54 protein-coding genes and 2 tRNA genes (1 of these 56 running past the window's edge) are annotated in these 55733 nt (G+C 65.1%); 29 read left to right on the top strand and 27 right to left on the bottom strand.

Annotated features, from left to right (window positions below; genetic code table 11):
* From KVT32_RS18290 to KVT32_RS18250, 9 genes are all read left to right on the top strand, one after another.
* Positions 1–470 carry the 3' portion of a helix-turn-helix domain-containing protein gene (locus KVT32_RS18290; protein ID WP_056323144.1) on the top strand. Its footprint begins 115 nt before the window's first position, so 470 of the gene's 585 nt are visible here — the last part of the coding sequence; the start codon falls outside the window, past its left edge; its stop codon occupies positions 468–470.
* Between the two features lie 120 nt (positions 471–590).
* Positions 591–667, top strand: a tRNA-Arg gene (locus KVT32_RS18285).
* 414 nt (positions 668–1081) lie between these two features.
* A complete protein-coding gene (locus KVT32_RS18280) occupies positions 1082–1843 on the top strand; it encodes an enoyl-CoA hydratase/isomerase family protein (protein ID WP_217618631.1) in 762 nt (253 codons plus the stop codon).
* Positions 1840–3459, top strand: coding sequence for an AMP-binding protein (locus tag KVT32_RS18275; protein ID WP_217618630.1), 1620 nt, complete (start codon positions 1840–1842; stop codon positions 3457–3459). The genes KVT32_RS18280 and KVT32_RS18275 overlap by 4 nt, the downstream gene beginning before the upstream one ends.
* The gene (locus KVT32_RS18270; RefSeq protein ID WP_175157202.1) at positions 3456–4391 is read left to right on the top strand and encodes a hydroxymethylglutaryl-CoA lyase; all 936 of its coding nucleotides are present in this window, start codon (positions 3456–3458) and stop codon (positions 4389–4391) included. Before KVT32_RS18275 ends, KVT32_RS18270 begins: the two co-directional genes overlap by 4 nt.
* Before the next feature lie 52 nt (positions 4392–4443).
* Positions 4444–4971, top strand: coding sequence for a MarR family winged helix-turn-helix transcriptional regulator (locus KVT32_RS18265; protein ID WP_063954389.1), 528 nt, complete (start codon positions 4444–4446; stop codon positions 4969–4971).
* Between the two features lie 73 nt (positions 4972–5044).
* Positions 5045–5779, top strand: a complete 735-nt coding sequence (locus KVT32_RS18260) for an enoyl-CoA hydratase/isomerase family protein (protein ID WP_217618629.1) — start codon at positions 5045–5047, stop codon at positions 5777–5779.
* Entirely contained in the window at positions 5776–6972 is a 1197-nt protein-coding gene (locus tag KVT32_RS18255; RefSeq protein WP_152385077.1) for a CaiB/BaiF CoA-transferase family protein, read from the top strand. The genes KVT32_RS18260 and KVT32_RS18255 overlap by 4 nt, the downstream gene beginning before the upstream one ends.
* A gap of 41 nt (positions 6973–7013) precedes the next feature.
* A complete protein-coding gene (locus KVT32_RS18250) occupies positions 7014–7985 on the top strand; it encodes a tripartite tricarboxylate transporter substrate binding protein (RefSeq protein ID WP_152385076.1) in 972 nt (323 codons plus the stop codon).
* Positions 7986–8013: 28 nt separating this feature from the next.
* Here KVT32_RS18250 and KVT32_RS18245 read toward each other — a convergent pair whose 3' ends face one another.
* The 11 genes from KVT32_RS18245 to KVT32_RS18195 form a co-directional block, all read right to left on the bottom strand.
* Complete coding sequence (locus tag KVT32_RS18245) at positions 8014–8964, bottom strand: nitronate monooxygenase family protein (protein ID WP_180100584.1); 951 nt, start codon at positions 8962–8964, stop codon at positions 8014–8016.
* 67 nt (positions 8965–9031) lie between these two features.
* Entirely contained in the window at positions 9032–10243 is a 1212-nt protein-coding gene (hutI, locus tag KVT32_RS18240) for an imidazolonepropionase (protein ID WP_217618628.1), read from the bottom strand.
* Between the two features lie 58 nt (positions 10244–10301).
* Positions 10302–11732: an amino acid permease gene (locus tag KVT32_RS18235; protein ID WP_217618627.1), complete on the bottom strand. Its 1431-nt coding sequence runs from the start codon at positions 11730–11732 to the stop codon at positions 10302–10304.
* Positions 11733–11853: 121 nt separating this feature from the next.
* Positions 11854–13383, bottom strand: a complete 1530-nt coding sequence (hutH, locus tag KVT32_RS18230) for a histidine ammonia-lyase (protein WP_175157198.1) — start codon at positions 13381–13383, stop codon at positions 11854–11856.
* A gap of 52 nt (positions 13384–13435) precedes the next feature.
* Positions 13436–15118 (bottom strand): urocanate hydratase, encoded by a 1683-nt coding sequence (gene hutU / locus KVT32_RS18225; RefSeq protein ID WP_217618626.1) that lies wholly within the window; start codon positions 15116–15118, stop codon positions 13436–13438.
* A 194-nt stretch (positions 15119–15312) separates the two neighbouring features.
* Positions 15313–16056, bottom strand: a complete 744-nt coding sequence (hutC, locus tag KVT32_RS18220) for a histidine utilization repressor (RefSeq protein WP_175157196.1) — start codon at positions 16054–16056, stop codon at positions 15313–15315.
* An 85-nt stretch (positions 16057–16141) separates the two neighbouring features.
* Positions 16142–17047, bottom strand: a complete 906-nt coding sequence (locus KVT32_RS18215; RefSeq protein ID WP_217618625.1) for a LysR family transcriptional regulator — start codon at positions 17045–17047, stop codon at positions 16142–16144.
* A gap of 149 nt (positions 17048–17196) precedes the next feature.
* Entirely contained in the window at positions 17197–18162 is a 966-nt protein-coding gene (locus tag KVT32_RS18210; protein ID WP_217618671.1) for an XdhC family protein, read from the bottom strand.
* Positions 18162–20453: a xanthine dehydrogenase family protein molybdopterin-binding subunit gene (locus KVT32_RS18205; protein ID WP_217618624.1), complete on the bottom strand. Its 2292-nt coding sequence runs from the start codon at positions 20451–20453 to the stop codon at positions 18162–18164. The genes KVT32_RS18210 and KVT32_RS18205 overlap by 1 nt, the downstream gene beginning before the upstream one ends.
* Positions 20450–20923, bottom strand: coding sequence for a (2Fe-2S)-binding protein (locus KVT32_RS18200; protein WP_062842180.1), 474 nt, complete (start codon positions 20921–20923; stop codon positions 20450–20452). Before KVT32_RS18200 ends, KVT32_RS18205 begins: the two co-directional genes overlap by 4 nt.
* A 165-nt stretch (positions 20924–21088) precedes the next feature.
* Positions 21089–21805 carry an IclR family transcriptional regulator gene (locus KVT32_RS18195; protein WP_152385068.1) on the bottom strand — a complete coding sequence of 239 codons (717 nt, stop codon included), beginning with the start codon at positions 21803–21805 and terminating at the stop codon, positions 21089–21091.
* A gap of 100 nt (positions 21806–21905) precedes the next feature.
* Between KVT32_RS18195 and KVT32_RS18190 the strand changes: the two genes are divergently transcribed.
* The 7 genes from KVT32_RS18190 (at position 21906) to KVT32_RS32135 (ending at position 28071) form a co-directional block, all read left to right on the top strand.
* Complete coding sequence (locus KVT32_RS18190; RefSeq protein ID WP_175235623.1) at positions 21906–22619, top strand: PIG-L deacetylase family protein; 714 nt, start codon at positions 21906–21908, stop codon at positions 22617–22619.
* 4 nt (positions 22620–22623) lie between these two features.
* Complete coding sequence (locus KVT32_RS18185; RefSeq protein WP_056323199.1) at positions 22624–23265, top strand: RraA family protein; 642 nt, start codon at positions 22624–22626, stop codon at positions 23263–23265.
* A gap of 29 nt (positions 23266–23294) precedes the next feature.
* Positions 23295–24257 carry a tripartite tricarboxylate transporter substrate binding protein gene (locus tag KVT32_RS18180; protein ID WP_056323201.1) on the top strand — a complete coding sequence of 321 codons (963 nt, stop codon included), beginning with the start codon at positions 23295–23297 and terminating at the stop codon, positions 24255–24257.
* A gap of 121 nt (positions 24258–24378) precedes the next feature.
* The gene (locus tag KVT32_RS18175; RefSeq protein ID WP_056323203.1) at positions 24379–24648 is read left to right on the top strand and encodes a hypothetical protein; all 270 of its coding nucleotides are present in this window, start codon (positions 24379–24381) and stop codon (positions 24646–24648) included.
* Between the two features lie 42 nt (positions 24649–24690).
* A complete protein-coding gene (locus tag KVT32_RS18170) occupies positions 24691–25407 on the top strand; it encodes a glutamine amidotransferase (protein ID WP_152385064.1) in 717 nt (238 codons plus the stop codon).
* 318 nt (positions 25408–25725) lie between these two features.
* Positions 25726–26832 (top strand): porin, encoded by a 1107-nt coding sequence (locus KVT32_RS18165; protein ID WP_062842174.1) that lies wholly within the window; start codon positions 25726–25728, stop codon positions 26830–26832.
* A gap of 342 nt (positions 26833–27174) precedes the next feature.
* On the top strand, positions 27175–28071 hold the full coding sequence (locus KVT32_RS32135) for a hypothetical protein (protein ID WP_254636935.1): 897 nt from the start codon (positions 27175–27177) through the stop codon (positions 28069–28071).
* Between the two features lie 40 nt (positions 28072–28111).
* On the opposite strand, the gene KVT32_RS18150 is transcribed toward KVT32_RS32135, so the two are convergent.
* The 4 genes from KVT32_RS18150 to KVT32_RS18135 all read right to left on the bottom strand — a co-directional run bounded on the left by KVT32_RS18150 (position 28112) and on the right by KVT32_RS18135 (position 32913).
* On the bottom strand, positions 28112–28663 hold the full coding sequence (locus KVT32_RS18150) for a DUF3455 domain-containing protein (RefSeq protein ID WP_082586302.1): 552 nt from the start codon (positions 28661–28663) through the stop codon (positions 28112–28114).
* 116 nt (positions 28664–28779) lie between these two features.
* Positions 28780–30027: a trypsin-like peptidase domain-containing protein gene (locus KVT32_RS18145; protein WP_217618621.1), complete on the bottom strand. Its 1248-nt coding sequence runs from the start codon at positions 30025–30027 to the stop codon at positions 28780–28782.
* A gap of 291 nt (positions 30028–30318) precedes the next feature.
* Positions 30319–31914, bottom strand: a complete 1596-nt coding sequence (gene ggt / locus KVT32_RS18140) for a gamma-glutamyltransferase (protein WP_217618620.1) — start codon at positions 31912–31914, stop codon at positions 30319–30321.
* A 24-nt stretch (positions 31915–31938) separates the two neighbouring features.
* The gene (locus KVT32_RS18135; RefSeq protein ID WP_063954364.1) at positions 31939–32913 is read right to left on the bottom strand and encodes a tripartite tricarboxylate transporter substrate binding protein; all 975 of its coding nucleotides are present in this window, start codon (positions 32911–32913) and stop codon (positions 31939–31941) included.
* A 214-nt stretch (positions 32914–33127) separates the two neighbouring features.
* Between KVT32_RS18135 and KVT32_RS18130 the strand changes: the two genes are divergently transcribed.
* Both KVT32_RS18130 and KVT32_RS18125 read left to right on the top strand, forming a co-directional pair.
* Positions 33128–33784 carry a GntR family transcriptional regulator gene (locus KVT32_RS18130; protein WP_063954363.1) on the top strand — a complete coding sequence of 219 codons (657 nt, stop codon included), beginning with the start codon at positions 33128–33130 and terminating at the stop codon, positions 33782–33784.
* Between the two features lie 301 nt (positions 33785–34085).
* Positions 34086–35357 carry an MFS transporter gene (locus tag KVT32_RS18125; protein WP_217618619.1) on the top strand — a complete coding sequence of 424 codons (1272 nt, stop codon included), beginning with the start codon at positions 34086–34088 and terminating at the stop codon, positions 35355–35357.
* Between the two features lie 58 nt (positions 35358–35415).
* Here KVT32_RS18125 and KVT32_RS18120 read toward each other — a convergent pair whose 3' ends face one another.
* Positions 35416–36288 (bottom strand): NAD(P)-dependent oxidoreductase, encoded by an 873-nt coding sequence (locus KVT32_RS18120; protein WP_056323227.1) that lies wholly within the window; start codon positions 36286–36288, stop codon positions 35416–35418.
* Between the two features lie 189 nt (positions 36289–36477).
* Between KVT32_RS18120 and KVT32_RS18115 the strand changes: the two genes are divergently transcribed.
* A complete protein-coding gene (locus KVT32_RS18115; protein ID WP_152385058.1) occupies positions 36478–36906 on the top strand; it encodes a PaaI family thioesterase in 429 nt (142 codons plus the stop codon).
* Positions 36907–36962: 56 nt separating this feature from the next.
* On the opposite strand, the gene cls is transcribed toward KVT32_RS18115, so the two are convergent.
* Positions 36963–38420 carry a cardiolipin synthase gene (cls, locus tag KVT32_RS18110; protein ID WP_142054144.1) on the bottom strand — a complete coding sequence of 486 codons (1458 nt, stop codon included), beginning with the start codon at positions 38418–38420 and terminating at the stop codon, positions 36963–36965.
* A gap of 218 nt (positions 38421–38638) precedes the next feature.
* On the opposite strand from cls, the gene KVT32_RS18105 reads away from it, so the two are divergent.
* A tRNA-His gene (locus KVT32_RS18105) sits at positions 38639–38714 on the top strand.
* 15 nt (positions 38715–38729) lie between these two features.
* On the opposite strand, the gene KVT32_RS32625 is transcribed toward KVT32_RS18105, so the two are convergent.
* Both KVT32_RS32625 and KVT32_RS18095 read right to left on the bottom strand, forming a co-directional pair.
* The gene (locus KVT32_RS32625; protein ID WP_256450089.1) at positions 38730–38852 is read right to left on the bottom strand and encodes a hypothetical protein; all 123 of its coding nucleotides are present in this window, start codon (positions 38850–38852) and stop codon (positions 38730–38732) included.
* 65 nt (positions 38853–38917) lie between these two features.
* Positions 38918–40504: a beta-eliminating lyase-related protein gene (locus tag KVT32_RS18095; protein ID WP_254636926.1), complete on the bottom strand. Its 1587-nt coding sequence runs from the start codon at positions 40502–40504 to the stop codon at positions 38918–38920.
* Between the two features lie 58 nt (positions 40505–40562).
* On the opposite strand from KVT32_RS18095, the gene KVT32_RS18090 reads away from it, so the two are divergent.
* A complete protein-coding gene (locus KVT32_RS18090; protein ID WP_217618675.1) occupies positions 40563–40718 on the top strand; it encodes a hypothetical protein in 156 nt (51 codons plus the stop codon).
* A gap of 20 nt (positions 40719–40738) precedes the next feature.
* The gene (locus KVT32_RS18085; RefSeq protein ID WP_175155965.1) at positions 40739–41293 is read left to right on the top strand and encodes a patatin-like phospholipase family protein; all 555 of its coding nucleotides are present in this window, start codon (positions 40739–40741) and stop codon (positions 41291–41293) included.
* Here the strand turns inward: KVT32_RS18085 and KVT32_RS18080 are convergent.
* Positions 41224–42600, bottom strand: a complete 1377-nt coding sequence (locus KVT32_RS18080; protein ID WP_217618618.1) for a mechanosensitive ion channel family protein — start codon at positions 42598–42600, stop codon at positions 41224–41226. The genes KVT32_RS18085 and KVT32_RS18080 overlap by 70 nt on opposite strands.
* Before the next feature lie 324 nt (positions 42601–42924).
* Here KVT32_RS18080 and KVT32_RS18075 point away from each other — a divergent pair, with 324 nt between their 5' ends.
* The 6 genes from KVT32_RS18075 to KVT32_RS18050 all read left to right on the top strand — a co-directional run bounded on the left by KVT32_RS18075 (position 42925) and on the right by KVT32_RS18050 (position 49464).
* Entirely contained in the window at positions 42925–43698 is a 774-nt protein-coding gene (locus tag KVT32_RS18075) for a response regulator transcription factor (RefSeq protein WP_142054157.1), read from the top strand.
* 355 nt (positions 43699–44053) lie between these two features.
* Positions 44054–45034, top strand: coding sequence for a putative Ig domain-containing protein (locus tag KVT32_RS18070; protein WP_217618617.1), 981 nt, complete (start codon positions 44054–44056; stop codon positions 45032–45034).
* Positions 45035–45278: 244 nt separating this feature from the next.
* Positions 45279–46799, top strand: a complete 1521-nt coding sequence (locus KVT32_RS18065; protein WP_217618616.1) for an ATPase domain-containing protein — start codon at positions 45279–45281, stop codon at positions 46797–46799.
* Positions 46786–48474, top strand: a complete 1689-nt coding sequence (locus KVT32_RS18060; RefSeq protein WP_217618615.1) for an ATP-binding protein — start codon at positions 46786–46788, stop codon at positions 48472–48474. The genes KVT32_RS18065 and KVT32_RS18060 overlap by 14 nt, the downstream gene beginning before the upstream one ends.
* A gap of 77 nt (positions 48475–48551) precedes the next feature.
* Positions 48552–48944, top strand: coding sequence for a phage holin family protein (locus tag KVT32_RS18055; RefSeq protein ID WP_217618614.1), 393 nt, complete (start codon positions 48552–48554; stop codon positions 48942–48944).
* Complete coding sequence (locus KVT32_RS18050; RefSeq protein WP_217618613.1) at positions 48919–49464, top strand: hypothetical protein; 546 nt, start codon at positions 48919–48921, stop codon at positions 49462–49464. The genes KVT32_RS18055 and KVT32_RS18050 overlap by 26 nt, the downstream gene beginning before the upstream one ends.
* 112 nt (positions 49465–49576) lie before the next feature.
* Here KVT32_RS18050 and KVT32_RS18045 read toward each other — a convergent pair whose 3' ends face one another.
* A complete protein-coding gene (locus KVT32_RS18045; protein WP_371825599.1) occupies positions 49577–49975 on the bottom strand; it encodes a low affinity iron permease family protein in 399 nt (132 codons plus the stop codon).
* Between the two features lie 203 nt (positions 49976–50178).
* Here KVT32_RS18045 and KVT32_RS18040 point away from each other — a divergent pair, with 203 nt between their 5' ends.
* The gene (locus tag KVT32_RS18040) at positions 50179–51264 is read left to right on the top strand and encodes a calcium:proton antiporter (RefSeq protein ID WP_217618611.1); all 1086 of its coding nucleotides are present in this window, start codon (positions 50179–50181) and stop codon (positions 51262–51264) included.
* Positions 51265–51326: 62 nt separating this feature from the next.
* On the opposite strand, the gene KVT32_RS18035 is transcribed toward KVT32_RS18040, so the two are convergent.
* From KVT32_RS18035 to KVT32_RS18010, 6 genes are all read right to left on the bottom strand, one after another.
* On the bottom strand, positions 51327–51635 hold the full coding sequence (locus tag KVT32_RS18035; protein WP_193725306.1) for a hypothetical protein: 309 nt from the start codon (positions 51633–51635) through the stop codon (positions 51327–51329).
* Positions 51636–51698: 63 nt separating this feature from the next.
* Positions 51699–52793 (bottom strand): mechanosensitive ion channel family protein, encoded by a 1095-nt coding sequence (locus KVT32_RS18030; RefSeq protein WP_254636924.1) that lies wholly within the window; start codon positions 52791–52793, stop codon positions 51699–51701.
* 109 nt (positions 52794–52902) lie between these two features.
* Positions 52903–53202, bottom strand: a complete 300-nt coding sequence (gene hdeA / locus KVT32_RS18025) for an acid-activated periplasmic chaperone HdeA (protein WP_056323268.1) — start codon at positions 53200–53202, stop codon at positions 52903–52905.
* A 170-nt stretch (positions 53203–53372) separates the two neighbouring features.
* Complete coding sequence (locus tag KVT32_RS18020) at positions 53373–54230, bottom strand: ZIP family metal transporter (RefSeq protein WP_175156006.1); 858 nt, start codon at positions 54228–54230, stop codon at positions 53373–53375.
* Positions 54231–54540: 310 nt separating this feature from the next.
* Positions 54541–54795 carry a hypothetical protein gene (locus KVT32_RS18015; protein WP_056323270.1) on the bottom strand — a complete coding sequence of 85 codons (255 nt, stop codon included), beginning with the start codon at positions 54793–54795 and terminating at the stop codon, positions 54541–54543.
* Positions 54796–55014: 219 nt separating this feature from the next.
* A complete protein-coding gene (locus tag KVT32_RS18010) occupies positions 55015–55239 on the bottom strand; it encodes a CrpP-related protein (RefSeq protein ID WP_056323273.1) in 225 nt (74 codons plus the stop codon).
* Positions 55240–55733: the final 494 nt, after the last annotated feature.

Raw genomic sequence — 55733 nt, 5'->3', positions numbered from 1 at the left:
CAAAGATCGAGAACAGCCTGCTGTCCCCCACCTATGACAACCTGATCAAGATCGCCGCCGGCCTGGACCTGGACGTCGCCGAACTGTTCACCGCGTCAGACGCCCACATGGGCACCGGCCGACGCAGCCTCAGCCGCCAGGGCGAAGGCCGCCAATACGAAACCCCGTACTACGACCACCGCCTGCTGTGCACCGCGTTGTCCCACAAGCGCATGATGCCGTTCCACACGCGCGTCAAGGCCCGCTCCTTCGACGAGTTTCAGGACTGGAGCCGCCATGGGGGAGAGGAATTTGTCTATGTGCTGGAGGGAGAGGTGCAGCTCTATACCGAGTTCTACGAACCCGCGCGGTTGAAGGCGGGGGAGAGCTTCTATATAGACAGCCGCATGGGGCACCGGGTGATCAGCCTGAGCCCGGAGGATGCGATCGTGCTGTGGGTGTCCACGCATACGGACATTGGCGAGGAGTAGGGGGGCGCCTAGCCAGGGGGGGGCCCTCGGCTAGAGGCGACCGGCTTAGGGGCGACGAACTTTTTTCCGCAACAGGGTAAAATGCGCGGCCCGGACAGGTTCCGGGCGTCTTCACACCGCGCGGCAGTAGCTCAGCTGGATAGAGCACGGGCCTTCTAAGCCTGAGGTCGGGGGTTCGAGCCCCTCCTGCCGCGCCAGAATAGCCCAATCAAATCAGCCGATTGGGTGCTGTAAGTCGTAAACGAGGCAATCATCAGAATAATCGCGCCTCTGACGACGCCGCTATCCCGGACCGGGGCTCGGCCATCGAGCCGACAGACTCCCGCTTTCATCTCTCGACAGATAACGTGAAGTGACCTTCCCGCGCCGGGCATGCCTGTTCAAGGGGCGTGCGCGCGCCCTGGCTGTTGCTCAGACACGTTTGATCTCCGCCCCGACCCTCACGAAGCGATTCGACTCGCCCCGTCCCCCTCTATCGATTCCTCAGTGAAAGCCCAACCCAACCCCGCCGCCTCACAAAAATATAGTGGATTAAATCAACTAATAAGCCTATAGTCGCTCCGTGGCCGCGGCTTCTTGCGGTGACAGCAACCGACCGATCAGGAGCAGGCATGACCCGGACTTATCACACGATTCTGTTTGACGTGCAGGACCATGTCGCCACGGTGACGTTGAACCGGCCCGAGAGTCGTAACGCGCTCAGTTCGCAGATGTGCGCGGAGCTGGTGCATGTCATGGAGGCGATCGCTGCCGACCCCGGCGTGCATGTGGCGCTGATCATGGGCAACGGCCCGGCGTTTTGCGCGGGCGCTGATCTGAAAGAGCGCAAGACCATGAACAGCCAGGAGATGACGGCGCGCCGCGTTCAGGGTTTTGCCGCCTATGCCGCCATTGAACGCCTGCCGCAGCCTGTGGTGGCGGTGGTCCATGGTCCGGCGTTTGGTTCGGGTTGCGAGATCGCGGGCGCTTGCGACTTTGTGTTGGCCTCCAGCGAGGCCGTGTTCTGCTACCCCGAAGTGGGTTGGGGGACGGTGGGCGCGACGCAGCGTCTGCCGCGTATTGCCGGCCCTCGCAAGGCCAAAGAGCTGTTGTTTACCGGCCGCCGGTTCGACGCCGCCGAGGCGAGCGAGATCGGTCTGGTCAACCATGTGTATGCGCCCGATGCGCTGCGCCAGGAAGCGCTGGCCATGGCGGCCGCCATGGCCCGGGCCCAGCCGCTGACGATGCGGTTGACCAAACGCAGCATCGATCAGGGCCTTGCCACGACGCGCGAAGGCGCGATGGCCATCGAACTGCTGGCCATCGAAGAAAACCTGCGCGGCACGGATTGGCAAGGCGCCATCGCCGGCTTTGGCAAGGAGCCGCAGGCATGAAGACGATGACGCTGGCGGCCGTATTGGCGCAGACGGTGGCGGCGCGAGGCCAGCAAGAGGCCTTTGTCGCCCCGGGCGAACGTTTCAGCTGGGATGAACTGGCCGCCGGGGCGCGGCTGCGCGCGCAGGCGCTGTATGCGGCCGGTGTACGCCGAGGCGACCATGTCGGCATCTTTCTCGGCAATGGCGGCGACTGGCTGCAGCTGTTTTACGCGTGCGCTCTGATAGGCGCGGTGACGGTGCCGGTCAATACCCGGTTCAAGACGGAAGAACTGGCGTTCTGCCTGCAACAGGCAGACGTCAAGCTGTTGCTGACGGCCGATACGTTTCTGGGCATCGACTTCCTGGATCTGCTGCAAACGGTGGAGCCCGCCCTGGCTGAACGCCTGCCAGGCGCGGTGCTGCCGAGGCTGGAGAAAGTGGTGGTGCTGGGCGATCGCGGGATGCCGGGCACGACCGCCTGGGCAGACTTCATCAAAGGCGCAACCCGTGCCGATGCCGCGGGCTTTGATGCCGCGGTGCGCGCCGTGAGCAGCGACGATGTGCTGCTGATTCAATACACGTCGGGCACGACGTCCTTTCCGAAGGGCGTCATGCTCACCCATGCCAATATGCTGGGCAACGCGGCGGCGGTGGCGCAGCGCATGGGCGTACAGCCGGAAGATCGCTATTTCAGTATCCGGCCGTACTTCCACGTGGCCGGCACCACGCTGTCCATTCTGGTGAGCCTGGTGACGGGATGCTGCCTGCTGACCTTGCCGCGTTTTGAAGTGGGCGACGCCTTGCGCATGCTGGACGAAGAGCGCTGCACGCTGACGTCCGGCAACGACACCATCTTCCTGATGCTGATGGGGCACCCCGATTTCGACCGGCAGCGGATCCATTTGCGGGGCGGTTGGGCCGCGGCAGGTCCCGAGGTGATGCAGAAGATCCGCGATGTCATGGGCGTGCCCTCGGTGTGCAACGCCTATGGGCAATCAGAGGCCTCGCCCAATATCGTCATGTCGGCCTGGGATGACGCGTTTTCGCTGCGCGCGCAGGGCTGGGCCTTGCCGCATCCCGGCATGGAAATCCGTCTGGTCGATCCGGCCACCGGCGCGGTGGTGGCGCCGGGCGGGCAAGGCGAGATCCAGGCGCGTGGCTGGAGCGTGATGAAGGGTTATTACAAGATGCCCGAGGCAACCGCTCGCGCACTGAGCGCGGATGGTTGGCTTAGCACCGGCGACCTGGGAGAAATGGATGCTGAGGGCCGCTTGCGCATGGTGGGACGCTTGAAGGACATGTTCCGGGTCGGGGGCGAAAACGTGGCGCCCGCCGAGGTTGAAGAGGTGCTGCACGGTCATCCGGCCGTGCGCATGGCGCAGGTGGTGGGCGTGCCCGACGCGCGGCTGGGCGAAGTGCCGGCCGCCTTTGTGCTGCTACGTGAAGACCAGCAGGCCGAGACCGCCGAGCTCATCGCCTGGTGCAAAAGCCGTTGCGCCAATTTCAAGGTGCCGCGCTATTTGGAAATCGTCGATACCTTTGAGAACATCGGCATGACCGGGAGCTCCAAGGTGCAGAAGAACAAGTTGCGCGCCCACGCGGTCAGCCTGTTCGGCCTGGGAGAAAAGCCATGACCCGCGATGTGGTGCTATGCGAGTGTTTTGCCCGCGATGGCCTGCAGCATGAGCCGGATTTCATTGCGACAGGCGTCAAGACCGAACTGGTCGACGCATTTGCGGCGCTGGGCTTTGAGCGGGTGGAGGCAACCTCGTATTCCAATCCGAAGGTGGTGCCGCAGTTTGCCGACGCCAGCGAGATGCTGGCCGCGCTGCCGCGGCGGGACGGCGTCTGGTACAAGGCGACCTGCGCCAATGAGCGCGCCGTGCAGCGGGCGCTGGCAGATCTGGAGCAGGGGCAGGGCGCCAACGAGATCAGCTTGCTGGTGTCGGCCAGCGAGTCGCATTCCGAGCGCAATCTGAAGCGCAGCCGTGCGGATCAGTGGGACAACATCGCCGGCATGGCCGCGCTGGCCAGTGGCCAATTTCGCATGATCGGCACGATCTCGGTGGCGTTCGGATGCCCCTTCGAGGGTGCGGTCTCGGCCGATAGCGTGCTGCGCGACGCCGAGCGTTATGCCGCGCTGGGGGTGAACATCGTCACGCTGGGCGACACCACCGGCATGGCCACGCCGCAAGCCGTGCGCCAGTTGTATGGCGCCCTGCAACGCGAATTCCCGCAACTCACGCTGGTGGCGCATTTTCATGACACCCGCGCAACCGGCCTGGTGAATTATGTGGCGGCGTTGGACGCCGGCGTACGCTGGTTCGATTGCGCCGTGGGCGGCGTGGGCGGCCATCCGGCCAAGGTGAAGTATGGCGGGGGCCATACCGGCAATGTGGCAACCGAAGACCTGGTCAATCTGTTTGAATCCATGGGGGTGCGCACGGGTCTGGACCTGGACGCACTGGCTGTCGTGTCACAGCGTTGCCGCGCGGTGCTGGGGCGCGACCTGCACAGCCGCGTGGCCGACAGCGGCTTCAATCCGCTGATCCGCGCCGGCGCTTGAGCGGCGTTTGTATATCATGCCCTCGTCACCGCAACCGCTCCAAGAGAACTCCATGGCAACTCGAAGCAAGCTTTCCTCGGGCCGTACCGCGCCCGCCGCGCTCAAGGAGCTGTTTTCCTATCGCTTGAACCGGCTGGCCTATGTGTCCAGCCGCATTGCGGCGGGCCTGAACGAAAGCCGCTATGGCGTGGGCCCGCGTGAGTGGCGGATCCTGGCCTTGCTGGGCGCCGCGCCCAATATGTCGTTGAACGCACTGGCTCGGGAAGCCAACATCGACAAAAGCCAGGCGAGCCGCACGGTGTCCGACCTGATCGAGCGCGGCCTGATCGAGCGCTGCGCGGATGCCCAGGATGCGCGCGGCGTCAACCTGGACCTGACGCGCGCCGGGAAGAAGCTCTATCAAGAGATGTTTCCCGCTGCCGTTGAGCGTAACGAGGAGATGCTGGCCGTGCTGAGCGAAGATGAGCGCGAGGTGCTGGAGCGTGCCCTGGAAAAGATGACGACGCACATGCTGGACATGCTCAATGACTTGAAGGCCGAAGTGCCGGCCCGCCGCGGCCGCGGCGTCCAGCCGCGCTGAGACGATTGCCTGTCCAAGACAGGCTTTCTTTTATTCATAAAGTTGATTAAATCAATTAAATAGAGGAAAAACGATGGCTGAAATGATTGTCGAGAACCAAGGCGCGGTGCGCGTGCTTCGGCTGAATCGCCCGGAGAAGCACAATGCGCTGAACACCGCCTTGACCGCCGGGTTGCTGGCCGCGCTGCGCGAGGCCGACCAGGATCCCGCGGTACGCACCATCGTGCTGACCGGCAATGGCAAGTCCTTTTGCGCCGGCGCGGATACGACGGAGTTCTCGGCGCTGACGCTCGAGCATCCCGAGGCCGTGCTGGCGCGCGCCAGCCTGACCACCGATCTGCATCTGGTCTTCTCGCGGATGAGCAAACCTGTCATTGCCGCCGTGCATGGCAATGCGCTGGGCGGCGGCGCAGGACTTGCGCTGGCGTGCGACATGGTGGTGATGGCCGAGGACACGCGTTTTGGCTATCCCGAACTGCGTCACGGCATCGTGGCGGCCGTGGTGATGGCCAATCTGGTGCGGCAGTTGGGCCGCAAGCAGGCCTTCGAGCTGGTGGCCATGGCCGAGCCCATCGACGGCCATCGGGCGGTGGCGTTGGGGTTGGCCAACCGGGCCGTGCCCGCCGCCGACGTCATGCCGCAGGCGCTGGCCTTTGCCGAGCGTCTTGCCGGGTGGGAAGCCGCGGCCATGGGCCTGACCAAGCGCGCGTTCCATCGGTGCGCGGACCTGGGGCTGGAAGACGCGCTGGGGGTGGGCCGCGATGCCAACGTCATCATGCGCGGTTTTCGTCAGGGGGCGTCGCGATGAAGCCGCTTGATGGCATCACCATCCTGGATTTGTCGCGGGTGCTGGCGTGCCCTTTTGCGTCGATGATCCTGGCCGAATTGGGCGCCACGGTGATCAAGGTCGAGCAGCCCGATGGCGGCGACGAGACGCGCGGATTCGAACCCAAGGTGCACGGCGAGGACGGGGACGAGTCGGCCTACTACCTGGCCTTCAACCGCAGCAAGCAGTCGATCACCGTCAATTTCCGCAAGCCCGAGGGCCAGGAGGTGATACGCCGGTTGGCGCAGGATGCCGATGTGGTGGTCGAGAATTTTCCGGTGGGCACCCTGGCGCGTTACGGCCTGGACAAGGCTCACATCGCGCCGGGAAACCCGGACTTGATCTATTTCTCGTGCACCGGCTTTGGGATGACTGGGCCGTACGCCCCGCGCAAGGGCTACGACACGGTGTTCCAGGCGATGGGCGGGATCATGAGTCTGACCGGCGAGCGCGATGGCGGACCGGTGAAGCCGGGATTGCCGGTGGCCGACCTGACCTCCGGCCTGTGGGCGGCGATTGGCATCTTGTCCGCCCTTGTCGGCCGCGAGCGTAGCGGGCGCGGGTGCCATATCGATTTCTCGATGCTGGACGGGCAGGTGGGTCTGTTGTCGCTGGCGGCGGCGCGCTATTTCGCCTTGGGAGAGGTTCCGGCGCGCATGGGCACGGAACATCCTGGCCGGGTGCCGTCGGCGGCCTTTGAATGCAGCGATGGCAAATGGGTGCAGATCACCGGCAGTGATCAACACTGGAAACCGCTGTGCGACCTTCTGGATCTGCCTCAATGGGGCGCGGATGCCGAATTGGCGCGCAATGCCGTGCGGGTAGCCCGCCGGGAGGAAGTCATGGCCGGTTTGCAGGCTGCCGTGGCCCGGCTGGATCGCGACGAGCTTTGCCGCCGTTGCGATGCCGCAGGCGTGCCGGCCGGGCCGATTCTGGATGTCGGCGAAATCCTGAATAACGAGCATGTCCGCGCGCGCGGCATGGTCTCGAGCTATGACCATCCCCGCATCGGCCGTTTTGGCGCGGTTCCGGTGCCCTTCAAATTCGAAGGGTATGAAGATCCGCAGGTCGAACGGCCGCCATTGCTGGGCGAGCATACCGACGAGGTATTGCGCGCAAGGCTGGGGCTGTCGGCCGAGGAAATCACGGCGTTAAGGCAGCTTGGCGCCATTTAGCAATACAAAAAAAGCATCCCGATGAGGATCAGGAGACAACGATGAAAACCTTGAAGCGATTGCTGTGCGGCCTGGGTGTCAGCATGATTTGCAGCGGTGCGAGCCTGGCGGCGGACGCCTACCCAACCCGGCCGATCACGCTGGTCAATCCTTATGCCGCCGGCGGCCCTGCCGATGTGCTGGGACGCGCGCTGGCGCGCGAGCTGGAAAAGCAGTTGGGCAAGCCGGTCATCGTGGAGAACAAGGCCGGCGGCGGGGCGGCGATCGGCGCAAATTTCGTGGCGCGGGCCAAGCCGGACGGCTACACCCTGCTGCTGGGGACGTCGGCCGCGCATGTCGTGACGCCCCTGATGCAGCGGACGGCCTACGACGGCATCAAGGATTTTGCCTTTGTGACCATCGTGGCCAACCAGCCCAATATGCTGGTTGTGCGTTCGTCCTTGCCGGTATCCACCTTGCCGGAACTGATCGCGCTGGCACGCAAGGAGCCGGGCAAGATCAACTACGCGTCGGCCGGTCCCGGAAGTTCTCCGCATCTGGGTGGCGAGCTGTTCCGTCAGCAGGCCAAGGTCGACATCATGCACATCCCCTATAGCGGCGCCGCGCCGGCCATCAATGATCTGGTGGGCGGCCAGGTCGATATGGCCGTCCTGAACCTGGCGGCCAGCGTGCAGTTCATCCGCAGCGGCAAACTGAAGGCCCTGGCGTATGCCAACCCCAAGCGTTCCGCGCTGTTTCCCGATGTGCCCACCTTGGCTGAAGCAGGGGTGAGCGGCGCCGAATCGGCGTCCTGGTACAGCCTGGCTGCACCCAAGGGCACGCCGCAAGCGGTGCTTGAGAAATTGAACAAGGCCGTGCAGGCCGTGAACCAGTCGCCGGAGTATCGCAAGCTGATGGATGCCCAGGGTGTGGAGCTCTGGACCCTGACGCCGCAGGAAGCCACCCAATACGTGGAAAAAGACCAGCTTGCGATGCGCAAGCTGGTGGACAGTGCTGGCCTGACGAAGAAATAAGGCGCGCGGGGGGGGGCGCAGTTGCGCTTCACCCCAGCGCGCTAAGCCGCCGGATCGCAACCAGCGTCTCTTGAACCAGGCGCTGCATCAATTCGGCGGCCGGCACCAAGTCGCCGATCAGTCCCGCGCTTTGACCGGCTTCCACCTTGCCGAGGTCGACATTGCCTTCCAGCGCGGCCTGCTTCAACGTGCTTTGCGCGAACAAGCCGTCCAGTGCTTCGTCGCTGCTGGTGCGTTCGGCGTTCAGGTACTGCTGGGCAAAAGCGTTGCGCAGCATGCGTACCGGCGAGCGGCCGCGGCCGACCAAGGTGGTGTCGCTGATGCCGGCGGCCATCACGGCCGCCTTGTAATCGGCGTGCACGCTCGCCTCGGGTGTCAGCAGGAAGCGCGTTCCCAGTTGCGCGCCAGCCGCGCCCAGGCACAGCGCCGCGGCAATGCCGGCGCCATCCGCGATGCCGCCTGCGGCGACGACGGGCAGGTCCACGCGCTGCACCGTTGCACGCAGCAGCACCTGTGTGGTGATCTCGTCCGGGCCAGGGTGCCCGCCCGCTTCCAGGCCCACCGCGATCACGCCATCCACGCCGGCCGCTTGGGCTTTCTCGGCGTGGACGGGGCTGGCAATGACCTGCAGCCATTTCATCCCGGCATCATGCACGCGGGCCAGATGCTCTCGCGGCCCGCCTTGCGAGGCAATGATGATCGGTGCGCCTTCGGCGATGGCGATGTCCAGATGTTCGCGCGCGCGCTTGTTGTACAGCGGGATGTTGACCGCGTAGGGCGCGTCGGTCAGGGTGCGCAGCTTGCGCAGCGCGGCTTGCAACGCCTCCGGGTACATCGGGCCGGATGCCACCACGCCCAGGCCACCGGCGGCCGACACGGCGGCAGCCAGTTCCGCGTTGGAAGACGCCCAGCTCATGCCGGCTTGAATGATGGGGTATCGGATACCCAGAAGATGGGTCAGCGGGGTTTGCAAGGTCATGATGGCGTCTCGTCCGAAAGCAACCATTCTCGGACAAGTCGTTGATTTAATCAACTAAATCGCAACGTCAGCCCGTCAAATTCACCGTCGCCCCATGCCGTACCACGCGCTTGGCCAAATCCCCGCCCACCCAGTAAGCCAGCTCTGCCGGATGCGCAATATCCCAAACGACAAAATCCGCCACCTTGCCCGCCTCCAGCGTCCCGCGCGTCGCTGACAAGCCCAACGCCCGGGCCCCATTCGCCGTCACGCCCGCCAGCGCTTCCTCCGGCGTCATCCGGAACAACGTGCACGCCATGCTCAGCATCAAGCGCAGCGACAGCACGGGCGACGTCCCGGGATTCAGATCCGTCGAAATGGCGATGGGTACACCGTGTTGGCGCAGCAGATCCAGCGGCGGCAGTTGTGTCTCGCGCAGCGCGTAGAAGGCTCCAGGCAACAGCACCGCCACCGTCCCCGCTTTGGCCATCGCCCGCACATCCGATTCGGTCAGGTATTCGAGATGATCCGCTGACAGCGCCCCATGGCGCGCCGCCAGGCTTGCGCCGTGCAGCGAAGACAGTTGCTCGGCATGCAGCTTCACGGGCAGGTTCAGCCGTGCCGCGGCCTGAAACACGCGCTCCACCTGAGCGGGCGTGAACGCCAGATGTTCGCAGAAGGCGTCGACGGCATCGACCAGGCCCTCGGCCGCCAGGGCGGGCAGCATGCGCTGAGTGACTTCATCAATGTAGTCGTCGGGGCGGCCTTGGAACTCGGGCGGCAGCGCGTGCGCGGCCAGGCAGGTTGCCTGCACGGTCAGGGGCAGCGTCTGGCCCAGGTGACGGGCCACGCGCAGCATCTTGCGTTCGTTTTCCAGATCGAGCCCGTAGCCGGATTTGATCTCCAGCGTGGTGACGCCATCGCGCAGCAGTTGCACGGCGCGGCGGCGGGCGCTGGCGTAGAGCTCGTCTTCGGTGGCCGCGCGCGTGGCGCGCACGGTGCTGGCGATGCCTCCGCCCTGGGCGGCGATGGTGGCGTAGTCGACACCTTGCAGGCGTTGCTCGAACTCCCGGCTGCGGTCGCCGCCGAACACCAGATGAGTGTGGCAGTCGATGAGGCCTGGCGTGACCCACGCGCCGCCCAGGTCATGCACGTGCGCGGCGTCGACGTTGGGCAATTCGGCCTCGGGACCGATCCACTCGATGCGCTCGGCACGGGTCACGATGGCTGCGTGTTCGATGAGGGAATACGCGCCACCCGCCATCGTGGCCGCGTGGCAATGTCGCCAGACTTGTCTCATGCACTTCTCCTTCAGGCAGCTGCCTGCCAGGGGATTGCCCTGGCAGGCGCCGCGTCGATCAATCCGAGCCCTGCGTGGCCAGCACCGGGGCGCCGCCGCCGGGGCGTTTGGGATGCACCCAGAAACGATACGCCACGCAAAGCAGCGCGATCCACACCGCGCCCACGCCCAGCGCCGTCTGCGTGCCGGGGAAATAGCCCAGCACGGCGATCACGAAAACCATGAAGGCAATGGCCAGCAAGGGACCCAGCGGCCAGAACGGAACCGGGAACTTCAATGCGGCGACGTCTTCGGCGTGCATCTTGCGGCGCATCGCCACCTGCGAGAGCAGAATCATCAGCCACACCCATACGGTGGCGAAGGTGGCGATGGAAGCGATGAGCAGGAACACATTCTCCGGGATCAGATAGTTCAGCAACACGCCGACCAGCAACGCCACGGACATGACCACCACCGTCATCCACGGCACGCCGTTGCCCGAGACCGAGGCAAAGCCGCGCGGCGCCTGACCTTGCTGCGCCATGCCGTACAGCATGCGGCCCGCGCCGAAGATGTCGCTGTTGATGGCCGACACGGCTGCGGAGATGACGACGACATTCAGGATGGTGGCCGCCGAGCCGATGCCCAGGCTGTCGAAGATCTGCACGAACGGACTGCCTTTGCTGCCGATCTGCGTCCACGGGAAGATGGACATCAGCACGAATAGCGTCAGCACGTAGAAGAGCAGGATGCGCATCGGGACGGCGTTGATGGCGCGGGGAATGGTGCGGCCCGGGTCCTTGGCTTCGCCGGCGGTGATGCCGATGATCTCGATGCCGCCAAACGCGAACACCACCACGGCCAGCGACGCAATCAGCCCGCCCACGCCATTAGGCATGAAGCCGCCGTGCGCCCAGAGGTTGTGCACGCCGGTCGCAGCGCTGTCCGCGCCCAGTCCCAGGCCAAACAGCATGATGCCCAGGCCGCCCGCAATCATCGCAATGATGGCGCTGACTTTCAGCAGCGACAGCCAGAACTCCAGTTCGCCGAATACCTTGACGGACAGCAGGTTGATGGCCCCGATGAAGCAGACGATGGAAAGCACCCAGATCCAGCGCGGCACGTCGGGATACCAGAAGCCCATGTACAGCCCGAACGCGGTGATGTCGGCCAGACAGACGATGATCATCTCGAACGCATAGGTCCAGCCGGTGAGAAAGCCCGCGAGCGGGCCCAGGTATTGCGTGGCGTAGTGGCCGAACGAGCCGGATAACGGATTGCGGACCGCCATTTCGCCGAGGGCGCGCATCACCATGTACACGGCGGCGCCGGCGATCAGGTACGCCAGCAGCACTGACGGTCCGGCTGCCTGGATCGCCTTGGCCGATCCGTAGAAGAGCCCCGTGCCAATGGCCGATCCCAATGCCATGAAGCGGATGTGCCGGGCATTCAGGCCCCGTGTGAGCGCCTGCGCGGGGGCCGGTGCGTCGGACTGCTTGGTTGCTTGCATTGTGTCTCTCTCGTTTTCCCTTGGACGTTCGGCATCAACCGCCGCGAGGGGCGCCTTCTGGTGGGCGCGTGCACGCGGCGTGGCAATGGCGGCCCGCGTCATCCGGCCGCCACGGACGGCATCACAGGCTGGGCAAAAGGCCCGGGGGCATCAGGCCGTTCATGACTTGCGCGGCGAGCAGTCCGCTGGCCGCGGCGATGTCGGGCGCGAAGAAGCGGTCTTCTTCGTAGTGGGGCACTTTTTCGCGCAGGGCGCGGCGCGCCTGTTCCAGTTGCGGAGAGGTCTTGAGCCCCTCGCGGAAATCCAGCCCCTGGCACGCGCCCAGCCATTCGATGGCCAGGATGTCGCGCACGTTGTCGGCCATGGCCCACAGTCGCTTGCCCGCGTTGGGCGCCATCGAGACGTGGTCTTCCTGGTTGGCCGACGTGGGCATGCTGTCCACGCTGGCCGGATGCGCCAAGGCCTTGTTGTCGCTGGCCAGTGCCGCGGCCGTCACCTGGGCGATCATGAAGCCGGAGTTCACGCCGCCCTTGCGGACCAGGAACGGCGGCAATTGCGACATGTGCTTGTCCATCATCAGCGCGATGCGCCGTTCCGACAGGGCGCCGATCTCGGCCAGCGCCAGCGCCAGGTTGTCGGCGACCAGGGCCACGGGCTCCGCATGGAAGTTGCCGCCCGAGATGACGTCGCCTTGTTCGACGAACACGAGGGGGTTGTCGGACACGGCGTTGGCTTCGATCTGGAGCACCTGCGCCGCATGGCGGATCTGCGTGAGGCAGGCGCCCATGACCTGGGGCTGGCAACGCAGGGAGTAGGGGTCTTGCACCTTGCCGCAGTCGGCGTGGGAATGGCCGACTTCGCTGTCCTCGCCCAGCAGGCTGCGGTAGACGGCGGCCACGTCGATCTGGCCGGTCTGGCCGCGCGCAGCGTGAATGCGGGCATCGAACGGCGTGCGCGAACCCAGCATGGCTTCGACGCTGAGGCTGCCGCAAACGAGGCCGGCCGCCATCATGTCTTCGGCTTCGAACAGACCGCGCAGGGCAAACGCAGTGGACACCTGGGTGCCGTTCAGAAGCGCCAGGCCTTCCTTGGCGGCAAGCGTCAACGGCGTCAGGCCGGCGCGCGCCAAGGCGTCGCGCGCGGGCAGCCATTCGCCCTGATGGCGCGCCTGGCTTTCGCCCAGCAGCACCATTGACATGTGGGCAAGCGGGGCGAGGTCGCCCGAGGCGCCCACCGAACCCTTGAGAGGAATGTGGGGATAGACGCCCGCGTTGACCAGGGCAATCAGGCTGTCGATGACTTTGCGGCGCACACCGGAATAGCCGCGGGCCAGGCTGTTGATCTTCAGCACCATGATGAGGCGCACCATCGCGTCGTCCAGCGCCTCGCCCACGCCGGCGGCATGCGAACGCACCAGCGAAGTCTGCAAGGCCTGCAGGTCCTCGCGCGCAATCTTGGTGGAGGCCAACAGGCCAAAGCCGGTATTGATGCCGTAGACCGTGCGGCCTTCGGCGATGATGCGTTCAACCGTGGCCACGCTGGCGTCGATGCCCTGCGCGGCGCCGCGATCCAGCGTCAGGCTGACGGGCTGCCGGTAGGCGCGCCGCAGGTCGGCCAGCGTCAGGTGGCCCGGTTTCACATGCAATTCCATTTCCACTTCTCCCACGCCGGTTGCCCGGCTGCTTGCGATCATTGTTGTGCGGTCAGTCACGCTTGCCGGTCACCATGGGCAGGTTCAAGCCCTGCTCGCGGGCGCAATCGATGGCGATCTGGTACCCGGCGTCGGCGTGCCGCATCACGCCCGTGGCCGGATCGTTGGTCAGCACCCGGGCGATGCGCTCGGCGGCCGCGTCGGTGCCGTCGCACACGATGACCATGCCGGAATGCTGCGAGAAGCCCATGCCGACGCCGCCGCCGTGATGCAGCGAAACCCAGGTCGCGCCGCTGGCGGTGTTGAGCAGGGCGTTGAGCAGCGGCCAGTCGGACACGGCGTCCGAGCCGTCGCGCATGGACTCGGTTTCGCGGTTGGGGCTGGCGACGGAGCCGGAATCCAGGTGGTCCCGGCCAATGACGATGGGCGCCGAAAGCTCGGCTGACCGGACCATCTCGTTGAATGCCAGGCCCAGCTTGGCGCGCGCGCCCAGGCCCACCCAGCAGATTCGGGCGGGCAGCCCCTGGAAGCTGATGCGTTCGCGCGCCATGCTGAGCCAGCGGTGCAGGTGGGCGTCGTCGGGAATCAGTTCCTTGACCTTGGCGTCGGTCTTGTAGATGTCCTGGGGGTCGCCGGACAGCGCGGCCCAGCGGAACGGCCCCACGCCCCGGCAGAACAGCGGCCGGATGTAGGCCGGGACAAAGCCGGGGAAGTCGAACGCGTCGGCAACGCCTTCTTCCTTGGCCATCTGCCGGATGTTGTTGCCGTAGTCGAAGGTGGGAATGCCCTGCCGCTGGAATGCCAGCATGGCCTGCACATGCACGGCCATCGACTGCTTGGCGGCCTTGATGACCGCCGCCGGCTCGCGCTCAGCGCGATCGCGGTATTCCTGCCAGGTCCAGCCGGCGGGCAGGTAGCCGTTCAAGGGGTCGTGCGCGCTGGTCTGGTCGGTGACCATGTCGGGCCTGACGCCCCGGCGCACGAGCTCGGGCAGGATCTCGGCGGCGTTGCCGCAGAGCGCGACGGACACCGCGCGGCCTGCTTGCGTGTGGTTGGCGATGCGGGCCAGCGCGTCGTCCAGGTTGGCGGCCTGTTCGTCCACATACCGCGTGCGCAGGCGGAAGTCGATCCGGCTTTGCTGGCATTCGATGTTGAGCGAGCACGCGCCGGCCAGCGTGGCCGCCAGGGGCTGCGCGCCGCCCATGCCGCCCAGGCCGGCGGTCAGGACCCAGCGCCCGGCGAGGTTGCCGCCGTAGTGCTGGCGGCCCGCTTCGACGAAGGTTTCGTACGTGCCCTGCACGATGCCCTGGCTGCCGATGTAGATCCAGCTGCCGGCGGTCATCTGGCCGTACATGGCCAGACCCTTGGCGTCCAGTTCGTTGAAGTGTTCCCACGTGGCCCAATGCGGGACGAGGTTCGAGTTGGCGATCAGCACGCGGGGTGCGTTGGCGTGGGTCTTGAACACGCCGACCGGCTTGCCCGATTGCACCAGCAGCGTTTCGTCGTCGTTCAGGGCCGTGAGGGATTCAACGATCTTGTCGTAGCAATCCCAGTCGCGGGCTGCGCGGCCGATGCCGCCGTAGACGACGAGCTCGTTCGGGTTCTCGGCCACGTCGGGGTCGAGGTTGTTCATGAGCATGCGCAAGGGCGCTTCGGTCAGCCAGCTCTTGGCCGTGAGTTGGCTGCCGCGCGGTGCGCGAATGAGGGCGTCGCGGAATCGGGTCGAAGGCTTCAAGTGTGTCTCCTGGATCGGGTTGAGGCGCGCGGTGATCCAGCGCCAAGGTCATCGAATCTTATGATGCCTATGGTTGTATATACAATAGTAGATGACTGATTTTAGAGCTAGGGATTACCCCAATGAAAAATGCCGAAACCCGTGGGGATTCGGCATTGGCGAAAGAACCAGGGGGCGCCGCAATGGCGCGGATGTCACGTCGTGAACTTGCCTTCCAGGCGGTGGCGCGAGCCGGGGTGGATCAGGCGGGCCAGGGTCACCGCGCGGTCGCCGGACCAGGTGCGCCGGCTGATGAGCAGGCATGGCTCATCGCGTTCGATCTGCAGCAATTGGCACTCGCGCGGCTTGGCCAGGATCGCCTCGACCACGTGCTCGCCCGCGCTCAGCGGCGCCACGCGGGTCAGGTATTCATAGGGCGTGCTTTGGGTGAAGTCCTGCTTCAGGTAGTCGGGCGCAAGGCGAACGTTGACGTAGCGGTCTTCCAACTGAATCGGCACGTCGTCCTCGTAGTGGACGATAAGCGAATGAAAGACCGGCTGCCCGGCGCGGATTTCCAGCGCCTGGGCTTGTTCGGCGCCAGCCGGCTCTTCAGCCAGCCGCACCACGCGGCTGTGGTGGCGGTGGTTGCGCGCCGCGATCTCGTCGGCGATGTTGTTCACGGCAAACAAGGCCGAACGCGCCTTGGGCTGGGCAACGAAGGTGCCGACGCCTTGCATCCGCACAAGCAGGCCTTCCGACGTCAATTCGCGCAGCGCGCGGTTGATCGTCATGCGGCTGAACCCCAGTTCCTCGACCAGTTCGGCTTCCGACGGCACGCGGTAATGCGCGGGCCAGGCGCCGCTGCGGATCTGCTGCGCAATCATCTGCTTGACCTGCGCGTACAGCGGCGCGGGCGGGGCATTGGCTGGGACAGGCAATCGGGGAGGGGAGGCAGCCACGAGGGATCCTGGGTATGCAACGTGTGAGCGGTGAAAATGCGGGCTCTAGTATAGACAGGTACACCTCGCCAGCGGGCGCCCTGCCTTAGCTGCGCGCCGGCCTGCTGACCCGAAGCGCGGCGACCACCAGCGAAAACGCCGGCGACGGTTGCCGCCGGCTGGGGTAGTAAAGATGGTATCCCTCGAAGCTGGGGCACCAGTCCTCCAGCACCCGGACCAGTTGGCCGGATTCCAGATAGGGCATCAGTTCGTCCTCCGGCAACAGCGACAGGCCAAGTCCCGCCAGCGCCGCGTCGATCTGGGGCTGGGTGGTATTGAAAATCAACGGGCCGTCCACGCGGACGTTGACCTGGCGGCCGCGGCGCTCGAAGTCCCACACATACAGGCCGCCTGAACTTTGCATGCGCTGATTGATGCAGGCATGCTGCATCAGATCCTGGGGCACCTTCGGGACGGGCCGCGATTCGAAGTAGCCGGGCGACCCCACCACGGCCAGGCGCATTGGCGGACCAATGGGTACGGCGATCATGTCCTTGTCGATGGTCTTGCCCATGCGCACACCGGCGTCGAACCGGTCCGCCACGATGTCGCGGAATCCGTAGTTCACGTCGAACTCTAGCTTGATGTCCGGATACTCGCGCATCAACGGCGTCAGCTTGGGCAGCAGGATACTGTGCAGCACGTAGTCGCCACAGGTGATGCGCACGGTTCCCGCCGGCTTGTCGCGCAGTTCGGTCAGCTCGTCCAGCTCTGCCTCGATCTCGTCGAAGCGGTTGCCGATGGCGTTGAGCAGCCGCTCGCCCGCCGCGGTGGGGGAAACACTGCGCGTGGTGCGCCTGAGCAGGCGGATCTGCAGGCGCGTTTCCAAGCCGCTGACGGACTGGCTGAGCGCCGATTGCGTGACGCCCAGCAGCGACGCCGCGCGGGTAAAACTGCCTTCGCGCGCGACCGTCACGAAGTAAAGGAGGTCATTGAGGTTGCGACGGGCCATGGGACGAATGGAGAAATTGATTCGCTGATCTTATAAAGCTTTTGAGGATTGATCAGCGAGCTTCCGGCTCGGCCGTTTGCGGGGATTCGGGCAAAGACAAGCGCAAATCCGGACTGACGGCGGGCGGCGCCTGCGAGCGGCGCCGGGTCTTACCGGGCCGTGACCCCATTCTTGACCGCCAGAATGTGCGCCATGACGCTCACGGCGATCTCGGCGGGCGTCTTGCTGCCGATGTGCAGTCCGACCGGCGAGTGCAGCCGTTGCAGCGACGCTTCCGTTTCATCGAAGTGTTCCATGAACCGCTCGCGGCGGCTGGCGGCGTTGCGGCGTGAGCCGATGGCGCCCACGTAGAAGGCGGGGCTGTGCAGCGCTTCCAGCAAGGCCATGTCGTCCAGCTTGGGGTCATGGCTGAGCGCCACGATGCAGGTTCGGGAATCGGGGGCGAGCGCGCGCACGGCGTCGTCGGGCATTTCGGTGGTGAAGGCCACGCCGTCCACGGACCATGTGCCCAGGTGCTCGATGCGCGGGTCGCATACGGTCACCGCGAAGTCATTGAACAGCGCCATGGTGGCGACGTATTCGGCCAGCGATCCGGCGCCGATGAGGAGCAACCGGTATTGGGGTCCAAGCGTGCTGGACAGCGTAACGCCATCGAAATGCAAGGCCTCGGGCGCCGATGCGTCGCCAAGCGTCACGGCCCCGGACGCGCAATCCACGGTCCGCTGCACGAGGTGGCCCGCCTCAAGCCGGCGGACCAATGCGTCAAGTGCCGCGCCGTCGGGTTCGAATTCAAGCAGCAGCTCAAGCGTGCCGCCGCAAGGCAGCCCGAAGCGGTGCGCTTCGTCGGCCGTGACGCCATAGCGAACGAGTTCGGGCGCCGACTGCGGAATGGCACCGTCGCCGTAGGCGCGCGTGTAGCGGTGGATCAGGTCGTCCTCGATGCAGCCGCCGGAGACCGATCCGATGCAGCGGCCGTCCTCGCGCAGCACCATCATCGAGCCCACGGGCCGCGGCGACGACCCCCATGTCTTGACGACGGTGGCCAGCATCAGGCGATGACCGGCCACCTGCCAATCGCGCGCCGCGCGCAGCACGCGCACATCAACACTTTCCATCATGCCACCTTGCGCACCGGCAGGCTGCGGATCCGCTTGCCTGTCGCGGCGAAGATGGCGTTGCACAGGGCGGGGGCCACGGGCGGCACCGGCGGCTCGCCCACGCCGCCCGGCGGCAACGCGTGATCGTCATTGACCAGGTGCGTGCGGATCACGCGCGGCGAGGCGTTATGGCGCAGGACTTCGTAGTCATGGAAGTTGCTTTGCTTCACGCGGCCTTTTTCGAACGTGATTTCGCTGGTCAGCGCCAGGCCAAGGCCCATGATGGCGCCGCCTTCCATTTGCGCGCGGATGCGTTCGGGGTTGATCTGCGGGCCGCAGTCCATGGCCATGTCCACGGCGACGACGCGGACCTCGCCCTTGTCGTCCACCGCCACTTCGACGACCGTGGCCGTGTAGCTCATGAAGCTGTAGCAAAAGGCCAAACCCAGGCCATGGCCCTTGGGCAAGGTGCGGCCCCAGCCTGCGCCCTTGCACGCGGCCTCGATCACGCCGCGCAGGCGGCCGGTGTCGTAGGGGTAGCGTTCGGGCGACTCGGTGTAGTTCCACGTGTCGGCCATCGTGCCGGGGTCGATCTGGCGGGCCGGGCCGATGAGGTCCAGCGCGAAGGCTTGCGGATCCTTGCCCGCGCGGTGGGCCAGTTCGTCGATGAAGCACTGGGCCGCGAAGGCATGGGGAATGTTGGCGACGGACCGGAACCAGCCGATGCGGGCGTGGGCGTCGACTTCGGCGGTCTCCACGCGCACGTTCGGAATGCGGTAGGGCATGTTGATCGCCGACATGGCCGATTCGAACATCTGCTGCCCCTTGGCGCCTTGCGCGAACAGCGAGGCGATGGTTGGGGCGGCGCTGCGGTGCAACCAGGACTGGACTTGCCCCTGCGCGTCCATGACGGCTTCCAGGCGCTCGACCGACACGGTATGCAGATAGTCGTGATGAATATCGTCCTCGCGCGTCCAGACCAGCTTGACCGGCGTGCCGTCGGGCATGGCGCGGGCCACGATGGTGGCTTCGTCCACGAAGTCGGGCTTGGACTTGCGCCCGAAGCCGCCGCCCAGCAGCAACACGTTGACCTTGACGTTGGCCGGTTCCAGCTTCAGTCGCGTGGCGACTGCGTTTTTAGCGGCGGCCGGATTCTGCACGGACGCCCAGACCTCGGCGCTGTCGCCCTTGATCTGCACGGTGGCGACTGGCGGTTCCATCGATGCGTGCGCCAGATGGGGCACGTAGTATTCCGCAGCGACGCGCTCGGCTTCGGGCGCCTTGGCCCAGGCATTGGCGGCATCGCCCTGGTTGCGCATCGTCTTGCCGGGCGCGCGGGCCGCCGCCTGCAGCGTTTGCCGGTAGGCGGCCGAGTCATAGCTGCCGTTCGGGCCATCGTCCCATTCGATCTCCAACGCGTCGCGTCCCTGGCGAGCGGCCCAGGTGTTGCGCGCCACGACGGCCACGCCGCCCAGCGGCTGGAATGCGGGGGCGCCCTGCATGGGGGGAATCTCCACCACCTTCAGCACGCCGGGCACGGCCAGCGCCTTGGCGCTGTCGAAACGTCGCAGCCGGCCGCCGACGACGGGAGGCCGCGCGACGACGGCATAGACCATGCCGGGCAGGCGCATGTCCATGCCGTAGGTGGCTTGCCCTTTGCCGATGGCTTCGACGTCCACGAGGCGAACCTGGTCCTTGCCGATGTACCGGAATTCTGACCGGTCCTTGAGCTTGAGCGTGTCGCCTGCAGGCACGGGCTGCTTGGCCGCGTCCGCCGCCAGGTCGCCATATGACAGACGCCGGCCGGTGGACGCATGCAGCACTTCATGCTGTTCGGCCTTGACCTCGGCAACGGGCACGGCCCAACGTGCGGCGGCGGCGGCTTCCAGCATCTGCCGGGCCGCGGCGCCCACGCGCCGCATCGGCATCAGGAAGTGCCGCATGCTGCGCGAGCCGTCCACGTTCTGATTGCCGTAGCGCGCTTCGTCGCCGGGCGCCTGCACGACCTTCACGCGTTCCCAGCGGGCTTCCATCTCGTCGGCCACCACCATCGGCAGGCTGGTGCGCACGCCCGTGCCCATTTCCGCGCGGTGCGCCACGATGGTGACCGCGCCGTCGGCGGCGATGCTGACAAAAACCAGCGGATCGTCCACGGTGCCGCCAGGCATGCTGTCGGCGCCATACGCCTTGGCGGCCGGCTCGGCGGCCACCGCGGTCGTGACCCACCCCCTGACCGTGACGGCAAGCGTCAAGACGCCCAGGCTGCCCTGCAGGAAAGCGCGGCGCGAAAGTTGAGCGGCGGCGGTCATTGCTTGCCTCCTTGGGCGAGGCGGCTGGCTGCCTGTTGAATGGCGGCCAGGATGCGCGGGTAAGTGCCGCAGCGGCAGATGTTGCCGCTCATGGCGTCTGCGATCTCCTGTTCGGTGGGAGTGGGGTTGGCCTTCAGCAGGCTCACCGCCGTCATGATCTGGCCCGCCTGGCAGTAGCCGCACTGCGCGACGTTGTTGTCGACCCAGGCCGTCTGAACCGCCCGGCCGACCGGATCGGCATCCATGCCTTCAATGGTCGACAGCTGGCGGCCGGAAGCCACCGAGACGGGGGTAAGACAGGCGCGCACGGGCGTGCCGTCGATATGCACCGTACAGGCGCCGCACAGCGCCATGCCGCAGCCGAACTTGGTGCCGGTCATGCCCAGTTCGTCGCGCAGAACCCATAGGATCGGCATGTCGTCCGGGACGTTGACGTCCTGAGCCTGGCCGTTGATTTGCAGTTGCGTCATGGGGGCAATTCCTGAGAAGCACGGCACAGTCGCCTTGCCTCGGGTGGGGGGATAACTTCTTGAGTCCGGAATTTTGCCGAAAAAATCCCGGTTTTATTCATTAGCCCTACTAATAGGCCTGTTAAGGACCGGTTATGCCTGCGCGGAAACCAGCCCCTGATTGGGCTATGACGCGTCCGGCCGGTAAAGCACGGCGCGCATGTCGGATGAGGCCCCCAACCGGCGCGACAGGTCGTCGGCGCGTGCCAGGATCATGGCCTCGAACGCCTTGGCATCGACGGTCTTGAGACGTGCCGAGGGGCCGGCAATGGTCAGCGCGCCGACGAAGCGGTCTTCCTGGCCGATGACCGGAACAGACCAGGACGACGTATACGGATCGCGCGCGCCGCACGAGAAGATCGGCAGGCGGACCTGATCGCGCCGTTCGCCTTGCGCCCAGATCGCAAAGACCTGGCCCGTGGAGGATTTGTCGGGCGGCATCACGCTGCCGGCAATGACCTGGCTGTGCAGGCCTTCGTGCGGCTGATGACGGAAAAGGCACAGGCGCTGGCCCGGTTCACCGCCTTCGACGTAATACGCCGCGCTTTCACCGGTGTCTGCCGACAGCCGCTCCAGCACCGGCATGACGACGGCCTCCAGGTCGAAGCCGCGCTCGTAGACCCGCGCCAGGAACAGCACGCGCGGGCCCAGCCCATAGCGCCCGTCGGGCTCGCGCACCACATAGCCGCATCGCGCCAGCGAATTGAGCAGACGAAAGATCGTTGTCTTGTGCAAGGGAAGGCGGGTTGCGAAATCGGCCAGCGACAGGTGCTCTGCGCCGGGACGAAAGCAGTCCAGCACGCTGAGCGCGCGTTCAACGGCCACGACGCCATCATTGCTCATGAATTCTCCAAGAGGTGCTTTTTTGCTTGCTTATTGTACGTAATACAACGTCGTTTCGTAAATTTAAAATGCACCCAGTCTGTTGATTCGGGAGGCCGGGATGGCAAATTCGATGGTGGTGGTAACTGCCCATGTGGGCGATTTTGTCTGGCGCTGTGGTGGCGCGATGGCCCTGCACGCGCAGCGTGGCGTGCAGGTGCATCTGGTCTGCCTGAGCTATGGCGAAAATGGAGAGTCCAACGCGGCGTGGAAAGGGGATACGCAGCGCGAGGCGGTCAAAGCGCAACGCCACGCCGAGGCGCAAGCCGCCGCGCAGATCCTGGGCGTGAGCAGCGTGGACTTTCACGACCTGGGCGACTATCCGCTGCCCGACTCGCCGGACTCCGTGCGCCGCATCTCCGAGACGCTGCGCCGCACGAAGCCGTCGGTGGTGCTCACCCACCCCGAGCACGATCCTTCCAACCTCGATCACTGCCGCACGTTCGAAATGACGCTGCGCGGCCGCATGCAGGCGATGGCGCCGGGGCATGGCGCCGATTTCGTGGTGCCGCCGCAAGTGTTGTGCTTTGAACCGCATCAGACCGAGTTGTGCGGCTTCAAGCCCAATGTGCTGCTGGACATCACGGAGGTGTGGGAACGCAAGTGGCAAGCCATGCAGGCCATGCCGACGCAAAGCAACCTGTGGGCGTACTACGAGCGTGTCGCGCTGCAACGCGGCGCGCAGGCCGGGCGCCGGGGCAAGACGGCGGGCACGCGCTATGGCGAGGCCTATCAGAGCATTTTCCCGGCCGTGGTTTCGGCCTTGATGGAGTGACCCCATGCGCGACATCCACGAATCCGGCTTGACCAGCACATTGCTGGCGGACGCCGGCGCGCGCTATCTGCGTGCGGCGATCAAACCCCTGCGTGCGGGATGGACCGTGCGCGGCCGCGCGGTGACGGTGTCGGTCCCGGCGGGCGACAACCTGGCGATCCACGCGGCGCTCGCGCTTGCGCAACCCGGCGATGTGCTGGTGGTGGATGCGCAGGGCTACACCGAACGCGCGGTGATGGGCGGAATCATGTGTGCGCAGGCCGCAGCAAGCGGCATCGCCGGCGTGGTGATCGACGGTGCGGTGCGCGACGCGGCAGAGCTGCGCCAGGGCCAGCTGCCCGTGTTCGCCGCTGCGATATCGCCAGCGGGGCCCGCCAAGGCCGGCGGCGGCACTGTGAACCGCCAGATCCAGTGCGGCGGTGTGCGCGTCGATCCGGGCGACTGGATCCTGGGCGATGACGACGGGTTGGTCGTGGTCGCCCAGGCGGAAATGGACGCGATGGTTGCGGCAGCCTTGACCAAGGCCGAAGCCGAAGCCCGCCGCATGGCCGCCATCGCGCGCGGCGAACTGCGGCCCGTGTGGCTTGACGACGCGCTGGCCAAGGCCACGCTGGACATTGGGCCGTCGCTGCCTGCGTCCGAATAACCGCTATTCAATACAACAGGAGGAAGACAATGAACTTCAAGCACACGCTGGGCGCGATCGCCCTGATGGCGGGCCTTGCGCCCTTTGCCGCGGCCCACGCCGACTATCCCGAAAGGCCGATACGCATGATCGTGCCGTTTGCGGCAGGCGGCCCCGCGGACATGGTCGGACGCGAATTCGCCAAGCTGTTTGGCGAAAAGCTGGGGCAGCCCGTGGTGGTTGTGAATGCGGGCGGCGGTCACGGCGTGCCGGCGTTGAACCAGGTCCTGGGGGCCGAAGCGGACGGCTATACGCTGCTCATGCCTGCCTCGGGCAACATGACCGTGCCGTCCAAGGCCATGCAGGGCAAGAAGGTGCTGGAAGTGCTGGCGCCCATCAGTCTCTTGACCGAAAGCCCGCACGTCCTGGTGGTGAACGCGCAGTTGCCGGTGAATTCGGTGCCGGAACTCGTCGATTACGCGCGCGCCCATCCCGGCAAGGTCAATTTCGGGTCGGCAGGCGTGGGGGGCGTGGCGCATCTGGGCATGGAGCTTTTCAAGAGCAAAGCCAAGGTGGACGTGGTGCACGTGCCTTACCGGGGTACCTCGCAGGTGCTGACCGACCTGGCGTCGGGTCAGGTTCAGGCGCTGTTCAGCAGCATGCCGTCGCTCAAGCCCATGATCGACAAGGGGTCCGTGAAGGCGCTGGCGATGAGCGCGCCCAGCAAGGGCGCGGACACGGCGAAGCTGCCCCTGATTTCGCAGACCTTGCCGGGCGTGTCGTACACCACCTGGTACGCGCTCTTTGCCAAGGCGGGAACGCCGCCCGAGGTGCTGGCCAAGCTGAACGCGGCGGTGGTCGACACACTGAAGAATCCCGAGCTGAACCAGAAGTTCGAGTCGCAGGGCGTGGAGTTCGTCTCCAGCACGCCGCAGCAGCTTGCCGACACGGTGCGGCGCGACACCGCGCAGTGGACGGCGCTGATTGACGAAGCCGGCATCGAAATCGAGTAGGCATCGCGTGGCAAAGCGGGGAGGGCGGCCGCCTTACCCCGCTTTTGCTACGACTTAACACGTCTTTTCCGGCCAGGCTTTGCTATAAAAGCGCCTACAGCATTTCTGTAGGGCCGGGAAAATGTCGATTCTTACGATCAGCCGCTGCGGCGCGGCCTTGTTCTTCGTCGCGCTGGTGGCCGGTTGCTCGTCCACCAAGCCCACGCCAGAAGAAAAGGCCAGCGCGACCACTACCACGCCCGCTCGGGCCAGCAACGAGTGCAAGTCCAATCGCAAGCAGTGCCTGCACGAAGGCTCTTACGATGTCGGCGAGCGGGCATACGCGGAAGACGAGGCCAAGCGCCTGAACCTGGCCGAGTCCCAGCGCCTGCGCCGCCTGTTCGATAAATAGTCCACCGTTAATGTCTTGCCCAACGCCGTAGAACCGTCGTCGATGACCCGGAAACCCCTCGCCATCATCCAGATGGGCCGCCCGCCCGAAGACCTGCGGCGGGCGCAAGGCGAACAGGCCGACTGGATGCTGGCCGCGCTGGACGACCCGGACCTGCCGGTACGCATTTGCAAACCCCACGATGATGAGGCGCTGCCCGCGTGGGACGCGCTGGCCGGGGCCGTGCTGACCGGCTCCTGGTCCATGGTGACGGATCGCGAACCCTGGAGCGAACGCACTGCCGAATGGTTGCGCGGCGCGCATCGCGCGCAGTTGCCGCTGCTGGGCATCTGCTACGGCCATCAGTTGATGGCGCACGCGCTGGGCGGCGTGGTCGATTTCCATCCCCAAGGCCGCGAGATCGGCCAACATGCCATCGATTTTTGCGCGGACGTCGCCGGCGATGCGTTGTTTGGCGCGCTGCCGCCGCGCTTTCTTGCCAATCTCACGCATGAGCAGAGCGTGCTGACGCCGCCGCCGGGCGCCGAGGTGCTGGCGCGGTCGCGGCACGATCCGCACCAGGTCCTGCGCTATGGACCGAACGCATGGTCCGTCCAGTTCCACCCCGAATTCTCTTCCACCTTGATGTCGGCCTGCCTGGCGCGCCGGGCGCCGGTCTTCGAGGCAGAGGGCTACGACGTGGCGGCGATGGTCGCCGGGCTGGGACCCACGCACGATGCGCGCCAACTGCTGCGCACCTTTGCGCGGCGCTTCGCCTAGCCGAATCGCGTAGCCGCTTGGCATGGCGGCTTCAAATTGCAGCTTCAAATAGCGGCTTCAAATCGAGCGGCTTCCTGCCTTCATATCACACGCGCATGACGGGCCTGCCGGTGTGGCGCGCGCGTGCGCCGCTGTCGGTCTCGCGCCACAAAAAGACGATTGGTTTCCGCTTCTTTGCGCCGCATCCCTTGCGTCCCCAGAACTGACATATTGCGTCCCTAGAATTCGTTCCTGCCATGCGCCGTGTGCATCACTGTGCCGCCCGCAACGCGGGTCTGGCTACCTGCGCATGTCTGTTCACATCAATGGGAATCTGTAATGAAAAAGACTCTGTTCGCCACCGCCATCTTCGCCGCGCTGTCCGGCATGGCGCAGGCGGAAACCTCGGTGACGCTGTATGGCCTGATCGATACGGGCGTGGGCTATCAGCGGATCAAGGGCGATGGCTTCCACGAATCCAAGGTCGGCATGAGCAATGGCGTTTCCAGCGGCTCGCGTTGGGGCCTGCGTGGTTCGGAAGATCTGGGCGACGGCCTGTCCGCCGTGTTCACGCTTGAAAGCGGCTTCAATTCGGCCAACGGCCAATCGGGCCAGAGCAGCCGCCTGTTCGGCCGCCAAGCCACCATCGGCCTGAAGAGCTCGTCCTGGGGCCTGTTGGAATTCGGTCGTCAGACCAACATCGCCTCCAAGTACCTGGGCGCGATCGATCCGTTCGGCGCCAGCTACGGCCAGGCCAACATCGGCAACGCGTTCAGCGCAGCCAACACCGTCCGTTACGACAACATGGTCCAGTACGCGACCCCGTCGTTCGGCGGCTTCCAGGCTGGCATCGGCTACTCGTTCAACGTCGCTGACACGACCGCGGCGCAGACGGGCTTTCGCACCGCGAACAACACCCGCGCCATCACGGCCGGCGTGCGCTACGTGAATGGCCCCCTGAACGTCGCCCTGACGTACGACCAGCTGAACCCCGCCAACCAGCTTGGCAACGATGCCACGCCCAAGTCGTGGAACGTCGGCGCCTCGTACGACTTCGAAGTCGTGAAGCTGGCGGCCGCCTTCGGCCAGACGCGTGACGGCTGGTTCACCGGCCAGAGCATCAACGCCTTCGGCAGCACCGAAACCATCGCCGATGGCTTCCGCTCGAACGTTGGCGTCGAAGACTTCAAGGCCAATTCGTACATGGTCGGCCTGACCGTGCCGCTCGGCGCCAGCTCGATCCTGGCTTCTTGGCAACGTGCCGATCCGGACAGCGATCTGCTGACCGGTGGCGATTCGGCCATGAACGTGTACAGCATCGGCTACACGTACAACCTGTCCAAGCGTACGAACGTGTACGCGCTGGGTTCCTACGCCACGGACTTCGCGTTCATCGACGGCGTCAAGAGCACGGTCGGCATGGTTGGTATCCGTCATCGCTTCTAAGCGGCAGACGTGATGAGCGGCGCGCCTGGCGCGCGCCGCTTGCGCCCTGCACCGCGGTTGCACTGAGCGGATTGGGCGTCTTACCCGGCCACAGACGCGAAAAAAGCGGCCACCTCCCTAGCTCCACTCTCAGTCCGCTCACCCGAACTTCGATCATGGCAAACCGAAGGCCCGCGCATTCTGGCGCGGGCTTTGCCGTTTCTGGCTGACCACCGGCCACGCCTTCCCACAATCCCTCATTGCGCGGCCGCCGCCCAAAAGGGCCGCGCGGGCGTTGTAGTATTGGAAGCTCAGCCTAAACATCGGATAGCTATGCAAACGCACAACGCTCGGCTCGCGGAAATGACTTTGGCGTTGGCGCTGGCCCTGACCGCAACGGCCGCGCCTGCGCAGACCCCGGATGCCTCGCCGGCTGGCGCCAAGCGGGCTGAAGCGAAGCCTGCCGAGTCGAAGCCTGCCGAAGCCAAGCCTGCCGAAGCCAAGCCTGCAGACGCTAAGCCAGCAGAAGCCAAACCAGCAGACGCTAAGCCCGCAGACGCTAAGCCCGCAGACGCTAAGCCGGCCGAGGTCAAGCCGCCCGAAGCGAAGCCCGCGCAAAACAAGCCGGCCGAAGCCAAGCCGGCTGGAACGAAGCCCGCAGAAGCCAAGCCAGCAGAAGCGAAGCCCGCCGATGCCAAGCCCGCCGATGCCAAAGCGCCCGGCGACCCCGCCGCTGCGCAGGATCCGAATGGCGCACCCGTGGACGCCGCGGTGGCGCCGCCGCCACCTCCACCGCCGCTGCAGGTCCTGGACGGCAAGCTCCATGTCGCCATCCCCGCGGGTTTCGCCGAAACCGAATTTCCGTCCGATCCGGCCACGCCCGAGGTCTCGGGCAAGATCTACCTGAACCGAGCGACCATGCAGGCCATCATCGTGATCGATGTGCCGGTTGAACAGGCTGTTGGCGATGACGACGCATTCACGCTGGGGGCGATGGCCGCGGGCTTCCAATCGCAGCAGCAGGCCGCGGTGCCCACGTTCAAGAAGACGGGCGACGGCGCGTTCAAGGTCGGCAGCATCGGCGTCTTTCAACTTGATGCAACCAGCAGGCTGTCCGGCCGTCCCGCCGACCTGACGGCGCTGTTCGCGGCGTCGGGCAAAAAGGTCGTGACCTTTTCGGTCTATACGTTGGCGCAAGAAAAAGCCCGGCATCCCGGGCTGGTCGAAGAACTGAAAAAGGGCATGTCGGTAACGCCGTAACGGGCGCGACGGGCCAGAGCGCCCGTCATGCCGGCGGGAATCAGTTCGGCTTCCAGAACACGTAATCGGCCTGGTATGCCACCTGCGTTTTCTGGCCCTTGTTGGCCGGCGAGCAGGGCGTTTGCGGCACGCCGCCGCCTGCGCGAACCAGCCGCTGAATGTACGTGACGCCGGTCAGCACGCCCACGCCTGCTGATGGGTTGGCCAGCACGAGCTGGTCGTACAGCCGGTCCGGTCCGGCATATGCGCGTACGGTTTCCATCCCCGTCAATGTCGAGCCGTCGGCGGCCCGCCAGCTTTCAGGCGGACTCTTGTACGTGCCGCGCGGCTCCGATGAACCCGCCTGGCCTGCGCCCAGCGTGGCGCTGGCGCCCGCGATGACCCAGGCGTAGCGCGCGCCGTCGGTCTGGATCATCCGGCATTCGTAGGTGATGACGCCTTCAGCCGGCGCGCGCCATGCGACGCTATTGTCTGCCGGCACCTGCATGATCTGCGGCACGTTGTCCTGGGCCGCCGCGGCGGAGGCGGCCAGGCTGGCCGCCAGGAACAGTCCGGCCAACGCCGGGCGAGGGTGAGTCGGAATGCGGTTCATCCATGCTCCTTCGGGCGGGCAGCGCGCCCGCGGTGGCAGTTGCGGGCGCGCTTGGCCCAAGGTCCGGCTGAGCCGGAATCGGGCCATTCTGCCACGATTCCCCGCCAGCGCTGGTCTCAATTGATTTGCAGCGTGTAGGCGGCTTTGCCGCGCAGCAGCGTCAACACCAGCGGCTGCGCGCCCGCGCCGCTCAAGAGGTCGCGCAGGTCCGCCAGCTTGCTGACGGGTCGCTGGTTCACGCCGATGACGATGTCGCCGCGCTGCAGGCGCGCAGCCCCCGGGCCCCGGTCCGGATAGGTGGCGCTGACTGCCGCGCCATCATTGCCCTGCACGCGCTGCGCGCGTCCCACCTCGGTGAACTCGACGCCATTCAAGCGCGCGTCCAGCGAGCCGCCATGCAGGCGCTCGTTTTGTTCGGGTTCGATGCGCAGCACGACGTCCCGCTTTGCGCCCGCGCGCAACAGCCCCAGGCGCACCTGGCGGCCCACCGGCAGCAGGCCTTCGGCGTTGCGCAACTGCGCGCTGGAACCGATCGCCTTGCCGTCGATCGACAGGATCTGATCGCGGGCCTGGATGCCGGCCTTCTGCGCGGGCGACCCATCCGCCACGCGGGCAACGGCCACGCCCGTCGATCCCGGCGCCAGGCCAAGCTGGCGCGCATTGCGCGGCGTGATGTCCAGCGTGTCCAGACCCAGCCCTCCGCGTTGCACCTGCCCGTGCTGCAGCAACTGGCGCATGACCTCGCCCGCCAGGTTGGACGGAATGGCAAAGCCGATGCCCACGTTGCCACCCGACGGCGTGTAGATCATCGTGTTGATGCCCACCAGTTCGCCGTTCAGATTGACCAGCGCGCCGCCCGAGTTGCCCGGATTGATGGAGGCGTCGGTCTGGATGAAGTTCTGGTAGCCGGCGGCGCGCAGGCTGGACCGGTCCAGCGCGGACACGATGCCCGACGATGCGGATTGGCCCAGGCCGTAGGGATCGCCGATGGCGACCACGAAGTCGCCCACGCGCAAATCGCTGGAATCGGACAACGCCAGCGCTTGCAGGTTTTGCGCGGGGATGCGCAGCACCGCCAGATCCGTGTCCGGATCGCTGCCCACGACGGTGGCGTTGAAACTGCGGCCGTCCTGCAACGACACGCGGATGGTGGCGGCGCCCCGAATCACGTGGTGATTGGTCAGCACGTTGCCTTGGCTGGCGTCGACGATGACGCCCGATCCGACGTTCTGGCGTATGCTGCCGGGCGCGCGCGCCGGGTTGGCCGCTTGTCCGTCCGATTGCGCCGAGATGTTCACGACTGCGGGCGTGACGCGCTCGAGCATGGGGGCCAGCGAGGGCAAGGGCTGACCGTCCACGGCCATCGGAAGCGCGGCGCGCGCAGGCGGTAGCGGCGCGGTCAGCAGCAGGGCGCAGCAGGCCGTGGCAAGGAATGCGGGTAGGCGTCGCGCGCGGCGCGATGCGCTACGCGCGACGCAACAGGGTTCAAGAGGCGGCAAGGCCAGGCGGGGCACATCGATCCTTCCGGCAACGAGGCGGCAGTATTCACCGTCCCCGCTGCACGCGCGTGACGACGCGCGCGGCTTGCGGCCGGCGCGCGAGCGGTCACGGATTGTCGCCGAACTTTGGCGCCCGGTCCGGCGTGCCCCGCGTGGTCAGAACCCGACGGCCTGGCCGTCGCGCCGCGAGTCGGACGCCGCGACGTAGCCGCCCTGCGGCAGGCGGCAGATGAGCTGGGCCGAGCCGAACTCCAGGCTGTCCACCGGCGCGACCGCCACGTTGTGGCCACGCGCGCGCAGCGTATCGACCACGTCGGCCGGCAGGTGCGACTCCACGTTCACGACAGGGCCGTTCTCGACGCGGAAACGCGGCGCGTCGCTCATGGCCTGCGGGTTCTGGCCGAACGCCGCCAGACGCGTGACCATCTGCAGATGGCCTTGCGCCTGCATCGACCCGCCCATCACGCCGAACGACATGAGAGGTTGGTCGCGGCGCGTCACGAACGCCGGGATGATGGTGTGCATCGGCTTCTTGCGCGGCGCAACCTGGTTGGCGTGACCCGGCTTGAGCACGAAGTTCAGGCCGCGATTGTGCAGGCTGATGCCGGTGCCGGGCACGACCACGCCCGAGCCAAAACCGTGATAGTTGGACTGGATGAAGGACACCATCGTGCCGCTGGCGTCGGCGGCGGTCAGGTAGACCGTGCCGCCGGTAGCCGGCGTGCCTGCGGTGGGCACGCTGGCACGGTCCATCGAAATCAGGCGGGCCCGTTCGGCCAGATAGGCGCGGTCGAGCAGCGCGTTGGCGTCGGTCCGCATGTGGCGCGGATCGGCGACGTGGTGGTGCAGGTCCGCAAACGCCAGCTTCATGGCCTCGATGCTGACGTGGTAGTAGTCGGCGCTGTCGCGGCCCATGCCTTCCAGGTCGAATTGCTCAAGCATGCCCAGCGCCATCAGCGCCGAGATGCCCTGGCCATTGGGCGGGATCTCGTGCAGCTCGTAGTCGCGGAACGATTGCGAGATGGGCTTGACCCATTCCGGCCGGTGCTCGGCGAGGTCCACCGCGCTCAGGGCGCCGCCCGTCTTGCTGGCAAAGTCCGCGATCTTGCGGGCCAGTTCGCCGCGGTAGAAGCTTTCACCACCGGTCTCGGCGATGTCGCGCAGTGTCTTGGCCTGGTCCGGAAAGCGCCACCATTCGCCGGCTTGCGGCGCGCGGCCTTGCGGCAGGAAGGCGTCGGCAAAGCCGGGTTCGGCGGCAAGCTTGGGCGCCTGGTTGGCCCATTGGCGCGCAATGGTCGGCGACACCGCGAAGCCCTCTTCGGCGTAGGCGATCGCCGGTTCGAACAGCTTGGCGAAAGGCAGCTTGCCGAAGCGGTCGGACAAGACCTTCCAGCCGGCGACCTGGCCCGGCACGGTGACCGTGCCCCAGCCGGTGCCCGGCATCGCGTCGCGGCCGTTGAAGTATTCGGGTGTCCACGCGGCCGGCGCGCAGCCGCTGGAATTCAAGCCGTGGAGCTGGCCGTCGTGCCAGACCAGGGCGAACATGTCGCCGCCGATCCCGTTCATCACGGGTTCGACGACGGTCAGGGCGATCGCGGTGGCAATGGCGCTGTCAACGGCATTGCCACCGGCCAGCAGCATGCGTAGTCCCGCCTGCGCAGCCAGTGGCTGGCTGGTCGCGACCGCGTTGGCGGCCAGGACCGGCATTTTTCGGGAAGCGTACGGAAAAGACCAATCGAAGGGGGAGGACATGGATGCTGGAACTCGTTGGAAAAATTACTGCGGGGTGATGCCGGCCTGGTCGATCAGCTGCTTGGTGCGCGGAATCTCGGCCTTGATGAAGGCGGCGAATTCCTCGCGGCTGCCGCCACGCGGCTCGGCGCCGGCTTCGGCGAGCTTACCGCGCAATGCGGGATCGGCGAGCACTTTGTTGACGGCGCGGTTGAGCTTGTCGAGGATCGGTGCGGGCGTGCCCTGCGGCGCGACAAGGCCGTACCACGGCGCGATGTCGTAGCCCGAAAAACCTTGCTCGGCGATCGTGGGAATGTCCGGCGCCAGCGCCGAGCGCTGCGAGTTGGACATGCCCAGCGCCAGCAGCGCGCCGCTCTTGGCCTGGGGCAGGCCGGTCATGATGGTGTCGAAGTACATCGACACCTGGCCGCTCAGCAGGGCGGGGATGGCTTCGCCTGCGCCCTTGTACGGCACGTGCAGGATGTCGATGCCGGCGACCGATTTGAGCATTTCGCCCGCCATGTGCGAGGTCGTGCCCGTGCCGAACGAGGCATAGGTCAGCTTGCCAGGGTTGGCGCGCGCATAGGCGACCATTTCGGGCAGCGTCTTGAAGGGTTGCTTGGGGTTGGCCAGCAGGATGTTCGGGGTGTAGGCCACCATCGAGACCAACTCGAACGCGTCAGGATCGTAGGCCAGGCGCTTTTGCAGGAAGCGGTTGGTGACGACGGCGGCCGGGCCGCCCATCAGCAGCGTGTAGCCGTCCGCCGCGGACCGCGCGACCGATGCGCTGCCGATGGCGGCCGCGGCGCCGGGACGGGCTTCGATGACGAAGGGCTGACCCAGTTCGGCGGACAGCGCCGCGCCCAGCTGGCGCGAGATCAGGTCCGTGGCGGAACCGGCCTGGAAGGGCACGACGATGCGCACGGGATGTTGCGGCCAGTCCGTGGCTTGCGCGCCGGCCTGCGCCGCGAAGGCCACGGCGGCAGCGCCTGCCAGCGCCCGGATGAGACGAAATTTCATGGATTCCCCTTGATCGCGTTATGGAAAGCGTATGGGCCGGGCGGGTCTCTTGCCCCTTCCGACCGAGCGGGCGCGGCATGCCGCGTCCTGCCCTGGATTAAACGCAAGCGGCGCGCATCCGGCCATTAGGATTTGTATTCATGGATCATTGGATCCAGTTTGTGTTATTTTCGCCGTTATCTATCATGGCGGCTTTCCAAGCCCGGGGACGAAAGTGCTGCAATTCCAGAAGACAGCCATCAGCGCCGAAGACGAGGCGTACCTGCATTTGCAGCGTGAAATCCGCCTGGGCCACTATGCGCCCGGCCAGCGGCTGGTGCCGGACGTCGTGGCGGCTGAAATCGGCACCAGCCGCATGCCGGTGCGCGGCGCCCTGCGCCGCCTGGCCTCGGAGGGCCTGGTCGAGATCCGCGCCAACCGCGGCGCCGTGGTGCGCGGCCTGAACCAGCAGGAAATGCTGGAGGTCTTTGAAATGCGCTCGGTGCTGGAAGGGCTGGCGACGCGCAACGCCGTGGCCAACATGGGGCCCGAACACATTCGCCGGCTGGTCAACATGCTGGCGCAGCTGGACCAGGGCGCGAACGAAGACCTGGACTGGACCGCCGCCCACCGCGAATTCCACGAGTACCTGTGCAGCTTCTGCAAGCAGCCGCGCCTGTTGAACCAGATCTCGGAACTGCACTCTGTCGTCGAACCCTACATGCGCCTGTGGGCCGCCCAACCCGGCCGCGTGCTGCGCGTACGCGAATCGCATCAGGAATTGATCGACGCCCTGCAAACCCGCGACGCGGCACGCTGCGAGGCCGCCATGCGCCAGCACGTCCTGAACACCGTTCCGGCGCTGCAGGCGTTCCTTGAGCAGGCGGGCTGATCCGCGCCGCCGCGGCAGTTGTCCGACACCCGGCCGCCACGGCGCCATCCGCACCCGCCAAACGGCTTCAATCCGCTGACCGCTCACCGGACAGGATTTCCATTTCCCCGTCCCGCTCGCATATAGCCAGGAGTAATATGTGACGCGTCCGGCGGCGCACGTCCGCCGGCGCAAGCAAGCCGCATCACGCCTGGTCCTTCCCACCCCCTGTCGACAGCGGAGCCCCCTCCGTGCCTGCCCTCGGTGTCTGCAAGTCCTGGCGCGCAACCGGCCATAAAAAAGACACCGAGGAGAAGAGGAATTGGACAAGCAAGAGTCGGGCGGCTGGTATTTCGGCTGGAACATCGTTGGCGCCGCCACGGTACTCACGCTGTTTACGGTCGGCCTGCGCATGGGGATCGGGCCGTTCTTTCTGCCCATGGCCGAAGGCTTGGGTTTTTCGCGTAGCCTGCTGTCGGGCATCGTGGCCATCGGCATGCTGTGCTATGGCCTGGGCATGCCGCTCGCCGGCTATCTGGTCAGCATCCGCGGCACGCGCTTCGTGCTCCTGACCGGCACGGCCATCGTCGTCGCCGCCTCCATCTGGACCGTCTTCGCGCGCAGCCCCCTCGAATTCCTGCTTGCCTTCGGTGTCGCGCTGTCCATCGGCCTTGCCTTCACCAGCCCCGTCGCGCTAACGCCGGTGATCAGCCGCTGGTTCACGCGCCAGCGTGGCATGGCGCTCTTCTTCCTGTCCACGGGCTCGATGGCCGGCATCGCGCTGATGACACCGACACTCACCTACGCCATTTCCGCGGTGGGCTGGCAGGAAACGCTGCTGGGCTTTGCCGTGCTGTTTGCCGTGCTGACCATCCCCATTGCGCTTTTCGTGATGCGCGACGAGGCGCCCGAGCACACCGACCTGCTGCCGCATCAGATCATCGAGAAATCCAGTTCGGCCAAGCCGGCCGCCAAGACGCCCGCGCCGCGGCTGGGCGAGGCGCTGCGCACCTTGCCGTTCTGGCAGGTCGCGCTGGGTCTGTTTGCCTGCGGCTTCAGCATGAACCTGCTGGGCACGCATGGCATGCCCATGCTGATGGATCACGGCTTTGACCCCACCACCAGCTCGCTGGGCATCGGTCTGATCGGCCTGGTTGCCATCTTCAGCACGCTGGTGCTGGGCCGCATGTCCGATCAGGTCGAACGCCGCAACATTCTCGCCACCATTTATCTGGTGCGAGGCCTGGGATTCTTTGCGCTCGTCATGGTGGGCGCGCATTGGGAGCTGTATCTGGCCGCGACCATCGGCGGCATCGTCTGGGCCGGCAGCATCGCGCTGTCCTCGGCCATTCTGGCCGACGTGTACGGCATCCGGCTGGTCGGCGTGCTGTATGGGCTGACGTATCTGGGCCACCAGGTGGGCGGCATGATCAGCTCGTGGCTGGGCGGCTGGGCCTTCGAAACCTTCGGCACCCACTGGGTCGCGTTCGGGTCGGCCGGGGTGCTGCTGTTGCTGGCGGCGCTGATTTCGCTGCGCCTGCCGCCGCGCGGCATCCTGCGGGCGCCGCCCGTGGCGGCCGCTGCCGGACGCTGAACCTGCCGCGCCGCGGCAACCGGCCAGGGATGCGGCGCATCCCCGGCGTGCGGGACGGCTAGCGGTCTTTCAGCAGCGACACCAGTTCGGGCACATAACGTTCGCCGCCGCCTTGCGTGACGGCCTGGTCGAACGTGTGCTGCACGGCGGCGCCGATCTCGCGCACTGCGCCGGCTTCGGCGGCCATGGTGTTGTAGTACGAAAGGTCCTTCTGCGCATTCGACATGAAAAAGCGCAGCGACGACGGATCCTGTTCCAGCAGATACGGCTTGATGCGTTCCAGCGCCACGCCGCCGCCGCCGCCCTTTGCCAGGACCTCGGTGAAGACGGCCGGGTCGATGTCCGAGCGCAGCGCGCACGCCGCGGCTTCGGACAGCAGTGCCACCACGCCCAGCGACACATAGTTGTGCAGCAGCTTCATCCGGTGGCCCGCGCCCACCGGCCCGGCATGGGTGATGTTTTCGGCAAAGCAGGCCAGCAGCGGCTTGCATTCCTCGAACAGCGCGGCATCGCCGCCCACCAGCAGGTTCAGCCGGCCTTCGGCGGCTTCCTTGGGCGTGCGCGTCATGGGCGCGTCCAGGAAGCGCCCGCCGCTCTCGGTGACCGCCTGGGCGACCTTCACGGTGGACGAGGGGATGGCGGTCGAGCAGTCGATGATGACGGTGCCCGGACGCAGTCCCTCGAGCACGCCGCCCGGCGACAGCAGCACGGCTTCGACCTGCGGGCTGCCGGTCACGCACAGGATGATCACATCCGACTGTGCGGCAAGCTCGGCGCCGCTGGCCACGCTGACCGCACCAGCAGCCTTGAGCGAGTCCAGGGGCTGATTGCCCGGATGCTCAAGCACGGTCAGCGCGTGACCGTGCTTGACCAGGTTGCTTGCAATACCGTGGCCCATGAGGCCGATTCCAACCATGCCGACTTTTGCCATCTTCCACTGCTCCTGCCATGTAGGGTGATTGTTGTGCCGTAAATCTTACCCGCAGAAGCCGCAAGCGGGGCCAACGCGCACTCGCGGCCGCTCGCCGGGCGTCCGCGCGCCGATCACCGCGCTATGCCGGGGCGGGCGCGTCTGCAATACTTTCGGGGATCGTCCATCGGGACTCTTGCAGCGGCAGCCATGACAGACTCCATCCCCGCCGGTTTCACGCCCTGGTATCCCAGCAGCCAGTTCATGCGCCATCTGAACGATCTTGGCCCGTTCTACCGCCGCAAGGCCGACAACGTGCTGGGGCTGCGTGTCACCACGGCGCACGGCAACATGCACGGCATGGCGCACGGGGGATTCCTGGCAACGTTTGCCGACAGCGCGCTGGGGCTTGTCATCTCGGAAGACGCCCACGTCTCTGTCGTCACGGCGCAGATGTCCGTTGAATTCCTGAATGCCGTCAACCCGGGTGACTGGCTTGAGGCGCACGTGCAGATCGACAAGCAGGGCAAGCGCCTGATCTATGCGACCTGCCGCCTGCAGGTGGATGGCCGCGCCATGCTCAAGGCCAGCGCCGTGTTCGCGGTCCGCCACGCCGCCGTGCCCGCCTCGGACGGCTAGCCACGGCGAGCTGTGTGCGTGATCATGCGGATGATCAACGCGGGGGCAGGGGGGCGCTACAGATAAGGCGTGGCCAGCCAGATCACCTTGTTTCGCAGGCGCTTGGCAAAGGGCGCCTGCAGCAGGTCCTCGAGCGTCACGCGGTGCGCGTTGGCGACCAACGCATCGAAGCGCGCATCGAGCCACCGCGCCACGTCGCGGTCGTAGATCTCGGTGTCCAGCTCGAAATTCAACCGCAGGCTGCGCGGATCCAGATTCGACGAGCCGGCATACGTCCAGGCCCCGTCCACCGTCATCAGCTTTGAGTGGTCGAACGCGCCGCTCGAGCGCCAGACGCGGCAGCCCGTGCGCACCACCTGGTCCAGCTGCGCCGTCATCGCGTAATCGACCAGGCGCAGGTTGTTCTTGCCCGGGATCACGATGTCCACAATGATCCCGCGGCGCGCCGCCGTGGCCAACGCCCCGATCAGCGTCTGGTCCGGCAGGAAGTACGGCGACTGGATCCGCACGTGATGCCGCGCCACGGCCAGGGCGCCCAGCAGCATGTTGTGCGTGCTGCCCAACGCGCGGTCGGGCCCTGACGGCACGCAGCGGATCGGCACGCGGCCCGACGGCGGCATGAAGTCGGGATCGAACCACGGCTTGGCGGGCAGCGACTCGTGCGTCGTGAAATTCCAGTCATGCGCAAACACCGACATCAGTTGCGTCACGATCGGTCCTTCCACGCGGAAATGCGTATCGTGGTTGGTGGCGTCGCCCGCCAGCGCGCTGACAAACGCCGCCCGCACGTTCATGCCGCCCGTAAAGCCCACCCGGCCGTCCACCACCAGCACCTTGCGGTGGCTGCGAAGATTGGCATAGGGCATGCGCAGCACTCCCATCGGATTGGTCATGAACCGCGCCACCGGCACGCCCGCCCGCGCCAGCATGCGCACGATCGGCGGACGGGAGTACTTGGACCCCACCGCGTCGATCAGCACCCGCACCTGCACGCCCCGCGCCTGCGCCTCGATCAGCGCCTCGGCCACTTCCCGCCCGATCGGATCGTTGTCGAAGATATAGCTCTGCATCGCCACCGTGTGACGGGCCTCGCGAATGGCCTGCAGCATGGCCGGATACGTCTCGTCGCCACCGGCCAGCGGCCGGACCTCGTTGCCGGCCAGCAGCTGAAACCGGCTGACCCGGTCACCCAGCACCTTCAGCGACGCGAACTGCTCGCCCGAGATCGCCACCACATCGACCGGTGCAGTCTCGACCTGCTCGGCATCTTCCAGCATGGCGTCGTCGCGCTGCTGCGACACCCGCGTCTTGCGGATACGGTTGATCCCGGCGACGAAATAGAAGAGCGCCCCAAGGATCGGCGAGAACATCGCCACCCCCACCCACCCGATGGCCGCCCGCACATCCTGCTTTGTCATCGCGGCATGCACCGCCGCGCCCGTGCCCGCCACGATGCTGATGGCAAAGGCAATATGAGGCCAATATTCGATCAAAAATGCGTGTATGCGATCCATGGCGAGGGCTTGAGACGCGGCCTCCATTGGTTAACCAAGCGCAAGGATAGCAAGGCAGCCGCGGGTGGCAAACGTGCGGCTTGGGAGTGATTTCACACGCTTTAAAAAAACGTGCTAGAATTCGGCCTCTTCGTTGTTGAGCTTCTTTCGAAACAGGTTTCAGAGAAGTTTGCGGCGAAAGCGCTGTAGAAGTTCAGCAGTGCTTAGCAGTACCAGTGGTGGCTGTAGCTCAGTTGGTAGAGTCCCGGATTGTGATTCCGGTTGTCGTGGGTTCGAGTCCCATCAGCCACCCCAAGAATTCCCCATACATTACAGGCGCTTAGGCGCCTGTTTTGTTTTCTCGGGGAGATTCTGGGGAGAAATCGCCGTCTCCAAGCGTCTCATCTCCAATTCATTCTGATCACCGTCCAGCCATTTGGAATAGGTTTTCAAGAACATCTCCACGCTGTGTCCTAACTGCTTCGCGCAGAAGGCCGGCGTCATCCCAGCCATCAGCATCACCGTCGCGTACGTGTGTTGTAGCGGGACGCCAGCAGGTTCTTGAACGTGGTGCCGTCGTATCCCGCCGTGCCGCACACCAGCGTCAGCCGGGTCGGGTCCAGGCAGAACTCGTCTTCCTTGAACGACTTCACGGCCGTCAGCCAGTTCATGCCAGGCGCCAGATAGTCGGCAAAGCCCGATGCGCGAAATTCCTCGGGGATCATCTTGTCGGCCCCCAGCACGCTGAAGTACCGCGAAATCAGAGGATGATTCGCGACCTCGCGGCGGATGGCCAGGGCGACCTCGATGGCGCGCATGACCAGCTCGTAGCCCTCCAGCTCCATCTGACGGCGCGCCACATCCAGCGAGGCAATGATCTGCGCATTGGGCGAGGTCGATGCATGGATGAACACCGCTTCGTGGAATGCCGAGACATGGTGCTCGTAATCTTCATCGCGCACGGCGATGATCGATCCCTGTCTTAGGCTCGACATCGATTTGTGCACCGAATCCGTCTCATAGACGCGTACGCGCATGGCGCGCGGATCGGGAACCAGGACGCGATCCAGCAGCCGCGGATCCTGGGGGTCCAGATCCTCGCCAAGTTCGCGGCACTGTGCCTGCCAGGCCTCGAGCGCCTTGGGGGCGTCCCGCCATGCCTGCAGCGCGGCTGCGGCGCCCATCGCCGTGCGCATGCGCAAGAATGGCGACCAGCGTGCAAACCCGAACCACGCCTCGTCCCACAGGAATATCAGGTCGGGCTTGATGGCCAGGCACTCGGCCATGACGCGCTGGGTGTTGTAGATGTGCCCGTCGAAGGTGCAATTGGTCAGCGTGACCATGGCCACCTTGTCCAGCCGCCCCGCCGACTTCAGCGCCAGCAGCGCCTCTTTGACCGTGCGCAGCGGAACCGCGCCATACATCGAATACTCCGTCATCGGAAAGGCTTCCACATAGAGCGGCTGCGCGCCCGACAGCACCATCCCGTAGTGGTGACACTTGTGGCAGTTGCGGTCCACGATCACGATGTCTCCCGGTTTGGTCACCGCCTGGTAAACCATCTTGTTCGACGTTGACGTGCCATTGGTCACAAAGAACACGTGGTCCGCGCCGACTGCGCGCGCGAACTTCTCCTGGGCGACCTTGATGTTGCCCGTGGGCTCCAGCATGCTGTCCAGGCCCCCTGTCGTGGCGGACGTCTCGGCCAGGAAGAGGTTCAACCCGTAGAATTCGCCGAACTCGCGAATCCAGTTGGACTTGATGATCGACTTGCCCCGCGCGATGGGCAGCGCATGAAAGGTGCTGATTGGCTTGGCGGCATACTGCTTGAGATTGTCGAAGTGAGGCGTGGATTGCCGATCGCGCACGCCCTCCAGAATGTTCAGGTGCACCTCCATGGGCTCTTCGACCTCATAGAAGACGCGGCGGATCGCCGAGGCGCTGGGGTCGCCCGCCAGTTGTTCCACGTTTCGGTCGGTCAGCAGGTAGATGTCCAGCTCCGGCCGGATGCGGGAGATCATGTGGGCCAGCCGCACGCCGATCTCGCGCGGCGCTTCGACCGTCATGTCCAGGTGCTCGTAGACGCTCAGGAAATCCCGCAGCAACGGGGCATCGTGCTTGGAGGGGAACCGCCTGGCGGAGGCCGGCGGAGTTCGAGCCTTCGTGGATGACACCCGGCTGATCGTGCAGGACTTCGACAAGGCCGTGCGCGGCCGGGTCAAGATCCTGAACATGAACAGCGGCATGGTGGGCAAGGTCCTTCCAAACATCGGATTCGCACTTGAGTCGATTGCCGTGGCACTGCGCGCGCGTAGTTGAGGCGCCGAAGGAAATAGAGCATGAGCAGATTCTTCGCGACGCTGTTCAAGACGCTTTTTGCTGGAAGGCGGCACATTGTCGCTGCGTTCGGCCTTGCCCTGATCATGGCGGCCGGGCTGTTTCTTCAAGGATGTACCGCGACGCCCGCCAGGCTGAAGGCGGTGCCGCACGGCTTGGTCGATCAGGTTGAAGTTCCAGGAATGCCTGGTGTGCGCTATCTGGTTGTGGCCGACTCGCCGAAAATCATTCAGGCGGCCTACGAGTCGTTGAAAAGGGAACAGGATTATCGTGCCAGGCATGGATATTCGGGCAAGCTGGGACCCGCGGCATTCCTTGCGATTTCTGGTGGGGGCGACAACGGGGCGTTCGCGGCGGGATTGTTGAACGCATGGACGGAAACAGGCACTCGGCCGGAGTTCAAGCTTGTGACCGGCATCAGCACGGGGGCACTGATTGCCCCTTTCGCTTTTGCCGGCAAGAAATATGATGCGACGCTGAAGGAAGTCTATACAACGACTTCGCCAGACGACGTGATGGTCATCATCGCCTCGACCTGCCGCCACGGCACCTCGTAGCCAATCCCGACCGTGGTGTGAAGAATCAAACCTCTGGTGCCGGCAAGGGAACTGTAATTCGTGACGTCGCTGTTCAGAATCTGGGAGTTCGGTATGGTCACCTCTTCGTTTTTATTCGTGCGCAAATGCGTCACCTGAAGGCGGACGGCCACAACTTCGCCGACGACATCGCCCACCTTCACCCGACCCCCAACCTTGAAAACCCGCCGGTAGGTCATCAGATAGCCCGCGATAAGGTTGGATATTGCCGTTGAAGAGCCTAGCGACAGCACGAGCCCGATGAAGATCGAGATGCCCTTGAAGGCTGCGGTTTCGGAGCCCGGAATGTAGGGGTATGCAACGACAATTGCAAACGCCAGGATCAGCACCCGGAGCAGCTTGTAGGTCGGCATGGCCCAATCCGGTTCGAACTGCGTGAAGACCACGCGCTTTTGTTCCACGGCGGCGAAGAATTTCCGGGCCCGGGCTAGCGTAAAGCGGGTCAGGAAATAGATGATGGTCAGAATCAGGACGTCGGGAATGATCTCGGCGGTGGACTTCCCAAGTCTGCGGGCAGCACGGGTCGACAGGTCGAACAAGTCGTTCGAGACGGAACGGGTCCAGGGAAAGCGCGCAAGCACATATTGCAGGTATACGTAGATCGACACGACGATGGTCATGATCCCGACCGCCAGGATTACGCCATGCAACGCTTTCCAGATCGTGTCTGACCGCACGACCTCGAACGACTGGATGTCCACGTCGTGAACGCGACGCTTCAGAACCCTGGAGACGGCCTTGTCCAGCCAGCGGTTGAGCAGAAGCAAGACCGCAATGCCGGCCGCCAGCAGGATGGTGGCCCCGGCAGCATGAAGCGCCGCCTTGATCAGGTAGTCCGTGCTGCGGGTCAGCCGGTATTCATCGATGGCCTGGCGAATGCGCGCCAGGTGCAAGGCCGCGAGGTTCTCGCGCGTGGTTTGCTCGAGCTGGGCGTCCGCATCCGTGACGACCATCAATGCCGTCTTGCCTGCCAGGATGACCGAGCCGGCTTCGATGGTGTCCACTTTCAGCCCGGCGCTCGCGAAGGCGGCATCGGCGGCCGCTTCCTCGATTCTTCGCCCAATGGATCGCGCCCGTTTCTCGGCCGGAAACGATGACAACCCACGAACCGTGAACAGAACCTGGCCGTCGATCTCGACGGGGGCTGTCTCCAGCGTCAATTCAAGGGCAGGGGCCGTGGAACGCGCCTCGTCGCCAGCGGCCCCGAACGCGAGCAGGGGCGCCAACAACACGGCGGCCAGGATGAACGACTTGAGTCTGCGGGCCATTTGTGTCTCCCACGCTCACCGCATCGTTGAGTCGCGCTTCACCGGCGAGCGTGGGCGCGAGGCTCGTTTCGCACGATTTATCCGGCATGACGACCATCCGGACAGAATTGCGGATTAGGCCAGCGTCGATGTTGACTTCCATCATGAAAACGCCGGCAGCAGTGAATGCCGTGGCCACGCGAGGCGCCTGCGAGACGGATGGCCCAAAGAATCGAAGATTTCTGATGGGAATGCTTGTGGACGCGTTCCTATACTTCGTCACTTGCGCGCAGTGCTGCCCAGATTGCCGGGATGCGCGATTTTGCGTTCTTGCCATAACAGACGATGCCGTATTCCGAACAGTCGCTGCACTGGGGGCAGTATCACCCTCGGTTTATCCATGACGCGTTCCATGCGCCGCGCGGGGTGGCGGTGCGGGCGGCCCACGCGGACCCATTTCCCATCGGCGCCAAGGCCTACATCGTCGACGAAGACGAGTCATCGGAATGGGCCGTTCGACGGATTCTGGCCAATTTTTCCATCGACGTCATACAGAGCCGGACAGTGCGTGATTTCCTGTCCATTTATTCCGAGGGCGAGTGCGACTGCCTGATCATGGACTTTGGAAAATTGACCGCAGATAGGGCTGTCGATCGCGATTTGGCCCAGGCAAACGCCGCCCTGCCGATGATCTTCATCAAGTCCGAGCCTGAATTCGGCGACGCCGTCGAGGCCATGCGGCGCGGTGCGGTGGACTTCTTTGCCAAGCCGCTCAATTCCAGCCGTCTATCCCATGCCATTCACTTTGCGCTGCGCCTGAGCCGCCGCGCGCATCTGAATCGCGTGCGGGCGGAGCAGGAAGAAGCGCGAAAGGCGCTGCTGACGCAACGTGAGCTTGTGATCGTCCAAGGCGTGATTGCGGGGCATTCCAGCAAGGAAATCGCGGAACATCTGCATATCTCCGTGCGAACCGTGGACAACCACAAGGCGCGTGTTTATTCCAAGCTGAATATCAATTCTTCGCTTGCGTTGGCCCGGCTGTTCATCGGTCTGATAAAGCCCGGCACTGACTGGCGCTCGAGCGAGGGGCAATCCGATTATGTGCTGGCAAAAGGGTAGTTTTACTCTCCATTCCAGCCTCTTGTTCTTGAAATAATGTCTCGCCCAGTCTTCCGATACGTCAGTGCTGATCGTGGCCTGCAGCCTTGCGCGGTTCTGCGATGTAAATGCAAAGAGACATGGCGGAGCGTCAAGTTTGTCTGAGGCGCACGCGGTTATTGGGTCTCGCAGGCCGAGCGTTTTTACGCTCGGCCTGTTGAGTGATATTTAACGCGCAGAGCGCATCGTTGATTGAGTCACAAGGACTGTTATGAATAAAAAAATAATCTCCCGATTCGCGTGCTTGGGAGTCGCTGTTGGACTGATCGCAGTCAAGCCAGGCCAAGCCATCGCTGCCGAAGACTTCAAACCGCCCGTGGGCAAAATCTCGCAACGCGCCGCGCCCGTCAAGGGCACGCCTGCCGCCTCCCCGACGTCCACGGGCAGTCAGGAAATTGCCCGGTCCCGCGGCACGGCCATTGCTCCCGACAAGGGGCTGTCCATCACGTCGGGCGCAACGCTTAATTCCCAGTTGATCCGTGTGCGTACCTCCGGCGGAACCGGCACCTTGAACTTCCGGTTGCTCGACACCAGCGGCAAGCCCGCCGAACTGCCCGCCGGCCTGGTGTTCGGATCCGACGGCTCGCTCTCGGGCGCCGCGCCCTCCGTCGCCAGCCCCAAGACGCTGACCTACCTGATCCAGGTCGAAGATAGCGGTGGCGGCAAGGCCAGCCGGGCGGTGCAACTGACTATCAACCCGCCTTTGAATGTCGAAGGCGGTTCCATTCAAGCGACGGCGGGCGGCCGGATCAAGAGCCCCGTCAAATTCATCAACGTCAGCGGCGGCACCGGCAACTACGCCGTGTCCTATTCAAACGCTGATGGTAGCGCCATGCGTATCCCGTCCGGCTTGGTGCTCGACGGCAGCGGCCGTGTCAGTGGCGCGGTGCCCAAGTCTCTGGAAAAAATGGCAGGTCTTACCGCCACCATCAGCGACGAAGGCGGCGCCCGCGTTTCCATTCCGGTCGACTTCAACCTGGCGCCCGCGCTCGAAATCTCGACCAACCCGATCGAACTTACGGCCGGCGCCACGATGCCGACGGCATTGCCGGTGGTGAACGCCACGGGCGGTAGCGGCGCGGTGCGCTACGCGCTCTTCGACAAGGACGGCACGACGCCTGCCCGACTTCCCGAAGGCCTGAAGTTTGACGAGGCCACCGGCACGCTGCGCGGTCTGGTACCGCCCACGCCGCAAGAGGGCCGTTACGTGGTGCTGGCCCAAGACGCCGGCGGCGGCGAGGCAAGCGCCCGATTCGAATGGAAGATCAATCCCCAGCTTCAGATTTCGTTCGAGTAAATCGAAGTATTAAGTAAAAATAAAAAACCCGCCTTCCGCATTCTGGAAGGCGGGTTTTTATTTTTTGGGGACGTATTGGACTCGCGCCCTGTGGTGCTGCACCCCGGGTTTTCCTTTTATTGCACAACCCCCCCTGTGCTCCAGCGCAGCGATTCAGGACGTAACATCTCTTTCCGTCTGAGCGGCTGATCCCATTTGCCGATGGGGATATGCTTGGTGCTTAACTCGTATTTACGGGAAAGCCATGAGCGCATCGATTGAAGAACAGACTGCGGCTTTCAAGCCTGAACCCCGCATTTCGACCGGTAATTCCGGGATTGACGATATTCTGGGCGGCGGTTTGGATCCCAACAGGATGTATCTCTGCGAAGGGCGTCCAGGCGCTGGCAAGACCACCATGGGCATGCAGTTTCTGCTGGAGGGTGTCCGCCAGGGCGAGCGCGCGCTGTATGTCGCGTTGTCGGAAAGTCCGGCTGAGCTCAACCTCGTCGCGCACCGTCATGGATGGTCGTTGGATGGCGTCGAGATCCTGGAGATCGTGTCGGAAGACGTGCTGGACCCCGAGCGGGAGCTCACTGTCTTGCACCCCGCCGAGATGGAGCTGACCGAAACCACGCGGCTCATTTTGGACAAGGTGGAATCGCTGAATCCGTCGCGGGTCGTCGTTGACAGCCTCTCTGAACTTCGACTGCTGGCGCAGGGCTCGCTGCGCTATCGCCGCCAGATCCTGGCATTGAAGCACTTTTTCGCGAATCGCCAATGCACCGTGATTCTGTTGGACGACCAGGCGGCCAAAGAGGACGACCTGCAGTTGCACTCCATCTCGCACGGCGTCATCGCCCTTGAGCAGATGGCCGTGGATTTCGGTGCCCAGCGGCGGCGGCTGCGCATTCTCAAAATGCGCGGCGTGGACTTTCGGGGCGGTTATCACGACTTCACGATCAAGCGGGGCGGGTTGGAGGTCTATCCGCGGCTCGTCGCGGCCGAGCATCACAAGGAGTTTCATCCGACGCCCACCCCCAGCGGCAACGCGGAGCTGGACAGCCTGTTGGGCGGTGGCCTGGACCGTGGCACCAACGCCCTGCTGATTGGCGCGGCCGGCGTGGGCAAGTCCTCGTTGGCTGCCACCTACGCGGCATCTGCAACGCAGCGAGGCGAGCATGCTGCAATTTTTGCGTTTGACGAATCCCGGGCCACATTTTTTGCGCGTTCCCGCGCGCTGGGGATGGAACTGGATACCGCGCTGGATGCCGGATTGCTGAACTTCAAGCAAATCGATCCGGCCGAAATGTCCCCTGGCGAATTTACGGCGTTGGTGCGGCGCGCTGTCGAGCAGGGCGGGGCGCGCATCGTGGTTTTCGACAGCCTGAACGGGTATATGAATGCCATGCCCGACGGACGGTTTCTGATTCTGCAGATGCACGAACTTCTCAGTTACCTTGGCCAGCAGGGGGTGACGACCGTGATGGTGCTTGCCGAGCATGGGCTGGTGGGCCCGATGGAAACGCCGCTGGACATCAGTTATCTCAGCGATACGGTAATCATGTTGCGTTACTTCGAATACGGCGGACGCGTGCGTCGTGCGATTTCGGTCGTCAAGAAACGCAGCGGCGCGCACGAACACGTGATGCGCGAATTCACCATGTCGTCGGCAGGTCTGACCCTGGGGCCGCCCTTGACCGCCTTTCATGGACTGTTTTCGGGCACCCCGCAGTACACGGGTGAAGACCTGCGACTATTGAGCGTACCCGATGCTTCGTCCTGAGGATGCCGAAGCGCGTGTTCTGGTGTATGCCCCGATCGGTCGCGATGGCACGGCCGGCGCGCGGCTGCTGCAGCGCGCCGGCTTCTCTACATACGTGTGCAAGGATGCGCAAGACCTGCTGATGCAGGCGGAAACCGGCGCCCTGACGGCTTGCATTACCGAGGAAGGGCTGTTCGGCAAGAATCTGGACTTGGTGAGCGAATGGCTGAAGGCGCAGCCGGCCTGGTCCGGACTGCCGTTTGTCGTGCTGACCGGTAAGTCGCAGAGCGGACCCGTCGTGCGGTGGCGCAAGAAGATGACGGAGCTGCTGGGCAATGTGTCGCTGCTGGAGCGGCCGACCCAAAGCCTTGCCCTGACCACGATGGTGCAGACGGCGGCGCGCGCAAGGATGCGCCAGTATGAGATCCGTTCTCTGTTGTGGGCCGAGAAGCAGGCGGCCCAGGCGCTCGAGTCCATGGTGGCAAGCCGGACCCGGGAGCTGGAAATGGCCAATGCCGAACTTCAGCAACAGATGCTCGAGCGCAGCCGGATTGAAGAGTCGCTGCGCCAGGCCCAGAAGCTTGAGGCGCTGGGACAACTGACGGGGGGCGTGGCCCACGATTTCAATAACCTGCTGATGGTCATTTCGGGGGGGCTGCAAATGCTGCAGCGTCCCATCGACGATGCGCGGCGTACCCGCCTGTATGCGTCGATGCGGCAGGCGGTGGACCGGGGCGCCTCGTTGTCGCGGCAGTTGCTGACGTTTGCCCGCCGCCAGGCCTTGCGTCCGCAGGTAGTGGACTTGAACACGGTCGTTCGCGACATGCTCGACATGCTGGAGCGCAGCCTGCGTGGCGACATTGTCGTTTCGCTGGCGTTGGCCGACGGCCTGTGGCCGGTGGAGGTCGATCCGGGCGAGCTTGAACTCGTCATCCTGAATTTGGCGGTCAACGCGCGCGATGCCATGCCCAACGGCGGCGTGATCGAAATCCGGACCGAGAACGTGGCCGCGCCGGGGCAGGGCGAGTTGACGGTCGACCACGTTGCATTGCGCGTGACGGATACCGGCACGGGCATGTCCGAAGAGGTGGCGGCGCGCGTGTTCGAGCCATTCTTCACCACCAAGGATGTTGGCAAGGGATCGGGCCTGGGGCTGCCGCAAGCGTATGGATTTGCCAAGCAGTCGGGCGGCGCCATCGAGCTTTCCACACAGCCGGACATGGGCACCACCGTTTCGGTGTGTCTGCCCCGGTCCGCAAAGCAGGCCGCCACGCGCGGCCGCCCGGCCGATGTGCGTGCGGTTCGGGAACGCGCCTCGACGCTGAATGTCTTGCTGGTTGAAGATGACGCCGAAGTGGCCGCGTTGACGGCCAGCATGCTGCAAGAGTTGGGTTATGCGGTCACGCCCGCTTCCAGTGCCGCCGAGGCGTTGGAAGTGCTGAACGGCGATGGCCGTGTTGACGTCATGTTGACGGATGCCATGATGCCGGGCGGTAAGAACGGCATCCAATTGGCTCGGGAAGTGCGTATCCGGAACCCGGGACTGCCGGTGGCGCTAATGACCGGGTTCATGGGCGAGGAAGTGAAAAAGGCCGGGCAGGAAGGCATTCCGCTTCTGCCCAAGCCTTACCGGCTAGAGCAACTGGCCGGCCTGTTGATCCGGTTGACCGGCGCGCGCGCGTCGGGGCGGACGTAGCGGTCCTGGCGCGGGAATGGCAATTGCTGCGCGAGCCTTGACCGCCAGGCTTGACAGCCACGCGCCAAGGAGACGCCATGATTGCAGAACGATTGCGTAGATTGCGCCGCATCGCGGCTTTTGCCGCCGAACGGTCGGGGGACTATGTGGAGTTGGTGGGGATCGAGTTATCCCTGTACCGGTCGGCGCTGGTTGCTACCGTCATCAGCAGCGTGGCCCTTGTGTTTTGCGGGTTGGGCACGCTGGGCTTTATCTCGGTGGCCGCGATTGTGAGCTTCTGGGACACCGAGCATCGCAAGCTGGCCGCGTGGCTGGTGGCCGGCGCCTGGCTGCTGATCACGCTGATTTCGCTGACGATTTCGACACGGAGCGCGCCGAAAGCGTCGCCCTTCGCGGAACTGAGTCATCAGGTGCGCCTGGATACCGCTGCTGCACGGAGCCATTATGCCCAAGACGACCACACTGGCTGATAAAGAGGCCCTGCTGGCCAAGATGGAGCGCGACCGCCAGGCGCTCGATGTTCCCATGCCGCGACGCTTACCGCTCAACAGAGCGGCCGGGGCGTGGGCCCGGACGGCCGCGCTGGCCGCCGGTGCGACGCTGGGATGGCCGCGCTTTTTGCGCCAGCCGCTGCGCGCCATGGCAGCGGTGGCCATGCGCGACCGGGTTGCCGAACTGATAGGCCGCATGCAGGTGCGGCGCGTCAGCGATCCGATGTCGGATCCGGAACTGGCCCGGTTGGAGAAGATGATGGCGGACGTGCGCGCCGCTGCCGCCAGGTCGGCCGACGACGCGGAGATCGAGCGGCTTCGGGCGCAACTGGATCTTCAAGTGGCGCGGCTGCGCAAATTGCGTGTGCAGCAAGGTCAGCGCGCCCAGCTCGTTCAGGAGTCTCAAGTCATGCAGACCATTCCGCCCATTCCGCGAACCCGGCAGACCCCTCCCGTGCCGGCCGCGCCGGCGGGCCGTGACGTTTCATCGATTCCATAGCGCAAAGGCAAACGCGAGGCGCGAACGCGCCTGCTGCACGGGTGGACCCACGCGGGTCCAATGCACGGGCGGATCATGGCCGGTCCAAGAGCGCCCACGGACCCGCGCCCCTTCACTGCCGGCGGCGACTGCGCGCGCGTTGCCGATGCTGTTTCCGCGCCCGGCTTGTCAGGGCGGACGCCAAGGCAAGCAGCTTTTCCTCGTCCAGTCGTTCAGCGTCGACCAGTTGCTCGTCGGCGCCCTTCACCGCAATCAGCAGTTCGTCCAGCTTCAGGTGCAGCGCCTCGCTGTCCTTGTTCTGGCTTTGCTGAATCAGGAAGACCATGAGAAACGTGATGATGGTGGTGCCGGTGTTGATGACAAGCTGCCATGTCTCGGAAAAGCCGAAGGCGGGGCCTGAGAACGCCCACACGACCACCGCGATCAGCGCGATGCCGAACGCGACAGGCGATCCCGCTCGCTTCGTGACTTGCGATGCGAAGCGGTCAAAAAAGTGGGAGATCGGGTTCACTTTTCCGGCCTTCCCGGGCCGGGATTTTGGCTCGCACTTTGCTCGCCGCTTTGCTGCACTTCTCTTTGGCATGGCGCTCCATTCCTACACGCTCGGACCTGCGTGACGTAAAACCCGACAGCAAGCTTCATGCCCGAGCGCTCGCCCGCCACGCGGCATGGCACGTGCTAGGCTCACGGTGTCTTTCGCCCCGTCACATTGCAATGAAATCTCTACTGCAGTCTGAAATGTTCCTGCTGCTGGCCTGCGGGCTCGCGGTCGCGGGGCTCTTTGTTGAGCCGCATCTGGAAGGGCTAGGCCAGGCCGGCAGCCTTGTTGAAACGGTCGTGCTGATCGCCGCGATTCTTGCCGCGTCGCTCAGTGTTGCGCGCCATGCGGAACGAATCGCGCAGAAGCTGGGCGACCCCTACGGCAGCATGATCCTGACCTTGTCGGCCGTGCTGGTCGAAGTGATCGTGCTGGTGATCGTGTCGGCCAAGGCGGGCTCGCCGACGCTGGTGCGCGACAGCATCTATTCGGCCGTGATGCTGGACATCAACGGGATCCTTGGCGTGGCCGCGCTGATCGGCGGCTTCAAGCACGGCGAGCAAGCCTACAACGACGATTCGGCGCGCACGTACAGCGTGATGATCCTGACCGCCGTCACGGTGTCGATGATCATCCCCGAGTTCGTTCCGCAGCCAAGCTGGCGGGCCTACAGCGCTTTCACGGTGGTGTCGATGCTGCTGATGTACGGCGTGTTCGTGCGCATGCAGACCGGGCCCCACAGCTATTTTTTCAGCTACAGCTATCCGGACAAGAAGACGCGCAAGCCCGCGCCGGCGGGCGCGCAGCCAAATTGGCGCCAGTCGGCAGTCGTGATGGCGGTGGGCATTGTGGCGGTGGGCGCGCTGGCCGAACTGATGTCGCACGCGCTGAACCGCGGCCTGAAAGGGATGGACGTGCCCGTCGGTCTGATCGCGCTGGTTGTGGCGGGCATCTCGGCGGCGCCCGAGATGTTGACGGCGTTTCGCGCGGCGTTGGCCAATCGCATGCAGTCGGTGGTCAATATTGCACTGGGCGCGTCCCTGTCCACGGTGATCCTGACCGTGCCGGCGATGGAGGCGATGGCCTTGATCACCGGTCAGCGGATCAACATGGCGATGACGCCGCTGCAGACGCTGATGATGCTGGTCACGCTGGTTGTCGCGGCCATCAACCTGAACGACGGGCAGACGAACGCCATCGAGGGCCTGACGCACTTTGTGCTGTTTGGGGCGTTTCTGATGCTGCTGTCGCTGGGGTTGTAGCGGGCGGGCCAGGTGCAAGCGCTCGCCCGGTCATGGCTGCGCCGCTTCTCGGATGGTAAGGGCTATGCCTTCGGACCAGATTTCTTGGGCAGCACGGCAGGGGTGTCGTCAGCGGGCTTGAACACCCCGCCGTCGGTGTCCGCTTCCGGAGCGGGATTGCCATCGATGGCGGGCGCTTTGCCGACGGACTCGCCCTCGCGTGCGCGTTCGCGATCATTGGCCTTGCCCAGGCCCTTCTGGACACGGTCCGCGATGTCCACCTGGTCTTCGGTTGACGGTTCCGGGGCGGGATTGCCATCCGCGTTCGCGCCTGCGTGCCGCGGATCGCGGGCGCCGGGTGCATCGAGGCTGCGCGAAGGGGGTGCGTTCATGGTGCTCTCCTTGAAAACGTCCCTGGGCGGCAAGTGCCGTGCCTGCCCTCGCGCGTCCCGCGCTTACCCACGCTCGGAGGCCATCACGGGCTCCGCCTCGGACTCGCCCTCGGCGGCGCTGACGTGGACGATGCGTTCGGGCAGCGCCAGCGCGATGCCTGCCGCCTCGAGCGAGCGCATGATGCCCAGGTTGATCGACTGCTGCGTATCCATGTAGCGGTTGTAATCCGCGCTCATCAAGTGGTAGACGGCCTCGTACTCCAGCGCGCTGTCGCCAAATCGCGCCAGGTGGGCGCGGTCGAATCGCACGTCGCTCTGCTCGTTGATCCGGTCGCGCAGGATGCCGGGCACTGCCGCGGCACGTTCGACGTCGGTCTTATAGCTGATGCGTACCGAGAAGACGATGCGCCGTTGCTGCATGCGCTTGTAGTTCTGGATCGTCTGCTTGAGCAGTTCGGTATTCGAGCACACGATCTGTTCGCCGCCCAGGCTGCGGATGCGCGTGGTCTTCAGGCCGATGTGCTCGATGCTGCCGGCCACTGCCCCGAACACGATGAAGTCGCCCACTTCAAACGGCTTGTCCAGGCCGATGGAAATGGAGGCGAAGAGGTCGCTCAGGATGGTCTGCACGGCGAGGGCCACGGCGACCCCGCCGATGCCCAGGCTGGCGACCAGCGCCGTGATGTTCACACCCAGGTTGTCCAGCATGGCCAGCAGCGCCACGGCCCAGACGAAGGTGCGTAGCAGCAGGCCGAGCAGGGTGGCGGTCACGCGGCTGGCGTCGCCACGTGCTAGCACCGCGCGGCGCACCAGCACGTCCACGGCGCGCTCCAGCCACAAGGCGCCCTGCAACGCCAGCAGCACGAACCACAGATGGCTGATGGTGGCGCCGCTCCAGGGCAGGGGCGCATCGCTGACGTCGATGCCGGCCATCAGGCACAGCAGCGCGAGCACGACCCAGTTGGTCCGCCGCAGTATCTGCGACATGGCGCTGGCGAAACCATGGCCAGGCAATTGCGCGCGCGCCTCCAGCCGCGCGCGCACGACCTTCAGCACGGTCGCAAGCACCATGAAAAGCACCGCGCCCACGCCGAGTGCGATGATCCAAAGCGCCATCGGGTGCGCGTTGAGCCAATCTCCAAATATCCATGAATTCATTACGGGGCCTCCCATGCACGGAGCGCCGACCGCAGCAAATGTTGTTCCTCGTGTGCTTGGGAAGCCGAGGCAGGCCCCCGAAGCCTGAGCCTCAGGGGCGTCGAGACATTTACTTTTTCAGACCCGCCAAGGCGTCGCGCAGCATGAGCTTGGGGTTTTCGTTGCACTGCTTGACCAGCATCGGCGTGCGGGTGCTGATGCCCTCTACGTCGACCACAGCCTCTTCGGGCTTGCCTTTGTTGTTCAGCGCTTCTGCATAGCTGACGACGACGGGACGAAAGCTCTCTTGGACGTCGAGGAAGTCCTGGCATTGCCACATGCCGAGAGGCTTTTTCGCATCAGCTGCCTGGCCGGTGACCGAAAAGGTCAGCGAGCCAATGAGACCAATCATCAGTAGGTGCTTCTTCATGTTCGAGCTCCTGGGGTTGGCTTGCAGATGGAATGGCTTACAGCGAAAAAGTGAGCCGGCAGGCTCACCGATTTACATTACTGAAATCGGATGGGCGTCGTCAACGCGGCCGACATCCAACGGCGGAGGGGGATTCGCCCATACCGGTTACGCCGCAACGCCCGGCGACGTCATTGCAGCGCCGTGTCCAGCAGCATCATGAGCACGAATCCCAGCATGAGGCCGCAGGTCGCGGGAACCTCGTGGCCTTTTCGATGGGTCTCGGGGATGATTTCGTGGCTGATGACGAACAGCATGGCGCCAGCCGCAAAGCCCAATCCCCAAGGCAAGAGCGAGGCCGACCAGCCGACGACGGCCGCGCCAAGCACGGCGCCCAGCGGTTCCACCAGCCCCGATGCCATCCCGAAGCCAACGGCGAATGCGCGCCGATAGCCCGCGGCGAGCAGGGCAATGGCCACCACCAGCCCCTCGGGAACGTCCTGGATTGAAATGCCCATGGCGAGCGAACCCGCCTGCACGGGATCGGCGCCGGCGTAGCCGACGCCGATCGCCAGGCCTTCCGGAAAGTTGTGCAGCGTGATGGCGAAGACAAACAGCCAGGTGCGGCGCAGGTTGCGTGCGGGCTTGCCCTCCTTGCCCTTGATGAAATGCTCGTGGGGCAGCACGCGGTCCAAGAGCAGCAGCGCCAGTGCGCCGAGCAGGATGGCGCCGGCTATGGTCAGTCCCGCGGCCCAGGGGCCGCTGCCGAGTTGCCGGGCCGCGTCCAGGCCCGGAATGATCAACGAGAACGCGCAGGCGGCCAGCATGATGCCCGCGCCGAATCCCAGCAGGGTGTCCTGCACCCGCTCGGGCACGCGTTGCGAGAACGCGACGGGCAACGCGCCCAGCGCGGTAGCGCCCGCAGCGAGCAAGCCGCCCAACAAGGCGGCGCCAACTGCGGGATGGCCGGCGTCCAGGTATCGCCATAACGCGAACACGCCCAGCCCGCACACGATGAGCAGAGCCGTTCCCATCAGCCCCCTCAGCATCGAGGTCCGCGGGTCCGGCAGCGCCTGGCCGGCTGGGGAGGTCTGGCGGGGCACTTAATACGTTCCCGAAAAGAGGCCGCGCGCTGCCGTAAGACGTGCAAGCGCAGAGGCCGTCAACGTTGAATCCGGTTGTGAGCCGTGGCATGGCCGATCCATGGATGCTCCTCAGGGTGAAGACCGGAGCTTTGTTCACCGGGGGCTGCCGGCCGGGTGTGGCCGTCGAGCCCTAGCAATGCGCGTGCCCGGGCGGCCGGTACGTCCCATGAAAAGAGCGCCCGAAGGCGCTCAAGCGGACCGCGCGCGGCGCGCGTCAGGTCAGGCAGAACTGCGGCGTGCCGCTAGGGTCGACGCGCCGGATGCCCTTGAGAATCCACTTCGCGTGCCGCTCGGCTTCATGCTGAGCCGAAAACAGCTTGCCGCTCGGAATGGGCCAGACTGCTTGCTGGTCCTCAAGGTCGCCGTCACGCCGGGTCGTGACGTCCAACCGGTACTTGCCGCTGGGCAACTCAATGACGTCGCAGTGGACTTTGAATCCATCTACGCAAATACCTTGTTCAGTATTCATCGTGCGCTCCAGAGAGTGTGATGTATGAGAATCGTGCTGCCACGGGATTTTCCAAAAACTGCCTCCGCCAGGGTGCAACAAAGTGCAATAATTCCCGACCAACCTCGGCATGGTTTGAGGGACCGACCAGTAGTTGGCTGGCCAGGCTGCCAGGGCCCCAAGCAATTCGGGCCCTGGACGAGGTCCAGGGCCCGGCGGGACATGCACAGCAGGCGGGTACTACCTGCGCGTGCTCATGAAGGGGGACGAAGGGGCGCGGCTCACTGCCCGAGATTTGACGCCGTCTTTCCAGCCGGCTTTCCACATCTCGACGCGGCTGCGCCATTCATTGACGGATTCGCCGGTGTGCGCAGGCATGGCTGCGGTGCGAAGGTAGGGGCAATCCAAAAGGGTCAACCCCTGGCGCGCGGCGTCTGCTCCCAGCTTCTGGATATCCACTTGCATGGCAACTCTCCCAAAAGATGCGAGCGCCTAGTTTGCCCAGCGCAAAACGCTCGCGCAACGAAGGGCGTGTAACTTCGCGTTTCTGTGTTACATCGCCGTAAGACCTGCCTGTCGATCCGCAAAAAAGTGCCCCGCAATGCGGGGCAAAGACTCACGGTTCAAACAAAACGCAAGGCCACAGCGACGTGGCGAGGCCGTGCCAGCCATCGGGCTCCCCAACCAGAATCCGATAACTGTGTCGCTGTGACACCTCGACGTCCGCAACTAATGTTCCCATCGCACACGTGCGCGGCCTACTGATTGCAAAGCGATTGCGCTGCGTGACGCCCGCCTCGTGATGCACGCGGGGTGAGGGGATTTCTACACGACCGGAAAAAATGACTGGCGGAGCGCCGCGTGCGTGAACAGCTCGCGGCACCGCCAATTGGCGCGGTTCGGTCAGGCCCGCGACTTGCGGCGCTCGGGCATATCGTATCGACCACACGACAGGAGGA

It is taken from the genome of Achromobacter sp. GbtcB20 (assembly GCF_019091095.1).
GTDB lineage: Bacteria > Pseudomonadota > Gammaproteobacteria > Burkholderiales > Burkholderiaceae_B > Achromobacter > Achromobacter mucicolens.
The sequence above is the reverse complement of the archived record's forward strand: the minus strand, read 5'-3'. Positions and strand labels throughout refer to the sequence as shown.

Bases quoted from the DNA above. Each gene is read 5' to 3' on its own strand.
- KVT32_RS18040 (WP_217618611.1), top strand. From the start codon at position 50,179: ATGAAATCTCTACTGCAGTCTGAAATGTTCCTGCTGCTGGCCTGCGGG.
- KVT32_RS18235 (WP_217618627.1), bottom strand. From the start codon at position 11,732: ATGCAAGCAACCAAGCAGTCCGACGCACCGGCCCCCGCGCAGGCGCTC.
- KVT32_RS18205 (WP_217618624.1), bottom strand. From the start codon at position 20,453: ATGACCGCCGCCGCTCAACTTTCGCGCCGCGCTTTCCTGCAGGGCAGC.
- KVT32_RS18135 (WP_063954364.1), bottom strand. From the start codon at position 32,913: ATGAAATTTCGTCTCATCCGGGCGCTGGCAGGCGCTGCCGCCGTGGCC.
- KVT32_RS18195 (WP_152385068.1), bottom strand. From the start codon at position 21,805: ATGAGCAATGATGGCGTCGTGGCCGTTGAACGCGCGCTCAGCGTGCTG.
- KVT32_RS18065 (WP_217618616.1), top strand. From the start codon at position 45,279: ATGAGCGCATCGATTGAAGAACAGACTGCGGCTTTCAAGCCTGAACCC.
- KVT32_RS18030 (WP_254636924.1), bottom strand. From the start codon at position 52,793: ATGAATTCATGGATATTTGGAGATTGGCTCAACGCGCACCCGATGGCG.
- KVT32_RS18260 (WP_217618629.1), top strand. From the start codon at position 5,045: ATGGCTGAAATGATTGTCGAGAACCAAGGCGCGGTGCGCGTGCTTCGG.
- KVT32_RS18245 (WP_180100584.1), bottom strand. From the start codon at position 8,964: ATGACCTTGCAAACCCCGCTGACCCATCTTCTGGGTATCCGATACCCC.
- KVT32_RS18255 (WP_152385077.1), top strand. From the start codon at position 5,776: ATGAAGCCGCTTGATGGCATCACCATCCTGGATTTGTCGCGGGTGCTG.
- KVT32_RS32135 (WP_254636935.1), top strand. From the start codon at position 27,175: ATGACTTTGGCGTTGGCGCTGGCCCTGACCGCAACGGCCGCGCCTGCG.
- KVT32_RS18015 (WP_056323270.1), bottom strand. From the start codon at position 54,795: ATGAATACTGAACAAGGTATTTGCGTAGATGGATTCAAAGTCCACTGC.
- KVT32_RS18270 (WP_175157202.1), top strand. From the start codon at position 3,456: ATGACCCGCGATGTGGTGCTATGCGAGTGTTTTGCCCGCGATGGCCTG.
- hdeA (WP_056323268.1), bottom strand. From the start codon at position 53,202: ATGAAGAAGCACCTACTGATGATTGGTCTCATTGGCTCGCTGACCTTT.
- KVT32_RS18175 (WP_056323203.1), top strand. From the start codon at position 24,379: ATGTCGATTCTTACGATCAGCCGCTGCGGCGCGGCCTTGTTCTTCGTC.
- hutI (WP_217618628.1), bottom strand. From the start codon at position 10,243: ATGAGACAAGTCTGGCGACATTGCCACGCGGCCACGATGGCGGGTGGC.
- KVT32_RS18010 (WP_056323273.1), bottom strand. From the start codon at position 55,239: ATGCAAGTGGATATCCAGAAGCTGGGAGCAGACGCCGCGCGCCAGGGG.
- KVT32_RS18250 (WP_152385076.1), top strand. From the start codon at position 7,014: ATGAAAACCTTGAAGCGATTGCTGTGCGGCCTGGGTGTCAGCATGATT.
- ggt (WP_217618620.1), bottom strand. From the start codon at position 31,914: ATGTCCTCCCCCTTCGATTGGTCTTTTCCGTACGCTTCCCGAAAAATG.
- KVT32_RS18115 (WP_152385058.1), top strand. From the start codon at position 36,478: ATGACAGACTCCATCCCCGCCGGTTTCACGCCCTGGTATCCCAGCAGC.
- KVT32_RS18190 (WP_175235623.1), top strand. From the start codon at position 21,906: ATGGCAAATTCGATGGTGGTGGTAACTGCCCATGTGGGCGATTTTGTC.
- KVT32_RS18200 (WP_062842180.1), bottom strand. From the start codon at position 20,923: ATGACGCAACTGCAAATCAACGGCCAGGCTCAGGACGTCAACGTCCCG.
- KVT32_RS18215 (WP_217618625.1), bottom strand. From the start codon at position 17,047: ATGGCCCGTCGCAACCTCAATGACCTCCTTTACTTCGTGACGGTCGCG.
- KVT32_RS18180 (WP_056323201.1), top strand. From the start codon at position 23,295: ATGAACTTCAAGCACACGCTGGGCGCGATCGCCCTGATGGCGGGCCTT.
- KVT32_RS18280 (WP_217618631.1), top strand. From the start codon at position 1,082: ATGACCCGGACTTATCACACGATTCTGTTTGACGTGCAGGACCATGTC.
- hutH (WP_175157198.1), bottom strand. From the start codon at position 13,383: ATGGAATTGCATGTGAAACCGGGCCACCTGACGCTGGCCGACCTGCGG.
- cls (WP_142054144.1), bottom strand. From the start codon at position 38,420: ATGGATCGCATACACGCATTTTTGATCGAATATTGGCCTCATATTGCC.
- KVT32_RS18080 (WP_217618618.1), bottom strand. From the start codon at position 42,600: ATGGCCCGCAGACTCAAGTCGTTCATCCTGGCCGCCGTGTTGTTGGCG.
- KVT32_RS18085 (WP_175155965.1), top strand. From the start codon at position 40,739: ATGAGCAGATTCTTCGCGACGCTGTTCAAGACGCTTTTTGCTGGAAGG.
- KVT32_RS18050 (WP_217618613.1), top strand. From the start codon at position 48,919: ATGCCCAAGACGACCACACTGGCTGATAAAGAGGCCCTGCTGGCCAAG.
- KVT32_RS18265 (WP_063954389.1), top strand. From the start codon at position 4,444: ATGGCAACTCGAAGCAAGCTTTCCTCGGGCCGTACCGCGCCCGCCGCG.
- KVT32_RS18150 (WP_082586302.1), bottom strand. From the start codon at position 28,663: ATGAACCGCATTCCGACTCACCCTCGCCCGGCGTTGGCCGGACTGTTC.
- KVT32_RS18035 (WP_193725306.1), bottom strand. From the start codon at position 51,635: ATGAACGCACCCCCTTCGCGCAGCCTCGATGCACCCGGCGCCCGCGAT.
- KVT32_RS18120 (WP_056323227.1), bottom strand. From the start codon at position 36,288: ATGGCAAAAGTCGGCATGGTTGGAATCGGCCTCATGGGCCACGGTATT.
- KVT32_RS18145 (WP_217618621.1), bottom strand. From the start codon at position 30,027: ATGGCCGTGGACGGTCAGCCCTTGCCCTCGCTGGCCCCCATGCTCGAG.
- KVT32_RS18165 (WP_062842174.1), top strand. From the start codon at position 25,726: ATGAAAAAGACTCTGTTCGCCACCGCCATCTTCGCCGCGCTGTCCGGC.
- KVT32_RS18055 (WP_217618614.1), top strand. From the start codon at position 48,552: ATGATTGCAGAACGATTGCGTAGATTGCGCCGCATCGCGGCTTTTGCC.
- KVT32_RS18020 (WP_175156006.1), bottom strand. From the start codon at position 54,230: ATGCTGAGGGGGCTGATGGGAACGGCTCTGCTCATCGTGTGCGGGCTG.
- KVT32_RS18075 (WP_142054157.1), top strand. From the start codon at position 42,925: ATGCCGTATTCCGAACAGTCGCTGCACTGGGGGCAGTATCACCCTCGG.
- KVT32_RS18060 (WP_217618615.1), top strand. From the start codon at position 46,786: ATGCTTCGTCCTGAGGATGCCGAAGCGCGTGTTCTGGTGTATGCCCCG.
- KVT32_RS18210 (WP_217618671.1), bottom strand. From the start codon at position 18,162: ATGGAAAGTGTTGATGTGCGCGTGCTGCGCGCGGCGCGCGATTGGCAG.
- KVT32_RS18170 (WP_152385064.1), top strand. From the start codon at position 24,691: ATGACCCGGAAACCCCTCGCCATCATCCAGATGGGCCGCCCGCCCGAA.
- KVT32_RS18275 (WP_217618630.1), top strand. From the start codon at position 1,840: ATGAAGACGATGACGCTGGCGGCCGTATTGGCGCAGACGGTGGCGGCG.
- KVT32_RS18185 (WP_056323199.1), top strand. From the start codon at position 22,624: ATGCGCGACATCCACGAATCCGGCTTGACCAGCACATTGCTGGCGGAC.